This window comes from Micromonospora sp. CPCC 205539 (assembly GCF_036906815.1).
Taxonomy (GTDB): domain Bacteria; phylum Actinomycetota; class Actinomycetes; order Mycobacteriales; family Micromonosporaceae; genus Micromonospora.
Window position 1 is genome coordinate 56,875 of sequence record NZ_JBAKHW010000023.1, and the last position, 53,126, is coordinate 110,000.

Annotated in this window: 46 protein-coding genes and 1 tRNA gene (1 of these 47 running past the window's edge); 27 read left to right on the plus strand and 20 right to left on the minus strand. The window is 70.7% G+C overall.

Features of this window, described 5'->3' with window-relative positions; genetic code table 11:
* Both V6V47_RS20905 and V6V47_RS20910 read left to right on the plus strand, forming a co-directional pair.
* A protein-coding gene (locus V6V47_RS20905; protein WP_334629998.1) for an SseB family protein crosses the window boundary here: on the plus strand, positions 1-1,495 show its final stretch. The gene continues 1,775 nt to the left of window position 1, outside the view; the window shows 1,495 of its 3,270 coding nt (coding positions 1,776-3,270); the start codon falls outside the window, past its left edge; the stop codon is at positions 1,493-1,495.
* Positions 1,492-1,857: a hypothetical protein gene (locus V6V47_RS20910; protein WP_334629999.1), complete on the plus strand. Its 366-nt coding sequence runs from the start codon at positions 1,492-1,494 to the stop codon at positions 1,855-1,857. The genes V6V47_RS20905 and V6V47_RS20910 overlap by 4 nt, the downstream gene beginning before the upstream one ends.
* 15 nt (positions 1,858-1,872) lie before the next feature.
* Here the strand turns inward: V6V47_RS20910 and V6V47_RS20915 are convergent, their stop codons facing one another.
* The 4 genes from V6V47_RS20915 to acs form a co-directional block, all read right to left on the minus strand.
* Positions 1,873-2,805, minus strand: coding sequence for an alpha/beta fold hydrolase (locus V6V47_RS20915; protein WP_334630000.1), 933 nt, complete (start codon positions 2,803-2,805; stop codon positions 1,873-1,875).
* 170 nt (positions 2,806-2,975) lie between these two features.
* The gene (locus V6V47_RS20920; RefSeq protein WP_334630039.1) at positions 2,976-5,402 is read right to left on the minus strand and encodes an immune inhibitor A domain-containing protein; all 2,427 of its coding nucleotides are present in this window, start codon (positions 5,400-5,402) and stop codon (positions 2,976-2,978) included.
* Positions 5,403-5,848: 446 nt separating this feature from the next.
* Complete coding sequence (locus tag V6V47_RS20925; RefSeq protein ID WP_334630001.1) at positions 5,849-8,641, minus strand: immune inhibitor A domain-containing protein; 2,793 nt, start codon at positions 8,639-8,641, stop codon at positions 5,849-5,851.
* A gap of 252 nt (positions 8,642-8,893) precedes the next feature.
* Positions 8,894-10,858: an acetate--CoA ligase gene (gene acs, locus V6V47_RS20930; RefSeq protein ID WP_334630002.1), complete on the minus strand. Its 1,965-nt coding sequence runs from the start codon at positions 10,856-10,858 to the stop codon at positions 8,894-8,896.
* A 339-nt stretch (positions 10,859-11,197) separates the two neighbouring features.
* On the opposite strand from acs, the gene V6V47_RS20935 reads away from it, so the two are divergent.
* Entirely contained in the window at positions 11,198-11,944 is a 747-nt protein-coding gene (locus tag V6V47_RS20935) for an oxidoreductase (protein WP_334630003.1), read from the plus strand.
* A 138-nt stretch (positions 11,945-12,082) separates the two neighbouring features.
* Here the strand turns inward: V6V47_RS20935 and V6V47_RS20940 are convergent, their stop codons facing one another.
* Entirely contained in the window at positions 12,083-12,886 is an 804-nt protein-coding gene (locus V6V47_RS20940) for an HAD family hydrolase (RefSeq protein WP_334630004.1), read from the minus strand.
* 352 nt (positions 12,887-13,238) lie between these two features.
* Positions 13,239-13,487: a tyrosine-type recombinase/integrase gene (locus V6V47_RS20945; protein ID WP_334630005.1), complete on the minus strand. Its 249-nt coding sequence runs from the start codon at positions 13,485-13,487 to the stop codon at positions 13,239-13,241.
* A gap of 493 nt (positions 13,488-13,980) precedes the next feature.
* Between V6V47_RS20945 and V6V47_RS20950 the strand changes: the two genes are divergently transcribed.
* The gene (locus V6V47_RS20950) at positions 13,981-14,532 is read left to right on the plus strand and encodes an RNA polymerase sigma factor (RefSeq protein WP_334630006.1); all 552 of its coding nucleotides are present in this window, start codon (positions 13,981-13,983) and stop codon (positions 14,530-14,532) included.
* Positions 14,532-15,533, plus strand: a complete 1,002-nt coding sequence (locus V6V47_RS20955; RefSeq protein WP_334630007.1) for a CU044_5270 family protein — start codon at positions 14,532-14,534, stop codon at positions 15,531-15,533. The genes V6V47_RS20950 and V6V47_RS20955 overlap by 1 nt, the downstream gene beginning before the upstream one ends.
* 106 nt (positions 15,534-15,639) lie before the next feature.
* On the opposite strand, the gene V6V47_RS20960 is transcribed toward V6V47_RS20955, so the two are convergent.
* Both V6V47_RS20960 and V6V47_RS20965 read right to left on the minus strand, forming a co-directional pair.
* Positions 15,640-16,968, minus strand: coding sequence for a hypothetical protein (locus V6V47_RS20960; protein ID WP_334630008.1), 1,329 nt, complete (start codon positions 16,966-16,968; stop codon positions 15,640-15,642).
* Positions 16,965-17,486 carry a SigE family RNA polymerase sigma factor gene (locus V6V47_RS20965; RefSeq protein WP_334630009.1) on the minus strand — a complete coding sequence of 174 codons (522 nt, stop codon included), beginning with the start codon at positions 17,484-17,486 and terminating at the stop codon, positions 16,965-16,967. The genes V6V47_RS20960 and V6V47_RS20965 overlap by 4 nt, the downstream gene beginning before the upstream one ends.
* A 282-nt stretch (positions 17,487-17,768) precedes the next feature.
* On the opposite strand from V6V47_RS20965, the gene ssd reads away from it, so the two are divergent.
* From ssd to V6V47_RS21000, 7 genes are read left to right on the plus strand one after another with little or no spacing between them, the layout of a single operon-like run.
* Positions 17,769-18,872, plus strand: a complete 1,104-nt coding sequence (gene ssd / locus V6V47_RS20970) for a septum site-determining protein Ssd (protein WP_334630010.1) — start codon at positions 17,769-17,771, stop codon at positions 18,870-18,872.
* Positions 18,869-20,074, plus strand: a complete 1,206-nt coding sequence (locus tag V6V47_RS20975) for a TadA family conjugal transfer-associated ATPase (RefSeq protein ID WP_334630011.1) — start codon at positions 18,869-18,871, stop codon at positions 20,072-20,074. The genes ssd and V6V47_RS20975 overlap by 4 nt, the downstream gene beginning before the upstream one ends.
* Entirely contained in the window at positions 20,071-21,273 is a 1,203-nt protein-coding gene (locus V6V47_RS20980) for a hypothetical protein (protein WP_334630012.1), read from the plus strand. Before V6V47_RS20975 ends, V6V47_RS20980 begins: the two co-directional genes overlap by 4 nt.
* On the plus strand, positions 21,273-21,935 hold the full coding sequence (locus tag V6V47_RS20985; protein ID WP_442934276.1) for a type II secretion system F family protein: 663 nt from the start codon (positions 21,273-21,275) through the stop codon (positions 21,933-21,935). Before V6V47_RS20980 ends, V6V47_RS20985 begins: the two co-directional genes overlap by 1 nt.
* A 21-nt stretch (positions 21,936-21,956) precedes the next feature.
* Positions 21,957-22,124 (plus strand): DUF4244 domain-containing protein, encoded by a 168-nt coding sequence (locus tag V6V47_RS20990; protein ID WP_081883916.1) that lies wholly within the window; start codon positions 21,957-21,959, stop codon positions 22,122-22,124.
* 50 nt (positions 22,125-22,174) lie between these two features.
* Entirely contained in the window at positions 22,175-22,528 is a 354-nt protein-coding gene (locus V6V47_RS20995; RefSeq protein WP_334630013.1) for a TadE family type IV pilus minor pilin, read from the plus strand.
* Positions 22,528-23,001, plus strand: a complete 474-nt coding sequence (locus V6V47_RS21000) for an Rv3654c family TadE-like protein (RefSeq protein ID WP_334630015.1) — start codon at positions 22,528-22,530, stop codon at positions 22,999-23,001. The genes V6V47_RS20995 and V6V47_RS21000 overlap by 1 nt, the downstream gene beginning before the upstream one ends.
* A gap of 25 nt (positions 23,002-23,026) precedes the next feature.
* Here the strand turns inward: V6V47_RS21000 and V6V47_RS21005 are convergent, their stop codons facing one another.
* The 3 genes from V6V47_RS21005 to V6V47_RS21015 all read right to left on the minus strand — a co-directional run bounded on the left by V6V47_RS21005 (position 23,027) and on the right by V6V47_RS21015 (position 27,037).
* The gene (locus V6V47_RS21005; RefSeq protein WP_334630016.1) at positions 23,027-23,875 is read right to left on the minus strand and encodes a phosphotransferase; all 849 of its coding nucleotides are present in this window, start codon (positions 23,873-23,875) and stop codon (positions 23,027-23,029) included.
* A gap of 141 nt (positions 23,876-24,016) precedes the next feature.
* Entirely contained in the window at positions 24,017-24,595 is a 579-nt protein-coding gene (locus V6V47_RS21010; protein WP_334630017.1) for a hypothetical protein, read from the minus strand.
* Between the two features lie 69 nt (positions 24,596-24,664).
* Complete coding sequence (locus V6V47_RS21015; RefSeq protein ID WP_334630041.1) at positions 24,665-27,037, minus strand: DEAD/DEAH box helicase; 2,373 nt, start codon at positions 27,035-27,037, stop codon at positions 24,665-24,667.
* A gap of 188 nt (positions 27,038-27,225) precedes the next feature.
* Here V6V47_RS21015 and V6V47_RS21020 point away from each other — a divergent pair, with 188 nt between their 5' ends.
* The 6 genes from V6V47_RS21020 to topA all read left to right on the plus strand — a co-directional run bounded on the left by V6V47_RS21020 (position 27,226) and on the right by topA (position 35,269).
* Positions 27,226-27,582 (plus strand): STAS domain-containing protein, encoded by a 357-nt coding sequence (locus V6V47_RS21020; RefSeq protein WP_334630018.1) that lies wholly within the window; start codon positions 27,226-27,228, stop codon positions 27,580-27,582.
* Positions 27,579-28,016, plus strand: a complete 438-nt coding sequence (locus V6V47_RS21025) for an ATP-binding protein (protein WP_039905274.1) — start codon at positions 27,579-27,581, stop codon at positions 28,014-28,016. Before V6V47_RS21020 ends, V6V47_RS21025 begins: the two co-directional genes overlap by 4 nt.
* A 316-nt stretch (positions 28,017-28,332) precedes the next feature.
* Positions 28,333-30,693 carry a sodium-translocating pyrophosphatase gene (locus tag V6V47_RS21030; protein ID WP_334630019.1) on the plus strand — a complete coding sequence of 787 codons (2,361 nt, stop codon included), beginning with the start codon at positions 28,333-28,335 and terminating at the stop codon, positions 30,691-30,693.
* A 113-nt stretch (positions 30,694-30,806) separates the two neighbouring features.
* Entirely contained in the window at positions 30,807-31,349 is a 543-nt protein-coding gene (locus V6V47_RS21035; protein WP_334630020.1) for a hypothetical protein, read from the plus strand.
* Entirely contained in the window at positions 31,340-32,065 is a 726-nt protein-coding gene (locus V6V47_RS21040) for a hypothetical protein (RefSeq protein ID WP_334630021.1), read from the plus strand. The genes V6V47_RS21035 and V6V47_RS21040 overlap by 10 nt, the downstream gene beginning before the upstream one ends.
* Positions 32,066-32,428: 363 nt before the next feature.
* A complete protein-coding gene (topA, locus tag V6V47_RS21045; RefSeq protein ID WP_334630022.1) occupies positions 32,429-35,269 on the plus strand; it encodes a type I DNA topoisomerase in 2,841 nt (946 codons plus the stop codon).
* A 92-nt stretch (positions 35,270-35,361) separates the two neighbouring features.
* Here the strand turns inward: topA and V6V47_RS21050 are convergent, their stop codons facing one another.
* Complete coding sequence (locus V6V47_RS21050) at positions 35,362-36,246, minus strand: DUF559 domain-containing protein (protein WP_334630023.1); 885 nt, start codon at positions 36,244-36,246, stop codon at positions 35,362-35,364.
* Between the two features lie 200 nt (positions 36,247-36,446).
* Positions 36,447-37,763, minus strand: coding sequence for a D-arabinono-1,4-lactone oxidase (locus tag V6V47_RS21055; RefSeq protein ID WP_334630024.1), 1,317 nt, complete (start codon positions 37,761-37,763; stop codon positions 36,447-36,449).
* Between the two features lie 223 nt (positions 37,764-37,986).
* Here V6V47_RS21055 and V6V47_RS21060 point away from each other — a divergent pair, with 223 nt between their 5' ends.
* Positions 37,987-38,583, plus strand: coding sequence for a TetR/AcrR family transcriptional regulator (locus tag V6V47_RS21060; RefSeq protein ID WP_334630042.1), 597 nt, complete (start codon positions 37,987-37,989; stop codon positions 38,581-38,583).
* A 30-nt stretch (positions 38,584-38,613) separates the two neighbouring features.
* On the opposite strand, the gene V6V47_RS21065 is transcribed toward V6V47_RS21060, so the two are convergent.
* Positions 38,614-39,819, minus strand: coding sequence for an amino acid deaminase/aldolase (locus V6V47_RS21065; protein WP_334630025.1), 1,206 nt, complete (start codon positions 39,817-39,819; stop codon positions 38,614-38,616).
* A gap of 343 nt (positions 39,820-40,162) precedes the next feature.
* On the opposite strand from V6V47_RS21065, the gene tmk reads away from it, so the two are divergent.
* From tmk to V6V47_RS21095, 6 genes are all read left to right on the plus strand, one after another.
* The gene (gene tmk / locus V6V47_RS21070) at positions 40,163-42,226 is read left to right on the plus strand and encodes a dTMP kinase (RefSeq protein ID WP_442934277.1); all 2,064 of its coding nucleotides are present in this window, start codon (positions 40,163-40,165) and stop codon (positions 42,224-42,226) included.
* Entirely contained in the window at positions 42,223-43,491 is a 1,269-nt protein-coding gene (locus V6V47_RS21075) for a DNA polymerase III subunit delta' (protein ID WP_334630026.1), read from the plus strand. Before tmk ends, V6V47_RS21075 begins: the two co-directional genes overlap by 4 nt.
* 123 nt (positions 43,492-43,614) lie before the next feature.
* A complete protein-coding gene (locus V6V47_RS21080) occupies positions 43,615-43,944 on the plus strand; it encodes a YbaB/EbfC family nucleoid-associated protein (protein WP_306272971.1) in 330 nt (109 codons plus the stop codon).
* A gap of 1 nt (position 43,945) precedes the next feature.
* Entirely contained in the window at positions 43,946-44,251 is a 306-nt protein-coding gene (locus tag V6V47_RS21085) for a type VII secretion target (RefSeq protein ID WP_334630027.1), read from the plus strand.
* Complete coding sequence (locus V6V47_RS21090) at positions 44,251-44,931, plus strand: hypothetical protein (RefSeq protein ID WP_334630028.1); 681 nt, start codon at positions 44,251-44,253, stop codon at positions 44,929-44,931. Before V6V47_RS21085 ends, V6V47_RS21090 begins: the two co-directional genes overlap by 1 nt.
* Positions 44,932-45,227: 296 nt before the next feature.
* A complete protein-coding gene (locus V6V47_RS21095) occupies positions 45,228-46,067 on the plus strand; it encodes a PSP1 domain-containing protein (RefSeq protein ID WP_334630029.1) in 840 nt (279 codons plus the stop codon).
* Between the two features lie 60 nt (positions 46,068-46,127).
* On the opposite strand, the gene V6V47_RS21100 is transcribed toward V6V47_RS21095, so the two are convergent.
* Entirely contained in the window at positions 46,128-47,882 is a 1,755-nt protein-coding gene (locus V6V47_RS21100; protein ID WP_334630030.1) for a metallophosphoesterase family protein, read from the minus strand.
* Positions 47,883-48,026: 144 nt separating this feature from the next.
* Between V6V47_RS21100 and V6V47_RS21105 the strand changes: the two genes are divergently transcribed.
* Positions 48,027-48,100: transfer RNA gene (locus V6V47_RS21105), tRNA-Thr, on the plus strand.
* A gap of 77 nt (positions 48,101-48,177) precedes the next feature.
* Here the strand turns inward: V6V47_RS21105 and V6V47_RS21110 are convergent.
* The 5 genes from V6V47_RS21110 to V6V47_RS21130 form a co-directional block, all read right to left on the minus strand.
* Positions 48,178-48,510, minus strand: coding sequence for a DUF6331 family protein (locus V6V47_RS21110; protein WP_334630031.1), 333 nt, complete (start codon positions 48,508-48,510; stop codon positions 48,178-48,180).
* A gap of 39 nt (positions 48,511-48,549) precedes the next feature.
* Positions 48,550-48,969: a DUF6086 family protein gene (locus V6V47_RS21115; protein ID WP_334630032.1), complete on the minus strand. Its 420-nt coding sequence runs from the start codon at positions 48,967-48,969 to the stop codon at positions 48,550-48,552.
* A gap of 191 nt (positions 48,970-49,160) precedes the next feature.
* A complete protein-coding gene (locus V6V47_RS21120) occupies positions 49,161-50,426 on the minus strand; it encodes a glycosyltransferase (RefSeq protein ID WP_334630033.1) in 1,266 nt (421 codons plus the stop codon).
* A gap of 8 nt (positions 50,427-50,434) precedes the next feature.
* Complete coding sequence (locus V6V47_RS21125; RefSeq protein WP_334630034.1) at positions 50,435-51,061, minus strand: tetratricopeptide repeat protein; 627 nt, start codon at positions 51,059-51,061, stop codon at positions 50,435-50,437.
* Entirely contained in the window at positions 51,058-51,276 is a 219-nt protein-coding gene (locus V6V47_RS21130) for a hypothetical protein (RefSeq protein WP_334630035.1), read from the minus strand. Before V6V47_RS21130 ends, V6V47_RS21125 begins: the two co-directional genes overlap by 4 nt.
* A 153-nt stretch (positions 51,277-51,429) precedes the next feature.
* Here V6V47_RS21130 and V6V47_RS21135 point away from each other — a divergent pair.
* Positions 51,430-53,126 (plus strand): hypothetical protein (locus V6V47_RS21135; RefSeq protein WP_334630036.1); only part of this gene is annotated, 1,697 nt, incomplete at its 3' end.

A 53,126-nucleotide genomic window follows, 5' to 3' on the forward strand; every position in this document is an offset into this window, starting at 1 on the left:
CCCGGCCGACCGGCGCACGCCCGACCCGAGCCCTCCCCGTGCGGCGGGACCGTCCGGCCCGAGCCTTTTCGGTTCGGTCCCGTCCGACCCGAGTCCGCCCGAGGCGATTGCCTTTGGTTCGAGCCCGTCCGGTTCGAGCCCGTTCGACCAGGCGTCGTCGAGTCCGGTGGCCGGGGACGTGAGCGGCGCGCGCACCAACGACCTCGCCGGGGATCCGGACGGTGGCGATCGCGGTGGCACTGGCCTCTGGCCGGGCCGTGTGGACGACGCGGATCGGACCGGTGGTGACGTCGGTCGCGCATCGTTCGACGACTACGACGGGCAGTCGGCACGACCCGCGACGGGCAGCGGCCCAGCGGCGACGCGCGCCGACACCAGCGCCGACGGCCAGCGCGTTCAGGCCAGCGACGACGGCCAGCGCGTTCAGGCCAGGGACGACGGGCAGGGCGTTCAGGCCTACGGTGACGGCCCGCGTGCGTCGGCAGGCGGCGACGGGCAGCACGGGCCAACCGCTGTGCCGGTCGACTTTCAGCCGGCCAACACGGTCGAGGAGGACCTGCTCGGTGCTGCTGGCGCCGGCAGCACGGACACGTTCCTGTCCACGCTGCTGCTGGCCCGGGTCCTGCTGCCGGCAGCTCCGGACTCGGTGCGCGGCAGCCGGCCCGGCGACTCGGGCTTCGTCTGGCGTACGGGTCAGTTGGACGGCGAGACGTACGTGGTGGTCTACACGTCGCCCGAGCGCCTCGCCGACCACGTTGAAGGCGACGTCGACACGGTCGGGGTGAAGTTCGCCCAACTGATCCGGCGCTGGCCGGACGAGGACTGGTCCTTCGCGGTCAACCCGGGCACTCCCGTCGGCGCCAAGCTGCCCGGCGAGCAGATCGTCGCCCTGGCCAACTGGGCTGCCGAGGTGGGGCTCGGCGACGACCTGGAGGTGGACCCGGAGGAGGCACCGGCAGAGGCGGAGCCCACCGCTCGCCCCCGCTACGCCCCGACGGCGGTCGATCCGGCTCAGCCGACGGTGATGCAGAAGGCGATCGCGCCCAGCCAACTCGCGTACTACCTGGAGCGCGGGTACGACCGGGTCTCCGGCTTCGTGCACCGGGCGGGCGAGTTGGCCCACCTGACCACGCCGGCCCAGTTGTACGACGCGCTCGGGCTCAGCTACCCGGATTCGCCGTTCGCCCGGGACGCCGAGGAGATCTACGTGCTGCGCTGGCCGGCGCACCGGCCGAGTCTCTACCGGATTCCGTACGGGGGTCAGAACGAGCCGGCGATGCGGGCCATGGAGGGCTGGGTCATCGAGCGTCCACCGTTCCGGGGCAACGGCTTCGCCCCGGGCGAGAGCAGTGATGTGGTCGCAGAGTTCAAAGTGGACAGCGCGCGTCTGCCGCACGGCGCGCAGCTGTGGCGGGTCGGCGCCGACGGCACCGAACGGGTGGTCGCGGTGCTCGACACGGACACGCTGCTGTGGCGACGGGTCGGTGAGGCGTGATGCGGGACGGCTACGTGGCCCGCTGGCAGGGCCGGGAGTACCAGGCCAGCCCGGACGGCGATGACATCCGGCTGTATCAGCCAGAGCCGGGCGAGGGCTTCGAGGAGCTCCGCACCGGCCGGTACGTGCGGGTGTTGCCGGTGAGCGAGATCGAGGACCTGACGTACGTGCGGACGACCTGCACCTGGAAGGGGCAGCCGTTCATCGTGCTCGGTGAGCACGACGCCTGGCTGCGGGTGGAGTACACGGGTGGCCGCTGGCCCGTCGCCGAGGCGATGCGACTGGAGGTCTTCGATTTCGGCGTCTACCAGGGCTGGGCGCCGGCAGCCGAGGTCACCGACCTGCGGGAGCAGCGGGTCTGAGCGGTCTCGCCTGAATCAGGACTTGGCCCAGCGCAGGATCTCGCCGAGCACCAGGTCCGGTGCCTCCAGATGCGGGAAGTGCCCCACCTCGTCGAGCAGCCGCCATTCGTACGGAGCGGCGACGTACCGACCGGAGCCCTGGGCGGTACGCGGCAGGGCGGCGACGTCCAACGCGCCGTGCAGTTGGAGGGTCGGGGTGACCAGGGGCTTCTGCATCAGTCGAACGAAACGGTAGCCGTGCAGCCGCAGCGCCGAACGGAACGCCCAGCGGTACCCCTCGAGTGCGCAGAACGCGGCCTGCGGAATGCGCATCGCGTCCCGGCACCGGTCGGCGTACGCCTCGAAGGCCGGGCTGGCGACCCAGCGTGGCCCACCCCAGCGCTGCAGGATCTCGGCCACAGGCGCCGCGCGGTCCCGGGTCAGCACGTGTTCGTAGCGGGGGATTTGGAACTTCAGCGCCGGTGTGGAGGCGGCGAACTGCCCGCGCGGGTCGGCGAAGATAGCGGCGCGTAACCGCAGCGGGTGCGGCGCTCCCAGCACCACGAGCCGGCGGACCAGGGTTGGGTGGAACGAGGCCACCGTCCAGGCGACCATGCCACCGACACCGCTGCCGACCAGCGTCGCCGACCGTTCGCCGAGCGCACGGATCAGCCCGGCCATGTCGGCGGCGAGGGTGTAGCCGTCGTACCCCCGGGGTGGTTTGTCGCTGGCGCCGTAGCCGCGCAGGTCCACGGCGACCGCGCGGAACCCGGCGTCGGCGACGGCCGGCAGCATCTGGTGCCACGCCCACCAGTGCTCGGGGAAGCCGTGCAGGAAGAGCACCATCGGGCCGGTGCCGGCCTCGACCACGTGAAACCGGGTGCCGTTGGCGCCGACGAAACGATGCGTCCACGGCCCCTCGGTGAGGACGCAGGACTCGTCGACGGCTCCGCCGCGCTGCTCGGTCATGCGCCCAGCCTAGGGCCCCGGTTGTTCCGGCTGGCCCTGGTGGTCGCGTTGAACAGGGAGAAGCCCGGGTTGTCCCCTACCGACCCGAGGGTCACTGGTCGGGGGCCGCTAAAGGGCAACGCCCGGGCAGATGACCTGCCCGGGCGTTGCCGCTGTTACCGCTTGTGGAACTAGGAAATCTTGATCTTCAGCGAGGTGCCGTCCTGCTCCAGGACCTTGACCTTGACACCGGTCGCGGGGAGCTTGACGCCGTGGTTCGGCAGCTCCGCGTACCAGTACTGCTTGGTGTCGTCGAACAGCGGCTCCGCAGCCTGACCGCGGATGTACTGCGGCTGGCTGTTGAGGTGCAGCGTGAACGAGTCGGCCTTCTTGAGGCTGAACGGCGCGTCGTAGACCTGGACGCGGGCACGCCAGGCGGCCCCGGTCAGGTTGTAGATCGGGCGCGGGTGCGCGTCGATGTACAGGTTGCGACCCTCACCCGGGTGACCACCCGGGTTGGTGGCCGACGCCGGCGCGGTGTTGTTGTCCGTCCAGCGGGTGTTCCAGTACGAGATGAGCAGGCCCTCCTGGTACGCGTAGTGATCCACGTAGTCCGGGCGGGTGTTCGCGTACCCGAAGAAGTACGGGCCCGTCTTCAGGTACTTGTCGTACGAGACGTACGACCGGTTGCCGGCGATGTAGTAGTTGTCGAACAGCCGGCTGTAGGTCGCACCGACGACCGACCAACCGTCGAGCGCCCAGCCGGCGTCGGTCTCGGCGCCGTCACTGAACACGGTCTGACCGTCGGCCGTCACGGTGATCGCGTCACCGAAGAAACCGCCCTCGGAAACGCCACCGTCGGTGACGTAGTGCAGGCGGACCTGCGCCGACTTGCCAGCGAGCGCGGTCAGCGGGATGTTGATGTCCGCCCACGCGCCGTTGCTGGTGCCGTCCAGGGCCGGGCGGTCGGCGCCATCGACACCGATCGGCTCACCGTTGACCGTGCCGTCCAGGTCGATCCAGGTCTGGCCACCGTCGATCGAGCCCTCGAAGTAGAGGTAGTCGTAACCCTCTTCGATCGCGTACTTGCCCTTCAGCGACAGCGCCGCCGAGGACTTGCCGGTCAGGTCGAACGTCCTCGTCATGGTCTGGTTGAGGTCGTCCTCGTTGCCGGAGAAGTACTGCTTCGAACCTTCGAACGGTGCGCCGTAGTTGAAGGTGTACTCCCGCGGCGGCAGCACTACAACGGCCGCCTGTGCCTTGTCCGAGTTGTACTCCTGCGGGCCGAGGTCCAGCGTGCGCTTCTGCCCCGCCACGACCACCTCGTAGTCGAGCCAGCCGAGCTGGAGCTTGTTCCATGCACCCAGGTCGCCACCACGGTCGCCGATGCCGGCGTCGTTCTTGGCACCGAGCCGGCTCTGGGCCATCAGGGTCCAGTGCTCGTTGTTGTTGTCCGCGGGGCCGTAGTCGTCCGGCAGGCCCAGGTCGTGGCCGTACTCGTGGTAGAAGACGCTGCGGCCGCCGTTTTCCGGCTGGATCGTGTAGTCGCGGATCCAGACGCCGGTGGTGCCGATCTGGGTGCCACCGATCGGGAAGTTCGGCGGGCCCACCGGCGAGCTGTTGTACGCCGACCAGCGGTGGCTCCAGATGGCGTCCTCACCCTGGTGCGGGTCACCGTCGGCCTGGTCGCCGCCGGAGTGGACGATCTGGAAGTGGTCGATGTAGCCGTCCGACTCGTTGAAGTCGCCGTCACCGTCGAAGTCGAACCGGTCCCACTGGTCGTAGGACCGCATCTCCTCGGCGATCTGCGCGTCCGTCCGGCCCTTGGCCTTCTGGTCGGCGACCCACTGGTTGGCGGCGTCGCGGATCAGCGCCCAGGTGTTCGAGCAGACGTTGTCGCCGCAGACCGCGGGGTCGCCGGTCGGGTCGTCGTCGGCCTTCGGGTCGTCGGAGCGACCGTAGCGGGCCTCGTTGTATGGAACCTTGACCCAGTCGGTGACCTGACCGTCGACCGTGTAACGGCCGGAGGACTGGGCCTCGTAGTACTGCTTCAGCGACTCGTCGCCCGGGTTGGTGCCGAAGTACAGCTGACGGAAGTGCTCCGGGCTGAAGTCCGGCTGCCAGACGGTGGAGTTGTCCACAACACGGTTGGGCTGCGGGATCTGGTTGTGCAGCGGCCCGCTGAAGGTCGTCGGCCCGGCGATGTCCGGGTTCATGTCCTTGTCCGGGTAGGACGGGTGCCGCTGGTCGCCGAACTCGGCCAGGATCACGAAGATCTTGTCGGTCCGCTCACGCTCGAGCTCGACGTACTGGTCCTTGGCCTGAGCGCCGGCGGAGCGGGCGTTGGCGCCCGACTCGCTGGTCTTGCCGACCTGGCCGACCTTGACGACCTTGCTGCCGTTGCGCTCGATGGGCTTGCTGCGCCCACTCAACACGTCGCTGAGACCCTGCTCACGCAGCGCGCGACGCTTGTCCTCGAGCTTGTCGGGGAGCTCATCCTTCAGTGACTGCGGCTCGGCGGCCTGAGCTGCAGCCGGCAGTTTGGGCTGAGGCGCCGCCGAGGCGGACGGGCCGAAAGCCAGGCCTGTCGCCGTCAGTGAGAGCCCGAGCAGACCCACTGCGACTTTGCGCACGTGGTACCTCCGGTGTGAGGGAACCGGCCCAGCGGGGTGACAGGCCGGGAGAGATCGATCCCACTAGGGGGACCAATGGTGAACATAGACACTGCCGGGACGGGTGGGAAGACACTCACGTTGATTTGTTGCAATATTTTGTTGGGAACGCTTTTCACCGTCACACCCTGGGCGTTCATCAGCCACGCTGACCTGGATGGATCGGTCGGGTTCGTTGGCCAGTGACATATTTCGATCAAATTTTCCTGGCGTTCCGACCTCTTGACGGTGACCGCGACCGGCGATGTCGGGCCGGCAGGTTGAGGGCGTACCGCCGAAATGTTGGTACACCGTTCACTCGTCGATTGCCCCGAACGCGGGACGGCCCGCCCGGAGCGTGGTGCTCCGGACGGGCCGCCCGTTGTTCTCCTCCGACGACGGACCTGCTCGGGTCAGGGCCGCGCCGAGGTGACGTACACCGTGGCCGACGTGTTGTCCCGTGCGGCCCGCTTGATGGTCAGCGAGACGCCGTAGTTGACGCCCTGGTCACCGGGGTTGCCGGTGCCCAGCACGATCGCGCCGCCGCCCAGCTCCACGCCGTAGAACTCCGGCGCCGGGCTGCCGTCCGGGTGGGTGACCCGGGTGGTGTACGGCGCGTTGTTCCGCGACGGCACCACCACCGAGGCGTCGTTGTCCCGGGAGTACGCCGCGCCGTCCCGCATCTCGATGCCCGGGTACCAGGTCTTGGCGTCGGTGAAGGTCTTCACCGCCGGCTGCGACCGGAACTTCGTGCAGTACGCGCTGTACGGCTCGCCGGCCGCCTCCAGGCACTCCGTGAAGGGGTACGTCGGGTGCAGCGTGAACGCCGCGTTCGACGACTGCGGACGGCTGGGCAGGTTGTCCGTCACCGACGGGTCCTTTTCAGCCGCCGTGCCCGTACGCCGCAACGGGTCGAAGTGCGAGTCGACGATGAGCAACCCGCCCTTCGCGCCGTAGCTGGGCAGCGCGGTCATCTGTCCGGTGACGTGGTTGACGTCGCCGAGCGCCGTGTCCCGATACCACAGCAGCAGGCCCGGCGCGTTGTACGCGATCCGGTCGACCTTCCACGCCTCGTGCGAGTAGATCGTGTCGTAGGCGTACTTCAGGCCCTTGTCGAAGCCGTCGAAGTTGCGCCACTCGGCCAGGTAGAACTGCGCGTGGACCTCGGTGCCGCCGCTGACCTTCCAGCCCGCGCCGGTGGTGTCCACCCAGGTGCCACCGGTGGCCGTCCAGCCGTTGGCGTCGCCCTCGACGTCGTCGGTCCACGTGGTGGCGCCGCCGCCGGTGACCGAGAAGTCGTCGGCGAACCAGTTGCGCTCCTCGAACGCCTCGTCGGTGGCCAGACGCAGTCGCAGCTGGATCGTGGTCCCGGCGTACGCCGACAGGTCGACGTAGTCGTGCCGCCAGCCGTCGGTGCTGCCGGTCAGGCCGTACTTCTTGCCGCCGAAGTCGTTCATCCGGCCGTTCGGGTCCGGGTAGCCGTCGGGCGTGGTGACCACGGTGCCGGCCTCGTCGTACACCTTCGCCTCGGTCCAGGACGTCCCGCCGTTCGTCGACAACTCGACGAAGCCGTAGTCCCAGTCCTCCTCGATGATGTAGTTGTTCCACATCCAGAACTTCGCGTCCGCCGCCGCAGGCACGTCGACCGAACGGCTCAACTTGACGTCGGCCCACTCCTGGTCGTTGTTGCTGTGCCACATCTTCGTGCCGCTGTGTGGCGTGGCCAGCGTGGTCACCTTGTCCGGCAGGTCGATCTTGATGCCGTCCTCGGTGCGGACCGGGGTACGCGACGACTGCCCGACCTCCACGTTGCGCGGACGGGCGCCCGGGGCCACGGTGAGCGGGTCGGCCCAGCCGAGCACCCACTTGTCCCAGATGCCCATGTGGGTCGGCAGCGCCTGGAAGATCTCGCCGGAGTGCGAGCCCGAGGCCATCAGGTCCCAGAAGTCGACGTCGGAGTCGGCGTTGCCGGAGGTGTCGTAGAGGTCCGGCAGGCCGAGGTCGTGACCGAACTCGTGGGCGAAGACGCCGACGCCGGCGTCCTCCGGCTGCACGATGTAGTTCGACACCTTCAAGTTGGTGCCCGGGATGCTGTAGCCACCCGGGACCGAGGAGGAGTGCGCCCAGACGGCGTACACACCCTGGTCACCGCCGCCGCGCGACTTGCCCTGCCCGGCGTGCACCAGCACGAGGTGATCGATCACGCCGTCCGGCTCGAAGACGTTGCCGTCGCCGTCCCGGTCAGCCTGGTCTTCCTTGTCGTAGTCGGCCCAGGGGAAGTTGGGGTCCTTCGCGGCGAGCGAGTCGATCGCGTCGGTCGCCAGCCGGCCCGCGCCGGCCGGGTTGTCCGGGTGGCCGTTCATCGACTGCTCCCGGCCGGGGACCCAGTTGCCGTCCTCGTCCTGGGTGCAGCGGTTGGCGGCGTACCAGCCCTCCGAGTGCGGCACGCTGATCCACGGGCTGGCCTGCCCGGCGACCGTGTACGCGCCCTTGGACATCTCCAGGTACATGTTGTGCATCGTGCGGCCGGACAGGTCGATGCCCCGCCTGCCGTTCAGGTCTCGCAGGTCCTTGCGGACCCGCTCGGTGATGCCCTTCTTGCTGTAGAGCATCTTGTCGTAGTGGGCCGGCGAGAAGTCCGGAACCCACATCGAGTTGTTGTCCTCGTAGGGCAGGGTCGCCGGGTTCACGATGTTGTTGTGCTTCGGGCCGTTCTGCACGGTGCCGGGAACGCAGGTCCGGTCCTCGAACACCGTCTTCGGGACCATGACACCGGTGAAGTCGTCGTTCGCCTGGTCGTTGAACTCCACCAGCAGCGTCAGCAGCTTCGCCGTCTGGGTGGTCGGCGCCTGCTTGATCTTCCGGGGGTTCTTGCCGGTCTTGAGCGACTTGGCTTCGATCTTGGACAACTGCGCCGCGGTGACCGGGTTGCCCCGCGCGTGCTTCTGATCGAAGGCTCGCGCGTCGTCGACCGCGGGGGTGTAGACGCCACTCTTGCCCTTGACCTCGCGGCCGGTGGTGTCCGGCTGCACCTCGGGCTCGGCATAGTTGATGTAGTACTCATCGGCCCCGATGGCCGCCCGGGGGATGGTGGACGACTGGGCCGCCGCGCTGCCACTCACGGTCAGTGACGTGGCCGCGAGGGCGATGACGGGTAGCGCGACGAGTAGTCGTCGGCGCGACCTCGGTCGGGATGTTCTGTTCATGCCGCTCCGTTTCTCGGGCCTGGGCGGAAGAAGTCGGGCGATTCCGGATGTAGTGCCACGCATCGAAACCTCCCGACGTGCGTGAAACTAAATGAGAACGACGGCAAAGAACAGGGGGGTGATCGATGCGTTACCCGGATGGCCCATGCAGTTCGGTCGATCGAGCGACCCGTCCGGCCGTACCCGGAAAACAAAACAACGGTGGGTGACGGTCCGTCCGGACCGCCACCCACCGCAGGGGTACGTCTGCCGTCAGTCCTCGTCGGACTTCCCGCTGCTCATCCCCGAGGAGATCAGGTCCATCACGGATGAGTCCTGCAACGTCGTCACGTCACCCAGTGACCGGTGCTCGGCCACGTCGCGCAGCAACCGGCGCATGATCTTGCCGGAGCGCGTCTTCGGCAGCTCCGGCACCAGCATGATCTGCCGGGGCTTGGCGATCGGGCCGAGCGTCTTCGCCACGTGGTTGCGCAACTCGGTGATCAGCTTCTCGCCCGCCTCGCCGGCGATGTCCGTGCTGCCGCGCGGAATGGCGAACGCGACGATCGCCTGCCCCGTGGTCGGGTCGGTCGCGCCCACCACTGCGGCCTCCGCCACGGACGGGTGCGACACCAGCGCCGACTCCACCTCGGTAGTGGAGATGTTGTGCCCGGACACCAGCATCACGTCGTCCACCCGGCCGAGCAGCCAGATGTGCCCGTCGTCGTCCTTCTTCGCCCCGTCGCCGGCGAAGTACATCCCCTCGAACCGGCTCCAGTACGTCTCGATGAACCGGTTGTCGTCGCCCCAGATCGTGCGCAGCATCGACGGCCACGGCTCCCTCAGCACCAGGTAACCGCCGCCGCCGTTCGGCACCGACTGGCCCTGGTCGTCCACCACGTCCGCGACGATGCCCGGCAGCGGGGTCATCGCCGAACCCGGCTTGGCCGCGGTCACACCGGGCAGCGGCGAGATCATGATCGCGCCGGTCTCGGTCTGCCACCAGGTGTCCACGACGGGCAGCTCGGCCCGGCCGATGTGCTGCCGGTACCAGATCCACGCCTCCGGGTTGATCGGTTCGCCGACGCTGCCCAGCAGCCGCAGCGAGGACAGGTCGAAGCCGGCCGGGATGTCCTCGCCCCACTTCATCATCGTCCGGATCAGTGTCGGCGCGGTGTAGAGGATGCTGACCTGGTACTTGTCGACGATCTCCCAGAACCGGCCCTTGTGCGGGGTGTCCGGCGTGCCCTCGTACATGACCTGGGTGACGCCGTTGGCCAGCGGGCCGTACACGATGTAGGAGTGCCCGGTGACCCAGCCGATGTCGGCGGTGCACCAGTAGACGTCGGTCTCCGGCTTCAGGTCGAAGACCGCGTGTGCGGTGTACGCCGCCTGGGTCAGGTAGCCGCCGGTGGTGTGCAGGATGCCCTTCGGCCGGGCCGTCGTGCCGCTCGTGTAGAGGATGAACAGCGGGTGCTCGGCGTCGAACGGCTGCGCGGTGTGCTCCGCCGAAGCGGTCTCCACCGTCTCGTGCCACCAGTGGTCCTTCGCCGTCCAGGCCACGTCCTCACCGGTGCGCCGGACCACCAGCACGTGCTCGATCGACGGGCAGCTCGCCACCGCCTCGTCCACCGTCGGCTTCAGCGCCGACGGCTTACCCCGCCGGTAGCCACCGTCCGCGGTGATCACCACCTTGGCGGTGGCGTCCTGGATCCGGTTGCTCAACGAGTCCGCGGAGAAGCCACCGAAGACCACGCTGTGCGTCGCGCCGATCCGGGCGCAGGCCAGCATCGCGACCGCCGCCTCCGGAATCATCGGCAGGTAGATCGCCACCCGGTCGCCGGCCGTGACACCCAGGTCGGTGAGCGCGTTCGCCGCCCGGCAGGTCAACTCGTGCAGGTCGGCGTAGGTGAGGGTGCGGGTGTCGCCCGGCTCGCCCTCCCAGTGGATCGCCACCTTGTCGCCCCGGCCAGCCTCGATGTGCCGGTCCAGGCAGTTGTACGCCACGTTGAGCTGCCCACCGACGAACCACTTCGCGAACGGCGGGTTCGACCAGTCGAGCACCTCGTCCCACTGCTTCGCCCAGGACAGGCGGCCGGCCTGCTTCGCCCAGAACGCGAGCCGGTCGGACTCGGCCTCGGCGTACGCGTCGACGGTGACGTTGGCGTGCGCGGCGAGTTCGGCCGGCGGGGGGAACTGGCGCGTCTCGTTCAGCAGATTGGCCAATGCCTCGCTCATGCCGTGACTCCTCGTCGCTCGGTGACCTGGGTCTCGCTGGGCACGAGGGTAGTCGTGGGGCCTCCGTCGGGCGACCGCTGCCCGCCCCGTCGCGCCGAGCGGCCCTCGCCGCGCGCCCGACGGCCGCCCTTTATCCGTCCGCGCGGCACGCCACGGCTCGCGCGGGCGGTGGGGCTTGATCGACACGAGGTCGGTGATGTCGCGGTATCGCTGCGGGTGGAACCCCGCGACATCAGTGACCTCGTGATGACCATGCCGCGGTTGGCCCCGGTGGTGGTTCGGGTCGCGTTGCCGCCGGGTGCGACCCGGGAGGCCGGGCCGGGTCGCTAGCGTGGCGGGGTGACCACCGACCCGCTCGCACCCCTGCTCGCGCTCGCCGACATCGCCGCTGCCGTCGAGCAGGCCCGCGAGCGGTTCGACCGGGCACTCGGTCACCGCGCGCTCCGCCGCAACGGCGGCCAGGTCGCGGCCGAGGTGAGCCTCCGGTCCGCGGTCGCCAGCGCAGCCCTCGAGGGGTACGCGCACGAGCGCGAGGCGGTTCGGGCCGGTACGGTCACCGACCCGGTGGTGCAAGGTGCGCTGCGGGTGGCCGGCGCGCTGCCCGGGTTGAGTGAACTCTGGCCGAAGGCGCCCCGGCAGGCACTCGCCCGGCTGCACGTCCTCGCCGCGCGGGACGTGGTGGCGGACGACGAACTGGGCCGCCCGGTGGCCGACCCGGTGGTCGCCGCCCGGCTGGACGGACTGGCCGGGCTGGTCGCTGGCGGTACGACCGCGTCCCCGCTGGTGCTCGCCGCCGTGGTCCATGGAGAACTGCTGAACCTGCGTCCATTCGCCGGGCCCTCCGGGGTGGTGGCCCGTGGCGCCGCCCGCCTGGTGCTGCTCGCCAGCGGCTTCGACCCGCGCGGCCTGCTCGCCGTCGACGTGGGCCACCGTGAGCGCGAGCCCGAGTACGTCGGCTCAGCTGGCGCCTTCGCCACCGGCACCCCCGACGGGCTGCGCTCCTGGCTACGCCACTACATGGCGGCCGTGGAGGTCGGCGCCGACCAGCTCACCGCCATCGGCGACGAGATCCTCGCCGCCGCCTGACCTGACGCCAACTCGTCGCTCGATCCTGGTTGTAGCGGCCTCAGCCGTGCGGGACACCACTACAACCACGATCGAGCCCGATCTTGGCCTGGGTCGATCGACGGGTCCAGGGCTGGAGCGTGCGTACGTGGCTGATGGTCAGGCGGTGGCGGCGGCTCTGGTGCGGCGGTGGCGGCCGTACCAGGCGATGCCGATGGCCACGCCGACACCCACGCCGAGCGCCGCCGCCGCGACCGGAACGGCGGGCCGCTCGCGCAGCCTGCGGCCCAGCGGGATCGGATGCCGGAACTCCAGCACCGGCCAGGCGTTCTCGGAGGCCAGCTTGCGCAGCTGCCGGTCCGGGTTGACCACACTCGGGTGGCCGACGCACTCCAGCAGCGGCCGGTCGCTGTACGAGTCGGAGTAGGCGTACGAGTCGGCCAGGTCGTAGTCGCGGACGGCGGCCAACTCGTTGACCGCCTCGACCTTGCTCGGGCCGGCCGCGTAGAACTCGACCTCGCCGCTGTACCGGCCGTCCCGAACGGTCATCCGGGTGGCGATCACGTCGGTCACGCCGAGCAGTTCGCCGATCGGCCGGACCATCTCCTCGCCGGAGGCGGAGACCAGCACCACGTCCCGGCCGGCCGCCTGGTGTTCCTCGATCAGCGCGGCTGCCTCTGCGTACACATAAGGATTGATCAGGTCGTGGAGTGTCTCCGCGACGATCTGGCGGACCTGTTCCACCTGCCAGCCCTTGCAGAGCGCGGCCAGGTAGTCCCTGGTCCGGGCCATGGTCTGCTCGTCGGTGCCGCCCAGCCGGAACATCAGCTGCGCGTACGCCGACTTGACCACGTCACGCCGTGTGATCAGCCCGTCCCGGTAGAACGGCCGACCGAACGCCAGGGCGCTCGACTTGGCGATGACGGTCTTGTCCAGATCGAAAAAAGCGGCACTTCGGCCCACGGCGCGAAAGTCTAGCCGGATGGTCTATCGTCGGCGGGTGCCCGGGGTCACGACACCCCTCAGACCTGCGGGCCGACGCCACCAACTCTGCTCCGCGTGACCGTGTTCACATTTCGCGCGGAGATTTTCGCAGTGAGTGGGGTCGACACCACTCGACGTGACGGGCCCGCTCAGGCAGACTTGTTGTCACGACGAGCACTCATATCTCGGACAACAGGACAGACCCTCGGCGGTTGCACCCCCCGTGACCGTCGAGTGGTTCGGCTCGACCCCCCCGGAGCCGAACCTTCGACGACCCCCGTCTCCCCCCGACGGGGGTCGTCCCTTTCCGGGCTGAGCGCTCCGACGCAGGTCACAGGTCGTCATCCTGCCCGTCCAGGCCGTCCACAGGCGGCGTTTCTGCGACCGGAGGCAGCAGAGAGGCAGCAGAGTCGTCGAATGCCTCCAGGACGCGTGCCGCGTAATCGTCCGGGGTGTGGGTGTAACGATTGAGCGTCGTGGACGCCTGCTCGTGGCCCATCACCCGCTGCGCCAGGTTGATCGGGACGCCGTCGGTCACCAGCCATTTCGCGTAGGCGTGCCGCAGGTCGTGGAACCGCATCCCGCCGACAGCCGTGGCCGTTACGCAGGTGACTGCTTGCCTCGGTAGTCGCCGACGGGTACTTCATTGACGAACCAGGGTTGCTGTACCGGAAGCACCCCGACCAGATCACCGCACAGGCCGACTGGAATGCAACCGCGGAGTGGCAGCTCCGCAGCTCATCGAGTCCCGGGCGATCGCGTTACGAGCTCTCTTCTTTCGACCACTGCCTGACCCCGGGCAACCGGCGGCGGTCGTCGTCTGGAAGGCCGGCCGGACTGCCGGCGATGTCAGGCTCCAGTGGATGCTTTACGCATCTATTCCAGTCGATGGGTGATAGTTCGTCGGCCGGTAGCGGCCTGGTCGTCACACCGCGTGACTGATCCGCCGCCTGCTGCCGGGGCGCGATGGGTGGTGCCAACCTGCGGCACGCTCGGGGCCGTCGACGCGGTAATCCTCTGGCCGGTGGCGACACAAGCCAGGGTGAGAGTCGCCGAGGCAGTTGGGAGTTCGGGTGGGTCCACCGAAGAAACGCGACGAGGGCTGGTTCACCAGCCTCTATAGGGCCGATTACGCGCACATCGTGAGGTACGGCCTACGCCGGCTCGCCGACGGGGACGCAGCGGCTGAGCTTGCTCAGGAGGTCTTCATCGTGGCCTGGCGGCGGCGCACCGAGGTGCCGGACCGCAGCCTGCCCTGGCTGTACGGGGTGGCTCGACGCCTGTTGGCGAACCAGTGGCGGTCCCGGCGCGCGGCCCCGGACGTACTGCCGATCACCGACGCCGACCTGACCCGGGTGGGGCACTCGTCCAGCGCCGACGTGGCCGTAGGGGTCGCCGACGTCCGGGCAGCCCTGACCACCCTCAACGATCTCGATCAGGAGATCCTCCGGCTGATCGGCTGGGAGGAACTGACGGTCTCCGAAGCCGCCCGGGTCCTCGGCTGTACCCGCGCGGCTGCGGCAGTGCGCCTGCACCGTGCCCGCCGCCGCCTCACCGAAGCGATGTCAAACCAGCCCACCCCGCGTCGACGCCCGGCGTTGGTCAGCGTTCGAGAGGATCTGTGATGTTCGGAGTAGAGCGAACCCGTACCCTTCTCGGCCCGGCCGACCCGGCCCGGAACGCCGCCGTCGCACCGCCCCCGGTCTCGGCGCACGAGCTCATGGCCCCTGCCGGCGAGACCAAGGGGGGCGGTCGTCGTCCCGTACGCCCGACCCGTCGGCTGGTCCTGGCGGCCGGGACGCTGGCGGTCGCGGTCGGGGCCGTGGCGGTCCTTCAGCCGTTCGACAGGGCTACCCCGGACGCCCCCGCTGTCGCCCTGGGATCGGTGCTCGTGCCGGTCGCATACGAGTTCGAATCGAACGCGTCGGCGGCCGGCCCGCAGCTGCGCGCCCTCGCCGGCAGGCTCGTCGACGCGGAGTACGACAAGCAGGACCGGCGCTACATGTACCACCACACGAAGATCTGGGGTGACCCGGTGGAGACCTCCGCCGACGGCCGTCACCACATCGCCTACGTCGGCGAATGGAAGGTCTGGCAAGCGGTGGACGGGGCCGACGGTGCTCAGGTCAGCACGCAGCTGGAGCCGCAGTACCCCGACCAGGCCTCCCGTGATTACTGGCAGCGCGAGCTCAAGAAGCCCCGCGCGGTCGTCGGCACCCCCGCACCCACTCTCGTCCCGCTGCCAGCGGAGGAACTCCCTCCGCTGCCGGTTGACCGGTCGGAACTGCGCGACCTGCTGAAGGTCGAACACGGTGCGGGTGCGGTGACCAAGGAGGTGTCCACGGTCTACGGCCGGTACGTCGTACCGCGCCAGACCCGCGCGGAGGTCCTCCGGGTCCTCGCCGACATTCCCGGCCTCCGGTGGCGAGGGCAGGTGACCGACCGGGCCGGCCGCAGGGGCGTCGCGGTCACCTATGACGACCGTGAGCACGACCAGCAGAATCTGCTGATCTTCGACCCGAAGACGGGCGAGCTGCTCGCCCATGAGTTGCTGACGCTCGCACCCATGCGGCTCAGCACGTACCAGGTGTTCCTCGATACCGGTTGGAGCGATCGAGTCGGCTGACCGTCGACGTCGGGGCCGCTCCTTTGGGAGCGGCCCCGATGCGTCCACGGCTACTGAGGTGCGACGGGTTGAGCCGGCCGTTGGTGGCCTGCGAGGCTACTGCGGGTCATGCCGTGACGCGGACCGTGCTGACCGGTCCGCCAACGACGGTCACGCGTATCTCGGTGGTGTCGGCAGGCAGTAGCGCCGCGTCGCGGCCGGCGTCCTGCCATTGACCAGCGTTGCTCCGGTAGGTCAGAACTGCGCCCTCGGCGGCAACGAGGATGCCCTGGCTGTCCGGTAGCCGTAGCTGAACTGGCAGTGGCGCGTTCCGATCGACCATCGCGCTGGCGACCGCCTGCAGGGGAGCGTCGCCGCGTGCGAGCAGCGCGATGACGCGAGCGGGGTCGCTGTCGTACTGAAGGGTCTGGACGAGTAGTCGGCGGCCGTCGGGCGTTGCCCCGTAAAGCGACAGATTAGGGGAGTCACCGCTCGCATGGGTTCCAGCAGCATCGATGAATGCGGCGAGAGCTTCGGGCCCGGCACTCACCTCATAGCCGGTCCGGCCAGCATCGTACGTGGAAGTGCTGGGTTCGCCGCCCCACACCTCGGCGGCGCCCGGCAGCGTGTGCTTGAGCTGCGGCGTCTCCGGGCGGCCGCTGCCGCCGGGGAAGAGGACCTCGTAGATGCCATCGATATGCACGGCATTCTCTCGGCTGACCGGGGTGCCGGAGAGCGCGAACGTAATCTTCGTTCGTTGTGGTGTTATCGGCAGTACGGCCGCGCCGTTCTCGAACCGCACCTTCTGGTAGGTGCGGATGATCTTGCCGTCACGCGTGTACCGCATTTCTGGCGAGAACTCCACCGGGCGCCCGGTGTCGAGGACCAGTAGCACGTCGCGCTCCGACCCGAGCAAAGTCGCCTGCGAATTGCCCGCTGGATCACCATCGGTAAGCATCTCGAAAGTCTTGACCCGTGGACCGCTGGCGGTGGGTTCGACGAACGCCGCCCATCCGATGAGGCTGTCACCAGCGCTCACGATCGGATGGGTCGTGCTGCGGGCGGTGACATAGGCGGCCGGGCCGGCCGGCGTCCTCCCCGCCCACACCACGTGCGGGCCGCCCCGCATCTGCCCCTCGTTCGAGCGCTCGTGTTGACGCTGCCATTCCGCGCGGACCTGCCGCAGGTACGCGTCGTCGCCGGCCAGATCACCCTTGGTGGGCTCGTCGAAAAACGGCGAAGCCACCTCGGTCTCATCCCCGCCGTAAGGGATCTGAAGTGCACCACTCAGGGGGATCACCACTGCGGCCGCACAAACCGCGGCCAACACAGCGCGCCGGCGCAGCACGCGTCGCCGACCACCACGACGGACATCATCGAGGAGGTGAGGCCGATCGTCGAGGTGATTGGTCGCGCGGTGCAGAACCTCCCGCACGTCGTTGTCGCTGATGCTCATCGCGAACTCTCCGTATGGGCGATGGACAAGGAAAGACCCGGACCGGACAGCGCTTCCCGCAGACGGGCCAGTCCCCGCGAGGCGTTACTTTTCACCGCGCCTTCGGAGCAGCCCAACGTCCTGGCTACGTCGGCGGTCGGCAGATCCTCGAGGTAACGGAGCACGACCGTGGCGCGTTGCCTCGGGGGCAGATCACGCAGTGCCGCGACGACCGCCCGGCGAAGTGCGACGTCGTCGGCGTGGTCCCGTGCGACCACGTCGTGGTCCCCCAGAGTCTGTTCCGGTCGCCGTTTTCGCCGCCGCCACCGGTTGATCGATCGGTTGACCAGCGCGCGTCGGGCGTAGGCCTCCGGGCTGGTCTGCACGCGGCGCCAACGCACGTAGACCTGCTCCAGGACCTCCTGGAGCAGGTCCTCGGCGGTGTGCCGGTCACCCGTCAACAGGTAGGCGACCCGCAGCAGCGCCACCGACCGTGTGCGGACGAACTCGTCAAACTCCGCGCCCCGCGAATCACGCATCTGACCTCCGGTCTCGTTACTAAGCAAGACACCGCGACACGTTCGTCGGTTTACCGGCTTGCCACCGAAGTGGCCCCGATCCGCCACGACATGCCCGAAGCGCGCTGGCAGCAAGGTTCGACGCGGCTTCGAGACAGCCCGCGCGCGTAGCAGATCAACTGTCTCGTCGGCCGTTGTCCACAGGCCGCGAGGTTGTCCACAGGCGGCGTGGCCGGGGCGGTCGGCGGGCCCGGATCCGAGCAGGGTCGGCGGCATACCAGAGCCCGACCGCTGGAGGCCGCGATGCCACCCCGTACCTCCGTTCCGCCGATCCGAAGGCTCCCGCTCATCGTCACGGGAGACGGCGATCTGCTCGACGATCTGCTCCGATTGGCCGCTGCCGGCGGCACCGAGGTCGAGCTCGCCGCCGACCCAGCGGCCGCCCGTACCCGCTGGCAACCCGCCCCACTGATCCTGCTCGGCGCCGACCAGGCGCAGTCCTGCCTGCGCGCACGCCTGCCGCACCGGCCCCGGTTGGTGCTGGTCGGCCGGGTCGGCCAGATCGACCCCGGTTGGCAGATCGCCGAGCTGATCGGCGCCGAGCACGTCGCCGCGCTGCCCGCTGCGGAGCCGTGGCTGGTGGATCGGTTCGCCGAACACGGACCGGACCATCCGGACGGCTCCGGCGCACGGATCGTCGCGCTGTTCGGCGGGCGGGGCGGCGCCGGCGCGAGCGTTCTCGCCGGCGGGCTCGCCGTGACCGCCGCCCGAGCCCGGCTTCGTACCCTGCTGATCGACGCCGACCCACTCGGCGGTGGCCTCGACCTCGTGCTCGGCTGGGAGCAGTTGGAAGGTCTGCGCTGGCCGTCGCTCACCGGCGCGGACGGACGGGTCGACGCCCCGGCGCTGGTCCAGGCCCTGCCCAGCCGGGGCGACCTGGTGGTGCTCTCCTGGGATCGCGGTGACCTGTTGCCGTTGCCCACCGCCGCGATGGCGGCCACCATCGACGCCGCCCGGCGCGGCCGGGACTTCGTGGTGATCGACCTGCCCCGGCAGTTGGACGACGCAGCGGTGATCGCGTTGCAGGCGGCCGACCAGGCGTTCGTTGTCGTCCCGGCCGAGCTGCGCGCCACCGCGGCTGCGGCCCGGGTGGTGGCCGCCGCCGTTCCGCACTGCGCCGCGCTCTCGGTGATCGTGCGCGGGCCTGCACCGGGTCGGCTCCGTGCGACCGAGGTGGCGCGGGCGCTCGGGCTTCCCCTCGCTGGCACGCTGCGCCCCGAGCCGGGGATCGGCCGCGGCCTGGAACGCGGCGAGGCGCCGGCCGCCGCCGGCAAGGGCCCGCTGGCGGCCCTCTGCCAGCGGATCGTCAGCGATCTCACCGGTGTGCCGGCCACGGGTGCGGCATGACGGGCCAGGACGGCACCCTCGCGGCACGGGTGCGGCAGCGGATCGCCGCCGCCACCACGCCGGTCACCCCTGCGGCGATCGTGTCCGCCGTACGGGCCGAGTCCACCGCTGCGGTGCTCGGTGACACCACCGTGCTGCGCATCGCCGACCGGGTGCACGACAACCTCGTCGGCGCCGGGCCGCTGGCCCCGCTGCTGACCGACCCGGCGGTGACCGACGTGCTGGTCAACGGCACCCGGGTCTGGGTCGACCGAGGGGCGGGGCTGCACCAGGTCGCGGTGCCGGTGGGGTCGGTGGAGGACGTCCGTCGGTTGGCGCAGCGGTTGATCGCCAGCGCCGGGCGGCGGCTCGACGACGGCTCGCCGTACGCGGACGCCCGGCTGCCCGACGGCACCCGACTGCACGCCGTGCTGCCGCCGGTGGCGACCGAGGGCCCCTACCTGTCGTTCCGGACCTTCCGGCACCGACCGTTCACCCTCGACGAGTTGGTGCAGCAGGGCACCCTGCCGCGACCGGTGGCGCCGGTGCTCGCCGCCGTCGTCGCGGCCCGTCTGGCGTACCTGGTCACCGGCGGCACCGGGTCGGGCAAGACGACGCTACTCAACACGTTGCTCGGGTTGGTGCCGGCCACCGAGCGGATCGTGCTGGTGGAGGACGCCGCCGAGCTGCAACCGGGGCACCCGCACGTCGTGGGGCTGCAAGCGCGTACCGCCAATGTCGAGGGCTCGGGGGTGGTGAGCCTCGGCGACCTGGTCCGGCAGGCGCTGCGGATGCGCCCGGACCGGCTCGTGGTCGGGGAGTGCCGAGGCGGCGAGGTCGTCGACCTGCTGGCAGCACTCAACACCGGTCATGACGGGGGCGCCGGCACGCTGCACGCCAACACGCCATCCGACGTGCCGGCCCGACTGGAGGCGCTCGGCATGCTGGGTGGGCTGCCCCGCGCCGCGCTACACGCCCAGGTGGTCGCCGCGTTGCAGGTCCTCTTCCAGGTGCGCCGTGGTGACCGGGGACGGGTGCTGGAGTCGGTCTGCCTGCTGCTCCCGGCGGGTCCGGACCGGCTGGCCACCGTGGTGCCCGCCTGGGTACGCGGTCGTGGACTCGGGCTGGCCGCCCGCGCGCTCGGGGCGCTCCTGCGGGATCGGGGTGTACCGGTGCCGCCGATCCTCAGCGAGCCGTGGCCGGGAACGGCGGGCCCGGCATGACCGGCGGAGCGATGCTGGTGGCGGTACTGCTGCTCGCGGCCGCGACCCTGGTTGCCTGGCCCGTGCAGAGCATCCGTGCCCGGCGGCGTCGGGTGCTCACGGCGGCGGAACGGGGCAACGCCGCTGTTGATCCGGACGACGCACTCGTGGAGTGGATCAGAGAGCTCGGGCGTACGCCGACCGGGCCGGACGACGGTATCGGCGTCCCACCCGTCCTCTCCGGCCATCTGCCTATCGCGGTGGGCTACAGCGGCGGGCGGTCGGTGGTCGACTGGCCCACCCGGAACGTCACCGGCGGCCCGAGTTGGCCGCAGGCGCCGGGCGGGTCGGCCGCGTCCACGCGTCCGGCAGGTCCGGTACGTCCGCCGAGTCGTCGGGATCCCCGTCGTCCGTCCGGGGCTGCCGGGCCGGTGACCGAGGCGCAGGACGCCGAGCGACTCGCCGCCACGTCGGTGCTCGACGGCAGAGGTCCCGAAGTGGACGTTGAAGCCGACTCGTCGGGCGGGCCGGGGGACCCGACTCGCCCTGGTCGCGGCCTCGTCGAACCGGTGGCCGTGCGGGTCGGCGGGTCGAGCGCGCGTACGTCGGTGCGCGTCCCGCGGTCATCGGTGCGCGCGCTGTTGCTGGTTGGTCTGGCGGGGGCCGGTGTCGGTGCTGCGCTTGCCGGCCCGGTGGCCGGGGTGGTGTTAGCCAGCTACAGCACGCTGGCCGTGCGTTCCGCGCTGCGCTGGCGGCTCAACCGGCACACCGAGCAGATTCGACGGCGCGGATTGGACCAGCTCTGCGGCCTCGCGGCGGACCTTCGGGCAGGTCTCCCCGTCCCGCCAACGGTCGAGATCGGCGCAGCGGACGGGTCGGACCGGCTCCGTCACCTGACCTCGGCGGCGATGCGTCTGGCCGACCGAACCGGCGCACCTCTCGCGGAGCTCGTCGAGCGGATCGAGGCGGACGCCCGCGCGTCCGACCGGGGGTTGGCCGCCGCAGCGGCACAGGCGGCCGGTGCCCGGGCGACGGCCTGGTTACTGGCGGGCCTACCGATCGGCGGTATCGGGCTTGGCTACGGCATCGGCGTCGACCCCATGGCGGTGCTTCTGCACACCGTGGTCGGCGGGGTCTGCGCGATTCTCGCGGTCGCCCTACAGGTGGTCGGCCTGTTCTGGACCGAGCGGCTGGGAGCGGCACCGGGGCGGGCCACCTGATGTCCCAGCCACCAGAACCAGTGAGCCAACGCGGACCAGCGCGCGAGCGCGGAACGGCCGGCCGACGCCGACCGGACGCGATCCGGCTCGTCGCGGGCATGGGCGGGCTCGCGGTGGCAGTGGTCGTCGGGGGTTGGTTGGGGTTGCTCGGCGCGGTCCCGACCGCATTTGTGCTGGATTTGCTGCTCCGGCGGATCGAGTCCCCGGCGGTGCGCCGCCGACGGCTGCGGGAGGCCGCTGACCTGCCACTCGCCGCCGACCTGCTGGCTGCGGCAATGCGTGCCGGCGCCCCGGTGGACCGCTCGGTGCTGGCCGTCGCCGAGGCGCTGGACGGCCCGCTCGCCAGTCGGCTGGCCCGGGTCGGCCGCGCCCTGCTGCTCGGCGGGGGTCCGGTCGAGGCATGGTCGGCGCTCGACGGAGTGCCGGGTGCGGAGCGGGTGAGCGCCGCAGCGTTGCGCTCGGCCAACAGCGGTGCCGCCCTCGCCGGTGCGCTGACCCGGCTCGCGGACGACCTCCGCGCCGACCGGGCCACGGTCGCCGAGGCCTCGGCCCGTCGGGCGGGCGTGCTCATCGTCCTGCCGCTGGGGCTCTGCTTCCTGCCAGCGTTCATTCTTGCCGGCCTGGTGCCGGTGATCGTCGCCGTTCTCGGCGACATGCTCTGACCCATCGAGAAGGGAAACAACATGCGCAAACTCATCGCCCGCCTGCGGGGTGACGCCGGGATGAACACCGCCGAGTACGCCGTCGGCACCCTCGCGGCGGTCGCCTTCGCCGGGATCCTGTTGAAGGTGCTGACCTCCGGCAACGTCCAGTCGGCGCTGACCGCCGTCATCGACCGGGCGCTCAAGTGATCGGGCGCCGGCAGGCCGGCCACGATCGGAGGGCTGGCACCGTCGGGCGGGTGGTCCGCGGCGACCGGGGGTCCTTCACCGCCGAGTTGGCGGCCGGCCTGCCGGCGCTGCTCCTGCTCCTGCTCGGCGGCTTGACGGCGGTCAACGCCGTGAGCACCCAGGCGAGTTGCTTGCACGCGGCCCGGGAGGCCGCGCTGGCCGCCGCCCGGGGCGCGGACGGCAGCGCGGACGGCCGTCGGCTGGCGCCACCGGGGGCGGAGGTGTCGGTGTCGATCGACGGCGATCGTGCTCAGGCAACGGTACGGGCGCCGGTGCGCGCGCTGGGTGGTCAGTTACCGCGAACAACGGTGGTTGCCACCGCCGTCGCGGCCGTCGAGCCGGGAGTTGGGGAGGAGGTGCCGTGATGCGAGGACCTGACGTTGAGCCGCTTCGCTGCGGCACCGGATCGACCAGCGAGCAACCCGAGGGCCCGGCGAACGCAGAGCAACCCGAGGGCCCGGCGAACGCAGAGCAACCCGAGGGTGACCGGTCAGATTTCGAGCGGGGTGGGGCGACGGTCCTGCTGCTGGCGGTGGGGCTGGTCTTCGTGCTGGCCGGGGCCTTCTGCGCTGCCCTTACCGCGACAGGGATGGCACGTCAGCGGGCCGCGGTAGCGGCCGATCTTGGCGCACTGGCCGGGGCCGCCAGGGTGTTCGACGGGGACACCGTGGCGTGCGCGTCCGCGGCGGACATCACCGGTCGCAACGGTGGGCGGCTGGTCGACTGTCGCGTCGACGGGCTGGACGTGCTGGTGACCGCCGAGGTGGCCGTCACGCCACTGCCCGGCCTGACCCGGGTCGCGTCGTCAACGGCCCGCGCCGGCCCGGTGCGGGGCTGAGCGGGCGAGGGGGCCGCCAACACGGTCAGGGCGCTGGGAGTGCCTCGGCAATCATTCGATGTCCTTGGGCTTCGAACGGTTCGTCGCCAACTCGATGGGCCCAGGCTGCTGTGGCGATCGCCTCGCGGACTCGGGTGCGGTGCCATGCGTCCGTCTGGCGCGGATCGGTCCCGTAACCGTCGAGGAACGCTGTCTCGAGCGTCGCGTCGCGGCGGAATTCCTGAGCGGCCAGCCGGGTGAGGTCCGTATAGGCGGGACGCATCGCCGCGCGACCGAAGTCGATGACGCTGACGACGCCGTCGTGGATGAGCCAGTTTCGGGGATGCCAGTCACCATGGGTTGGCACGAGCACCGCGCCGGGCGTGGGCCACCCGGTGATCTCGGCCCGCAGTCGTCCCACCGTGCCCGACGTGATCCGGTGTGGGCCGTTGAGCCAGGCGAGGGCCTTCTCGTTCTCCCGGCTCTCGTAGTCGTCGTCGGCTACGCGGGTCTGCGCGTGGAAGAGAGCCAGGAGTTCGCCGGCCGCTCGGTAGGTGGCGGGATCGTCGGCGTGTTCGCTGCCGAGCACCAGTTCGCCGGGCAGATATCGCGTCACGATTAGCTTCGCATCGGCGTCGCCGTGTTGCAGGATCGGAGCGCGGCCCAGCCTGGTCCACTGGCTCAGCCAGGTGAGGTGGGCGTGCAGTTCTCGTTCGACGTGATGGTCGCTGTCGCCGCCGGCCTTGACGATGAGCCGGGCCCCGGCGTGCGTCATCTCCAGGACCGTCGTCTGCACCAGGCCCCAGCTGTGGTCCTTCTCGACGGTCGCGCCGGGAAGCCACTGATCCAACAGGGCTCGCTGCCGAGTCAACAGGTTGGCGAGCCCAGAAGCCATGGCCAAATCTTACGAGCCGCCCTGCCCGCCCCTTGACCCGCGCAACTACAGGGATAGTGCTGCCTCCGAGACGCCTGAGGCAGCAGTTTCCCCGAAGTTGCGCGGATCTTGAAGCGGTGCGCGTGGCGCGAGCCGAGTTTGTCAGCGGGCCTGGAGCGCGTCGAGGGCGATGGCCATCGCGATGACCAGCCGGCGGTCGAGCTGCGGGTTCTGCACCTCGACGACGTACTTGTCGCGCAGGCCCCACTTCTTGACCACGGTGAAGCCCGGCTGGCCGCCAGCGGTGAAGTCGAAGTGGTACGGCAGCCAGGACAGCGAGTCGACGAACCGGCGCAGCAGCGCGACCGGCAGGCTGCGCTCCTGGCCCGTCACCTGCGGCAGGCCGGCCTGCTCGACGTGCCAGGTCGAGCGGAGCAGCGACTGGGCGAAGTCCTTACGGAACAGGCCGATCGCGTTGCCGGCCGCGTCCGTGACGTCGTACGTGGCGCCCAGGTCGAGGCGCTGGCGGGCCTTGAAGCCCAGCAGGGGGGTCTGCTTGGTGTCGTCGGTGTAGATCGTCACCTGCTCCTTGAAGGCGAGCCGCTTCTGCTGGGCGAAGGCCAACAGCTCACCATCGGTGCCGTCCGGTGCGACCGCGCGGACCTCGTACTGGTTGACCATCATGCGCAGACGCTGCTTGATGTGGAACTGCTGCAGGGTCTGCAAGTTGTCGAGCTGCATCAAAACTCCTCAGGGGGATCGTCGGCCGGAGTCTTGCACAGCCCGGCAAATGCCGTCTGCCCATCCGGCTCAGGTGGGGAGGTTCGCCAGCACCACGTCGAGCACCCGGATCGCGTCCGGCTTGGAGAGCGGATTGTTGCCGTTGCCGCACTTCGGCGACTGCACGCAGGACGGGCAGCCGGTCTCGCAGCCGCACTCCGCGATCGCGTCCCGGGTGGCCCGCAGCCATGCCGACGCCGTCCCGTACGCCCGCTCGGCGAAGCCGGCACCGCCCGGGTGCCCGTCGTAGACGAACACGGTCGGCGCCTCGGTGTCCTGGTGCAGAGCGGTGGACAGCCCGCCGATGTCCCACCGGTCGCAGGTGGCCATGAGCGGCAGCAGGCCGATCGCGGCGTGTTCGGCGGCGTGCAGCGCACCCGGTACGTCGGCCGCCTGGACGCCGGCGAGGGCCAGTGACTGCGGCGACAGGGTGAACCAGACCGCCACCGTACGCAGCTCACGGCTGGGCAGGTCCAGCGGTCGGGTGTCGATCACTTCGCCGGTGGCGATCCGCCGCCGTTGGTACGACACGACCTGGCTGGTCACGTCCACCTCACCGAGGAACATGCCGACCGGACCGGCATCCACGTAGGAGCGCACCGACACCACGGACAGGTCGGTGACGTCGCGGGCGTGGGTGGACCAGTCGGGCTCCTCGACGTGCACCAGTGCGCAGCCGTCCGCGAGGTCGAGGTCGTCGACCACGTACGAGACGCCCTGGTGCAGGTAGACCGCGCCACGATGGAGGAGGAAGTGCGACGAGCCGCCGTCGACCGTGCCGAGCAGCCGGCCGGTGGCCGACTCGACCACGGCGACCGGTGCGCCGCCCTCGCCGCGCAGGTCCACCTCGGGGCGCTCCCGGTGCCGCCAGTACCAGCCGGTCGGCCGCTGGCGCAGCGCACCGGCCTCCACCAACTGGTCGATCGCCTCTTTCGCCCCGTCGCCGAAGAGCGCCAGGTCGGCCGGGGTGAGCGGCGCCTCGACCGCGGCGCAGGCCAACTGGGGGGCCAGCACGTACGGGTTTGCCGGGTCGAGCACGGTGGCCTCCACCGGTGCCCCGAAGATCGCCTCCGGGTGGTGCACCAGGTAGGTGTCCAGTGGGTCGTCCCGGGCCACCAACACCGCGAGCGCCTCCTGCCCGGAGCGACCGGCGCGACCCGCCTGCTGCCAGAGCGACGCCCGGGTGCCCGGGTAGCCGCAGATCAGCACCGCGTCCAGCCCGATGAGGTCCACGCCCAACTCGAGCGCGTTGGTGGACGCCAGCCCGAGCAGGTCACCGTGCAGCAGCGCCCGTTCCAGCTCGCGTCGCTCCTCGCGTAGGTAGCCACCCCGGTAGGCGGCCACCCGGTCGCCGAGCCCCGGCACCGCCTCGTCCAGCGCCCGGCGTGCGCTGGCCGCCACCACCTCGGCGCCCTTGCGGGAACGGACGAACGCGAGTGTGCGTACCCCCTCGGCGACCGTGTCGGCGAGCAGGTCCGCGGTCTCCCGCAGCGCCGACCGGCGGACCTGGGTGAGCTCCGTCATGTCGTCGTGGGCGCCCGTCGCCTGGGCGGGCGCGGACGATGAGGGCGCCGAAGGCAGCAGTGGCGGCTCCCACAGCGCGAAGGTCACGCCGCCCCGCGGTGACGCGTCCTCGGTGATGGCCGTCACCGGCAGGCCGGTCAGTCGACCGGCCGCGGTCGCCGGGTCACCGGAGGTCGCCGAGGCGAGCACGAACACCGGAGTGGCCCCGAACCGGGCGCACTGCCGGCGCAGCCGACGCAGCACGTGCGCCACGTGCGAACCGAACACGCCCCGGTAGGTGTGGCACTCGTCGATCACCACGTACGCCAGTCGGCGCAGGAAGCCGGACCACTGGGCGTGCCCGGGCAGGATGCCGTGGTGCAGCATGTCGGGGTTGGTGAGCACGAATCGGGAGTGCTTGCGGATCCACTCCCGCTCGGCGCGCGGAGTGTCCCCGTCGTAGCAGGCCGGGCGGACCCCCTCCAGCTCCAGCGCGGTGACGGCCCGCAGCTGGTCGGCGGCGAGCGCCTTGGTCGGCGCCAGGTAGAGCACGGTGGCTCGGGGGTCGGCGAGCAGCGTGGCCAGCGCCGGGAGTTGGTACGCCAGGGACTTGCCGGACGCGGTGCCAGTGGCCACCACCACATGCCCACCGTCGTACGCGAGGCTGGCCGCCTCGGCCTGGTGCCGCCAGGGCGCGACCACGCCGCGGCGGGCGAACGCCGCGCGCAGCTCCGTCGGCGCCCACGGTGGCCACGGCGCGGGCACCCCGGCGCGGGCCGGCACCCGCTCGACGTGGGTGATCGGGTCGCCGGCGCCCCGGGCGCGTAGCCGCCGCAGCAGGTCGGCCGGGGATGTCCCCGGGCCCGGGCCTGCGGATACGGTCGGCGACGACAGCTTCATGTCGTGGCGCGGCGACAGACGCGCCGAGCTGAAGCTGTCGTTCGTCACGTCCTGCACTCTCGCACTGGTGTTCGGAGATGAAAAGTCGGGCCGGGGGGTAAGGGGTAGCCGCCGCCGGGGGCCGCAGGGTGTCCCGGCGGTAGTGGTTAGATGCCCAGGAGAGTTTACGGCTCTGGCGAGGAGGACCGATGGAGCTGTCGCTGGCGACCCGCACTGTGGGCGAGCACACGGTGCTCGAGGTCGGCGGTGAGGTGGACGTCTACACCGCGCCCCGGCTCCGCGAACGACTCCTCGAGTTGATCGACGGCGGTGCCCGGCACGTGGTGGTCGACCTCGGTCGGGTGGACTTCCTCGACTCCACCGGGCTGGGTGTGCTGGTCGGCGCGCTCAAGCGGCTTCGTACGGCCGGCGGCTCGTTCGCCCTGGTCTGCGACAAGGAGCCGCTGCTCAAGATCTTCCGGATCACCGCGCTGGACCAGGTGTTCCCCCTGCACCCCACGGTCGATGCGGCGGTCGGCGCGGACCCGACCGGCGCCAACGCGTGATGGCGACGGTCCGGCTGTCCTTCTCCCCGGCACCGGTGCATGTGCGTACCGCCCGACTGGTCGGTGTCGCCGTCGCCCGGCGGGCCGGGGTCCGGGAGGATCTGCTGGACGAGGTGCGCCTGGCCATCGGCGAGGCGTGCACCCGGGCGGTGGCCCTGCACCGGCAGTACGGCCTGGCCGACCCGGTGCTGGTGGAGATGTCCGACGGTGGCTCGTACGCGGTGCGCGTGGTGGACCGCGCGCCGATCGAGGCCGGCATCGGGCTGACCGCGTTGCCGCCGGACGAGCTGGCCAACGAGTCGCTCACCGACGAGGCGCTGACCACCGGCGTGGGCTTCGCGCTGCTCGCCGGCTTCGTCGAGGACCTTCAGGTGCGCCCGGTCGACGAGGGCATCGGCACCGAGGTGCGAATGGTGTGGCCGGTCGGCCGCTGACCCCTGCTCTGCCACGAGGCCGTGCCCCCGCTGGGGGTGCGGCCTCGCTTTCATGGACCGGGCCCTATATCAGATTTCGTTTCATAACACAGCGACGAAGATCATCGAGACACGGTGCCACCTCGGTGTGACCTCCGACACTGTGGAGGGCTACAGTACCCGGGTTGTCAGCAAGTGCCCCGGCCCGCAACCAGCGGGTATGGGTGGTCATCGCTGGTCCGCTGAAGTGGGTTGGCGCGCTTGCGAGTCCGCATTTCAGGCGCCGGCCGATGCGTCTCCATTGGCCGACGCGCGTGTTCGGTACAGGAGGACACAGATGTCCAAGATCTTGGCCGCCGACAGCGGCGGGCTATCCCTAACCGGGGCCAATGCCAGGTACGTCATCATCGCCGCGGTCATCGCGCTGGTGGCGCTCGCCTTCGCCGCCGCCCTGACGAAGGCGGTGCTGGCGGCCGGCAAGGGCACCACCAACATGCAGGAAATCTCCGGTGCGGTCCAGGAGGGCGCCTCGGCGTACCTGCTCCGGCAGTTCCGCACCCTGGCGATCTTCGTGGTGATCGCGGTGATCCTGCTCTTCCTGCTACCGGTGCACGACACCGATGGCAGTGAGACCGCCGTGAAGCTGGGCCGATCCGCGTTCTTCGTGGTGGGCGCCGGCTTCAGCGCGTTCATCGGCGGTGCCGGCATGTGGTTGGCCACCCGGGCCAACCTGCGGGTGGCAGCCGCCGCCCGGGAGCGCGAAGGCGGCCGCGAGGCGGCCATGAAGATCGCGTTCCGCACCGGCGGCGTGGTCGGCTTCCTCACCGTGGGCCTCGGCCTCTTCGGCGCCGCGCTGGTCGTCATCATCTTCGAGGGCGACGCCCCGACGGTGTTGGAGGGCTTCGGCTTCGGCGCGGCCCTGCTGGCCATGTTCATGCGGGTCGGCGGCGGCATCTTCACCAAGGCCGCCGACGTCGGCGCCGACCTGGTCGGCAAGGTGGAGCAGGGCATCCCGGAGGACGACCCCCGCAACGCCGCCACCATCGCCGACAACGTGGGCGACAACGTCGGTGACTGCGCCGGCATGGCCGCCGACCTGTTCGAGTCGTACGCGGTCACGCTGGTCGCCGCGCTGATCCTCGGCCGCGCCGCGTTCGGCGAGGACGGCTTGGTCTTCCCGCTGATCATCTCCACCATCGGTGTGCTGATCGCGATCGTCGGCGTCTTCATCACCCGGCTGCGTGCCTCCGACCGCAACGGTCTGACCGCGATCAACCGGGCCTTCTACATCTCCGCCGTGCTCTCCGCCGTGCTGGTGGCGATCGCCGCGTACCTGTACCTGCCGGCGACCTTCGCCGAGCTGGAGGGTGGGCTCACGGACGTCGACCGCAACCCGCGGTTGGTGGCCATCGGCGCGGTGGTGATCGGTATCGTGCTGGCCGCCGCGATCCAGGCGCTGACCGGCTACTTCACCGAGACCAACAAGCGCCCGGTGCAGGACATCGGCAAGAGCTCCCAGACCGGCGCGGCCACCGTCATCCTGGCCGGCATCAGCATCGGCCTGGAGTCGGCCGTCTACTCGGCACTGCTGATCGGCGCTGGCGTGTTCGGCGCGTTCCTGCTCGGCGGCAGCTCCATCACGCTGTCGCTGTTCGCGGTGGCGCTGGCCGGCACCGGCCTGCTCACCACGGTCGGCGTGATCGTCGCGATGGACACCTTCGGGCCGATCTCCGACAACGCCCAGGGCATCGCCGAGATGTCCGGCGACATCGACGAGCACGGTGCGCGGACGCTCACCGAGCTGGACGCGGTCGGCAACACCACCAAGGCGATCACCAAGGGCATCGCGATCGCCACCGCGGTGCTCGCGGCCACCGCGCTGTTCGGCTCGTACACGGACACGTTGAAGGCCGCGTACCAGGACGCCGGGGTGGGCAACTTCGAGGCGGAGATCCTCAACGCGTTGAACGTGGCCAACCCGCGCAACCTGGTCGGCCTGATCATCGGTGCGGCGGTGGTCTTCCTCTTCTCCGGGCTGGCCATCAACGCGGTGTCCCGTTCGGCCGGTGCCGTGGTGATGGAGGTCCGTCGGCAGTTCCGTGAGCTGCCCGGCATCATGGACCGCACCCAGCGCCCGGAGTACGGCAAGGTCGTGGACATCTGCACCCGGGACGCGCAGCGCGAGCTGATGACCCCCGGCCTGCTCGCCATCCTGGCGCCGATCGCGGTCGGCTTCGGTCTCGGGCCCGGCGCGCTCGCGTCGTACCTGGCCGGGGCGATCGGGGCCGGCACCCTGATGGCGGTCTTCCTGGCCAACTCGGGCGGCGCCTGGGACAACGCCAAGAAGCTGGTCGAGGACGGCGCGTACGGCGGCAAGGGCTCCGAGGCGCACGCCGCCACGGTCATCGGCGACACCGTCGGCGACCCGTTCAAGGACACCGCCGGCCCGGCGATCAACCCCCTGCTCAAGGTGATGAACCTGGTCTCGTTGCTGATCGCGCCGGCCGTGGTGGCCTTCAGCATCGGCGACGACCGGAACACCCCGGTGCGGATCGCCATCGCGGTGGTGGCGACGCTGATCATCGTGGCGTCGGTGGTGTTCAGCAAGCGCAAGGGCATCGCGATGTCCGACTCCGACGCCGATGGCAACACCGGCGCGGGCAACACCGATCACCGACCGGAGACGGTCAACGCCTGACCACGACTGGCACCGGTCCCCGGTCGGCGAACCATGCCGACCGGGGACCGCCACGTCCGGTCCGGGCCATCTGGCCGGTGCCACACCTGGCCAAAGGTCGTACGCTGCAACGCATGCGTACGTGCCGGGCGTCTGCCGCTGGAAAGCTCACGGTGGTCCTGGCCACGTTCGTCGTCGTGCTCGCCGGGTGCGGTGGTGGCCCCAGCCCGCGGGCCTGGGCGGCCACGGTCTGCGGCGCGCTCACCCCGTGGCGCTCCGAGATCACCAAGTTGACCAGCAGCACGGATGAGCAGATGACGGCGCAGACCACGCCGGCGCAGGCCAAGGAGAACCTGGTGCGGCTCTTCGGTGGGGCCGAGCAGGCCAGCGAGACCGCGCGCCGCAAGGTCGAGCAGGCCGGCGTCCCGGAGACGGCCAACGGCGAGGCGATCTCCGCCGGCTTCAGCGGCTCGCTGGAGAAGATGCGCAACGCCTACGGCCGGGCCCGTGAGGCCATCCAGGGGTTGGGCACCGGCGAGGCGACCGTGTTCTACGACGGCGTCCGGGCCACCGTGGAGACCCTCAACAAGGAGTACGACGCCAGCGCGCTCGACACCAGCCAGCTCAACTCCGAGGAGCTGAAACAGGCCTTCGACGAGGTGCCGGAGTGTCGCTGAGCGGGCTCGGCGACACCGGGGAGGCGCAGCCGTTGCCGGCGCTGTTCCCGGCACCCGAACCTGGCACGCCGACACCCGGGCCGACCCGGCGACGGACCGGGCCGACCCCACTCGAGCCGGACGCCGACGAAGCGGGCCGGCAACTGGTCTTCTTCGGCGCGGAGGCGGCCGAACCGGCGATCGCCGACCTGGCCGGTCTGCTCGCCGGGCCGGGCGAGGTGGTGCGGATGGGCGGCACCGCCCGGCTCACGGTCCGGGTGGACGCCGGCTGGCGGGTGCACGTGCTCGTCGCCGAGTTGGCGTCGCGCGGGCTGGCGGCGAGCTGGGAGCAGACCGGGGACGAGCGACACGCCGTCCGTACCTCGTACACCCGAGCTTTGCAGCCTCTCGCGGTCGCCTGGCTGCACGGCCCGGGAAAGCGCCCGCCCGCGACCTTCCACCTGACCGGCCGGCGGCTGCGGCTCTGGCTCGCCGCCGCCGGTGCGCCGGAGCCACCCGGCGGGTTCCTGCTGCGGCTCGGCGAGAGCGACCAGGAGTGTTGGGAGCCGATCGGCGCGGCACTCGCCGCGGCCGGCCTGGCCGGCGCGCTGCTCGGCCCCGAGGAGGGCGGCCCGGCGTACCGGATCACCGGTCGGCGGCGGTTGGGCCGGCTTGCCGAGCTGGTCGGTGAGCCGCCCCGCGCGGCGCCGCACGACGCGTGGCCAACCCGACCCTGACGGGGGGTGAAACGGTCATTCCGCTCCCCCCCGGACACCGGGTCGAGCTGTCCGGTCCCGGACAGCCTCCCGGGGCGATCTCGGCGGAAAACAGGACGGTTCGGACCTCGACGGATGGCCCGCCATCGTCACAGTGACCCGCTTCGGGCCCTACCCACGGTGTACGGTGGCGCCGTCCGGCAGTGCCGAGCACGGCGGGGCGGGAGTTGACCGCCGCACCGGAGCGGTTTGCCGCCCGCGAAACCCGAAACGTGGGCGGCGCGTTACGTTGGACATCCGGACCGCCGGTGCGACGGCGGGGTCGAGGGCGGTCGCTGTTCGAGCGCCGGCAGGCCACGAGCAGGAGTGAGGTCGGGGAGAGACGTGCCAAACAACGCTGGAACCACCCGTCTGGTCATCGTCGAGTCACCGGCGAAGGCCAAGACGATCTCGGGCTACCTCGGCCCGGGGTACGTCGTGGAGGCCAGCTTCGGTCACGTCCGCGACCTGCCACGCAACGCCGCCGATGTGCCGGCCAAATACAAGAAGGAACCCTGGGCCCGACTCGGGGTGGACGTGGACAACGGCTTCCAGGCGCTCTACGTCGTCTCGGCCGACCGTAAGCAGCAGATCAGCAAGCTGGTAAAGCTGGCCAAGGAGGTCGACGAGATCTTCCTGGCGACGGATGAGGACCGCGAGGGCGAGGCGATCGCCTGGCACCTCGTCGAGACGCTCAAGCCCAAGGTGCCGGTCAAGCGGATGGTGTTCCACGAGATCACCAAGCCCGCGATCCAGGCAGCGGTGGCCAATCCGCGCGAGATCGACCGCGACCTGGTCGACGCGCAGGAGGCCCGCCGCATCCTGGACCGGCTGTACGGCTACGAGGTCTCCCCGGTGCTGTGGAAGAAGGTCATGCCGAGGCTCTCGGCTGGCCGCGTGCAGTCGGTGGCGACCCGGATCGTGGTCGAGCGGGAACGGCAGCGGATGGCCTTCCGCACCGCCGAGTACTGGGACATCTTGGCCACCCTCGCCGTGGCGAACGCCGGTGAGGGGCCGCGGGCGTTCAACGCCACCCTGATCGCGCTGAACGGCGACCGGATCGCCACCGGCAAGGACTTCGAGCCGACCACCGGCAAGGTGAAGGCCGGGGCCGGCGTCGTGCACCTCGACGAGAGTGGCGCCCGTGGGCTGGCGGCCCGGCTCGACGGGCGGCCGTTCACGGTCACCCGGGTCGAGGAGAAGCCCTACCGTCGCCGCCCCTACGCGCCGTTCATCACCTCGACCCTCCAGCAGGAGGCGGCCCGCAAGCTGCGCCTCTCGTCGCAGCAGACGATGCGCACCGCGCAGCGGCTGTACGAGAACGGCTACATCACCTATATGCGTACCGACTCGGTCAACCTGTCGGAGACCGCCATCTCGGCGGCCCGTCGGCAGATCGTCGAGCTGTACGGCGAGCGCAGCGTGCCGCCGGAGCCGCGCCGCTACACCGGCAAGGTGAAGAACGCGCAGGAGGCGCACGAGGCGATCCGCCCGGCGGGGGACAACTTCCGCACCCCGGGCGAGGTGGCCAAGGAGCTGTCCGCCGAGGAGTTCAAGCTCTACGAGCTGATCTGGCGTCGGACGATCGCCTCGCAGATGACCGACGCGGTCGGCTCCAGCGTCTCGGTGCGCATCCGGGCGGTGTCCGCCGCCCAGGAGGAAGCCGACTTCGGCGCCACCGGCAAGACCATCACCGACCCGGGCTTCCTGCGTGCGTACGTCGAGTCCAGCGACGACGAGAACGCCGAGGCCGAGGACGCCGAGCGCCGGCTGCCCACCCTGGTCAAGGACCAGCCGCTGACCGCCGACGAGTTGGCCGCGCAGGGCCACCACACCCAGCCGCCGTCGCGCTACACCGAGGCGTCGCTGGTCAAGGCCCTGGAAGAGCTGGGCATCGGCCGCCCGTCCACCTACGCGTCGATCATGCAGACGATCCAGGACCGTGGGTACGTCACCAAGCGCGGTCAGGCGATGATCCCGACCTTCCTGGCGTTCGCGGTGATCGGGCTGATGGAGCGGCACTACCCCCGGCTCATCGACTACGACTTCACCGCCAGCATGGAGAACGAGCTGGACGAGATCGCCGGCGGCGACCACGCCGCGGTCGACTTCCTCACCGCGTTCTACTTCGGCAGCTCCAACGGCGCCGGCGACCAGGACATCGCCCGCTCCGGTGGGCTCAAGAAGCTGGTCACCGAGAACCTCAGCGACATCGACGCGCGCAGCGTCAACTCCATCCCGCTCTTCACCGACGACGAGGGCCGCGAGGTCGTCGTCCGGGTCGGCCGCTACGGGCCGTACCTGCAACGGGAGCTGCCCGGCGGTGAGGCGCCCGCGCCCGCCGCCTCGGGCGAGGGCGAGGAGAGCGGTCCTCAGGGCGACCGGGCGCCGATCCCCGAGGGCCTCGCCCCGGACGAGCTGACCCCGGAGAAGGTGCACGAGCTGTTCCTCGGCGGCAGCGGCGAGCGCAAGCTCGGCGACGACCCGGGCACCGGCGAGCCAATCGTGCTCAAGTCCGGCCGGTTCGGTCCGTACGTGTCCAGCGGCGAGCGGAAGTCCTCGCTGCTGCGGACGCAGACACCGGATTCGCTGACCCTGGAGGAGGCGCTCAAGCTGCTCAGCCTGCCCCGGCTGGTCGGTGTCGCGCCGGACGGCGTGGAGGTCTTCGCCAACAACGGTCGCTACGGCCCGTACGTCAAGCAGGGCGAGGAGTTCCGCTCGCTGGAGTCCGAGGACCAGATGTTCACGGTCAGCCTGGACGAGGCGCTGGCCCTGCTGGCCGCCCCGAAGGCCCGTGGGCGGCGGGCGGCAGCTCCGCCTCTGCGGGAGATGGGCGTCGACCCGGCGACCGAGAAGCCGCTGGTGATCAAGGATGGCCGCTTCGGCCCGTACGTCACCGACGGCGAGTTCAACGCCTCGCTGCGGCGCGGGCAGACGCCGGAGGCGCTGAGCATCGAGGAAGCCTCGGAGATGCTGGCCGAGAAGCGGGCCAAGGGTCCGGCGCCGAAGAAGAAGGCGGCGGCGAAGAAGGCTCCGGCGAAGAAGGCCACGGCCACCAAGAAGACGGCCGCGGCTGCCAAGTCCACCGCCGCGAAGAAGACCACCACGGCCAAGGCCACCACCGCGGCCAAGAAGGCTCCGGCGAAGAAGGCCGCCCCCCGTAAGGCTGCGACCAGCACGGAGTAGTCCCGCGCGGCCGGGCTGCCTCCCACCGGATCTTGGAAGATAACTGCCCCTCCAGGGGCGAGTTCCTTCCAAGATCTGCGGGGAGCGGTCGCTCAGCCGGGCCATCCCGCCGCGTGGAGTGCCGCTCGGATCTGGCGGAGAACCTCGTCCGGGTGGGCACGGATCACCCATGCGGGGTATCGGAGCACGCGGTCACCCTCGATCCACAGGTCGTTCTGTCGGCGCATATCGGCCCAGGCGGCGCGGGGATCGAGATGATGTGCGCCGTCGACCTCGACGTGCACACGCCAGTGATCGAAGTAGAGGTCCAGATAGCGGCGTCGGCCGGCGTCGTCGTACCGGACCTTCTGCAGGGCCGGCTCGGGGAGCCTGGCTGAACGGAGCAGCCCGACCAGATCCAGTTCGGCAAGCGAGTGCGCGCCACCCGCGGCGTCGGAGGCTGTCTCCAGGATCAACTTGCGCCGGCGGGCTCTGGGCAACCGGTCCAGCACTCGATGCAGGTCGTCGCTGCTGACCATCCGCTGTTGGAACCCGGCCGCGATCATCGCCCGGGCCTCCTCGTCAGTCGTCGCCCACTGCGCCGCGTCAACCAGCGATCGGGCTGGCATGGTGCGACGAGGCCGTCCTAGGTCGAGCACGTCCTCTTCGGGCAGGCAGGTGGTCCGGTGCACGAGAACGCCCTGTGGCAATTGATCTCTGCGACGGGCAGCGGGCAGCAGGAGGTGAACTGTGCGGCTGCCGTATCGGTCCAGGCCCCAGGCCTGCGCGGCGGTCAGCCCACCGAGCATCGCAGTCGGGCCGGCGGCGAGTACGGCGATCCACCGGCGTTGGTCCGCGTTGACCGGACCGCTGTGGGTGACGAAGACCGCCCGGTGAACCTGCCGCCAGCGGCCGATGGTGACCCGATGCCGGATGGCCTTCGCGGAGAGGAACATCATCGCCTGACCGAGGCTGATCACCGCGTCCTGGCGAAACAACAGGGCAGACAGTGCATCGCGGTCGGCACCGGCGAGGGGTTGCCCGAGCGCAGCCAGTGAAGCCCCGACACGTGAACCCATCGCCAAAGTCTGGCGACCAGCCCAACCTGCCCGCCTCCCCTGTGGATAACGCGCAGATCTTGGAAGCAAACAGCCCCTCTGAGGGCATTTTTCTTCCAAGATCTGCGGAGAGCCGCGCCTCAGGCGCCGAGGATGTGGGTCAGGTGGGGGTTGGTGAAGACCCGGTCGGGGTCCAACCGGTCGCGCAGGGACTGGAAGTCGGCGAAGCGGGGGTACGCGGTGGCCAGCGACCCGGCGTCGCGGTAGTGCAGCTTGCCCCAGTGCGGGCGACCGCCCAGCCCGGCGGCCACCTCCTCGAAGGCCCGGAAGTACGGCTCGTACGGCATGCCGACGTACTGGTGCACGGCGATGTACGCGGAGTCGCGGCCGTAGCCGTGCGACAGCCAGATGTCGTCGGCGGCGGTGAAGCGCACCTCCACCGGGAACAGCACCTTGAACGGCAGCCCGTCCACGATCCGCTGGAGCGCGCCCAGCGCCTCGGGTAGCGCCTCGCGGGGCAGGCCGTACTCCATCTCCACGAAGCGGACCCGGCGCGGGGTGCAGAAGACCCGGTCGGAGCGGCCGGTGTACCGGCGTTCGGTGAGCGCGCGTGCGGAGACCGCGCTGATCCCCGGGGCCAGCGCCGGCACCGCGCGACCGATCCGGCAGGCTCCGGCGAAGACGGTGTTGGCCAGGAAGTCGTCGTCGAGCCAGCCGCGCCACCGGGGCAGCGGCCGGTCGTCGGCGGGTGCCCGGTCGTTGGTCTTGACCTGGACCCGCTCGGTGTACGGGAACCAGTAGAACTCGACGTGGTCGTGACCACCGATCAGCGTCGGCAGGTCACCGAGCACCTCGGCCAGCCCGGCGGGGCGTTCGTGTGCGTGCAGCACGAACGCGTCCACGCAGCGCAGGGTCACCTCGACCAGCACCCCGAGCGCGCCGAGTGAGACGCGGGCGGCGGCGAAGACGTCCGGGTTCTCGTCGGCGGAGCAGTGCAGCACCTCGCCGGTGCCGGTGACCAGGGTGATGGCCTCGACGAAGGTGGACAGGCAACCGTAGGCGGCACCGGTGCCGTGGGTGCCCGTGGAGATCGCCCCGGCCACCGTCTGCGCGTCGATGTCGCCCAGGTTGGGCAGCGCGAGGCCGTGCCGGGCGAGCAGGTCGTTGAGCGCGTTCAGGGTCATCCCGGCGGGCACGGTGACCAGTCGGCGGTCGGTGTCGACGTGGACGGCCGTGTCCAGCGCGGACAACTCCATCCGCCGGTCGTCGGCGAGCGCGATGGCGGTGAACGAGTGGCCGCTGCCGGCCACCCGGATCCGACCACCGGTCGCGGCGGCGGACTTGACGGCCTCGGCGACATCGCCCGGCGAGCCGGGGCGCAGGATGGCGGTGGCGCTGCCACGCTGGTTGCCAGCCCAGTTGGTCCAAGGGGTGGTGAGCGGTGCGGTGCCGACCATGCGCGCTCCTCATAGATGAATATGAAGTGACTTCATATCAGGAACGTTGTGCCTGGTAAATACCGCAATCCCGGTCCGCTCGTTGTACCGGTAGTCACGGACTCGTGACGTGGAGATATGTTCATCCGTCGAAGGGGGGTGGCGAGTGTCCACACCAGCCGCCACGACCGGGCCGCTGCGCCGCGTACCGGTGCAGGGTCGAAGTGTCGCGCGGGTACAGCGCATGTTGGACGCCTGTGCCGAACTCGTCGACGAGGTGGGGTACGAAGGGCTGACCACCACCCTGCTCGCCGAGCGCGCCGAGGTGGCGATCGGGTCGGTCTACCAGTTCTTCCCGGACAAGCGGGCGATCGTGCAGGCGTTGACGTTGCGCACGATGGAGTCCTACCTGCAACGGCTCGACGAACGGTTCGCCTCCGACGAGATGACCCACTGGTGGGACGGCGTCGACGCGGGGATCGACGAGTACATCACGATGCACCGCACGGTTCCCGGCTTCCGTACCCTGCACTTCGGCGACGTGGTCGACCTGCACCTGCTCGACGAGCAGCGGGACAACAACGGTGTGATCGCCGACCAGTTGGCCCGGGTGCTCACCGAACGCTTCGGGCTCACCGACGTGCCGAAGCTGCGCTTCGTCCTGGAGATCGCGGTGGAGGCGGCCGACGCGCTGATCAAGCTCGCGTTCCGTCGGAAGTCCGACGGTGACGAGCGGGTGCTGGTCGAGGCGAAGGCGCTGATCCGGGAGTACCTGCACCGCCAGGTCGACGCCCGGGAGGGCGCCGCCGACCAGCAGGCCGAGGCGACCCAGTCCGCCTGATCCGGGGGTTACCCGGGCGGTGGGGCGGCGTCAGAGAAAGGCCCGCCCCTCGCCCCGGTAGGTGGGCACGGTCGCCACGATCGTGTCCCCCTCGATCAGGTGTAGCTCGTTGACCCGTTCGCACAGCTCACCGGCCTTGGCATGCCGGAACCACACCCGGTCGCCGACGTTCAGGGTGGCCGCCGCCGCGCCGGACAGCGGGGTCTGCACCTCGCCGGCGCCCTCGGTGCCCACCAGCTTGAGGCCGGCCGGCAGCCACGGTCGGGGCAGTCGACTGTCGGCGGCCTGACCGGAGGCGATCCAACCCCCGCCGAGCACGGTCACCAGCTCCGGCGTCGGCCGGCGGACCACCGCGCAGGCGAAGAACGCCGCCGGGGTCGGGCGCCAGGCACGGTACGCGTCGAACAGCGTCGGCCCGTACAGGCCGGATCCCGCCGTGATCTCGGTGACCGCGGGATCGGCACTGGTCGCGGCCATGCTGCCGGTGCCGCCGCCGTTGACGAACTCCAGGTCGGCGTGTTCGCGTACCGCGGCCACCGCTGCGCCCCGGCGGGCCAGCAGCTCGCGGTACGACCTGCGCTGGGCCAGCCTGATCGCGCCGGCCAGCAACGCCTGCCCCGGCGGCGCGTCGCCCAGGCCGGCGATCTGCGCCTCGTACGACATGAGCCCGACCAGCCGGAAGCCGGCTCGGCCGGCGATGGTGGCGGCGAGCGCGCCGGCCGCCTCGGCGCTGTGCACCGGTGAGCGGCGGACGCCGACGTGCACTCCGCGCAGCGGCCGCCAGGAGGCATCCAGGTCGAGGCAGACCCGCAGCTCGGCGCGCTGCCCGGGGGCCCGTACGGCGTCGATCAGGTCGAGTTGCCCGACGCTGTCGACCATGAGGGTGATGGCGGCGGCCAACGTCGGGTCGCCGGCCAGCTCGGTGAGCGCCGCCCGGTCCGCGCTCGGGTACGCCACCAGCACGTCGTCGCTCACCTCGTTGCGCACCAGCCAGATCGCCTCGGGCAGAGTGAACCCCATCACGCCCTGCCAGCCCGGCCGGGCGAGAGCCCGACTGATCAGCGCCCGGCTGCGGACCGACTTGCTGGCGAGCCGGATCGGTTTGCCGGCGGCGCGGTCGGCCAGCGCGGCCGAGTTGGCGTCGAAGGCGGTGAGATCGACCACGGCGTACGGCGGGTCGAGGCGGTCGGTCGCCCTATCCAGGCGCTCGCGAAGTTTGTCGCTTTCGATGGCCACGTGTGCACGCTAACTGTCGGACGACGAATGCGAAATACCCTCGCGTACGTCCGGGCTGCGGTCGGTGCCTTCGGCGGCCTAGGCTCAGCGAGCAGGAGAATGTCGCGGTGGGGTGGCTCCCCACCCGGTCTAGAGTGTTGCACCGGAGGTGCCCAGCGATGGGCCGGCACGTGGAGGTACGGCCATCGAAAGCCAGCACAGCGGCGAGTCGCGCGGCGAGTCGCGCTCCGGCGACCAGTCCGGCAACGCCGCCAACCAGCCCAGCGGCGGCAAGGTGGATGCCTCCGGCTACGCCGCCATCCGCTCCGTGCTGCGCATCCGGCCGTTCCGTCGGCTCTGGCTCGTGCTCGGCGCGGCCTCCTTTGGTGACTGGTTCGGCCTGCTGGCCACCTCGGTCTTCGCCGCCTCCCAGGTAAAGGGCAGCACCGCCCAGGGCGCGGTCTTCGGCACCGTCATCGCCATCCGGCTGCTCCCCGCGCTGGTGCTCGGCCCGGTCGCCGGCGTGCTCGCCGATCGGTTCGACCGTCGCTGGACGATGGTCATCTGCGACCTGCTCCGATTCGTGCTCTTCGCCTCGATCCCGATGGTGGCCCTGGCCGGTGCCAGCGGTGGCGTGGTGGTCCTGTGGGCGACCGTCGCCACCTTCCTGATCGAGTCGATCACCCTGATCTGGATCCCGGCCAAGGAGGCCGCGGTCCCCAACCTGATCCCGCGCGCCCGTCTGGAGGCGGCCAACCAGCTCACGCTGATCACCACGTACGGCCTGACTCCGGTGCTCGCCGCGGCGGTCAGCGCCGGCCTGGACCGCAGCGTCCGGGGCGTGACCGGCGGCAACTTCCCGGACTGGGCCGAACCGGCCCAACTGGCACTCTGGGTCAACTCCTTCTCCCGGCTGGCCACCGCGCTGGTGGTGGCATTCGGGATCAAGGAGATCAGCCAGGGGCAGACCGCTGAGGGCGACCGCACCGAGCAGAGCATGCTGCGCCAGTTCAAGGAGGGCTGGCAGTTCATCGGGCAGACGCCGCTGGTGCGCGGGCTGGTCCTCGGCATCCTGGGCGCGTTCGCCGGCGGCGGCATCGTGATCGGCACGGCGAAGTTCTTCGCCAGTTCACTCGGTGCCGGTGACGCCGCGTTCTCGCTGCTCTTCGGCGCCATCTTCGTCGGCCTGGCGCTCGGCATCGGCCTCGGTCCGATGATCGTCAAGGAGATGTCCCGACGACGCTGGTTCGGCATGAGCATCGTGCTGGCCAGCGCCGCCGTGATGACCCTCGCCTTCGCCATCCACCTGTCCATGGCGATCGCCGGCGCGGTGCTGGTCGGCGCCGGTGCCGGAATGGCCTTCCTGGCCGGCACCACCCTGCTCGGCGGTGAGATCAAGGACGAGGTCCGCGGCCGGGTCTTCGCCGTGGTGCAGATCGGCACCCGACTGGTGCTGATCCTGGCCATCGCGCTGAGCAGCCTGCTCGCCGGCGTCGGTGGCTCACGCGAGCTGGAGATCGCCGACCTGGGCCTGTCCATCTCGTCGACCCGACTGCTGCTGCTCGCCGCCGGTGCCGCCGGCATCTTCGCCGGCATCAGCGCGTTCGGCCAGATGGACGACAAGAAGGGTGTCCCGGTCCTCGCCGACCTCTGGGGGTCGATCCGGGGCCGGCCGCTGATGCCGTCCGAGCCGTTCGTCTCCACCGGGCTCTTCGTGGTCTTCGAGGGCGGCGAGGGCGCCGGCAAGTCCACCCAGCTCTCCGCGCTCGCCGAGCGGCTGCGCGGCCAGGGGCGCGAGGTCGTGGTCACCCGCGAGCCGGGGGCCACCGCGGTCGGTCAGCGGATCCGATCGCTGGTGCTGGACACCTCCGGCGACCAGGCGCCCTCGCCGCGCGCCGAGGCGCTGTTGTACGCCGCCGACCGGGCGCACCATGTGGCCACCGTGGTCCGGCCCGCGCTGGTCCGGGGCGGCGTGGTGATCAGTGACCGGTACGTCGACTCGTCCCTGGCCTACCAGGGCGCCGGGCGTACGCTCCCAGTCGACGAGGTCTCCTGGCTCTCCTCCTGGGCCACCGGCGGGCTCAAGCCCGACCTGGTGGTGCTGCTGGACGTCGAGCCGCAGACCGGCCTGTCCCGGGTGGCCTCGCGCAACCAGGGCGCCGACCGGCTGGAGGCCGAGTCGGTCGCCTTCCACGAGCGGGTCCGGTACGCCTTCCTCGACCTCGCCGCCGCCGACCCCAAGCGCTACCTGGTGCTGGACGCGTCCCGCCCGGCCGAGGAGATCACCGGAATGGTGATCCGGCGCATCGAGGGGATGCTCGGCACCCCGGGCGGCATCGTGCACCCCCGGCCGGCGCAGGGCCCGGACACGTCGGTGCAGCCCGAGTTATCCGACGCGGAGCTGGTGGCGATGGAGCACCGAACTTGACGCCGGACGTCTTCGCCGACCTGGTCGGTCAGGACGAGGCGGTGGACACGCTGCGCCGGGCCGCTGCCGCGGCGGCAGCCGTGCTGCGTGCCGGCGCGGCCGACCGGACGCCCGCGCTGATCGCCGCCGGCACGGCCGAGGCGTCGGGCGGTGACAGCATGCCGCCCGGGGCCGATCCGGGCGCCGGGATGACCCATGCCTGGATCTTCACCGGGCCACCCGGCTCCGGCCGCTCGGTCGCCGCGCGGGCCTTCGCCGCAGCCCTGCAGTGCGTGCACGGCACCGGCTGCGGCGAGTGCCCCGGCTGCCACACCACGAGGGCCGGCACCCACGCCGACGTCCGGCTGGTGGTGCCGGAAGGGCTCTCCATCGGTGTCGGTGAGATGCGCGCGCTGGTGCTCCGCGCGGCCAGCACCCCGTCCGGCGGGCGCTGGCAGGTGGTGGTCATCGAGGACGCCGACCGGCTCACCGAGGCGGCCGGCAACGCGCTGCTCAAGGCGATCGAGGAACCTCCGCCGCGTACGGTCTTCCTGCTCTGCGCCCCGTCCACCCACCCCGACGACGTCTCGGTGACCATCCGGTCGCGCTGTCGCGTCGTACCCCTGCGACAGCCGCCGGCCGCGGCGGTGGCCGAGGTGCTGGTCCGGCGGGACGGCATCGCGCCCGACGTGGCGCAGTGGGCGGCGGCGGCCGCCCAGGGGCACGTGGGGCGGGCCCGCCGGCTGGCCCGCGACCCGGAGGCCCGCAACCGGCGCGAGGCGGTGCTCGCCGTGCCTCGCCGGCTGTCCGGTGTGGGCGCGGCGTTCGACGCGGCGTCGGCGCTGATCGAGGCCGCCGAGGCGGAGGCCGAGGCGTCGGTCGCCGAGGCCGACACGACCGAACGGGCGGCGCTGGAGACCGCGCTCGGCGCGGGCGGCACCGGCCGGGGCGCTGCCGGCGCGATGCGGGGCGCCGCCGGTCAGCTGAAGGAGCTGGAGAAGCGGCAGAAGTCCCGGGCCACCCGGGCCCAACGGGACGCTCTGGACCGGGCGCTGGTCGATCTGGCCGGCTTCTACCGGGACGCGCTCACCATGGCGCTACGCGCACCCGTCGCACCGGTGCACACCGACACCGCGGCGCTGGCCGGGGCCGGGGCGCAGAAGTGGGACGCAGAGGGGGCGCTGCGCAGGCTGGAGGCCGTGCTCGCCTGCCGGGTGGCGATCGAGGCGAACGTCAAGCCGCGGATCGCGGTGGAGGCGATGATGCTCGCCCTCTGGAAGGGCTGACCCGCAGCTCCGGGGCGGTTGTCCACAGGCATCGACATGCCCGATTGCCGTGCGGTACGGTCCGGTGTGCCGTGGTAACGGTGGCGGCACGCTCAGTGATGGGTCACCCGGGAGGAGTCGCCGATGCCGCGGGGGGAGATCGACGAAGCCTGGATCGAGGAGGCGGTGCGGCGCTACCGCCGGATCGAGTCGCTCCAGGCCGAGTTCGACCAGGCGGTGGCGACCGTCGAGGTCACCGTCCGTTCACCGGACGGGCTGGTCGAGGTGGTGGTCACCGCTGGTGGCCGCATCACCGACGTCCGGTTCCTCGGGCCGCTGCACAGCCGCAGCCCACGGGATGTGGCCGGCTCGGTGCAGGCCGCGGTCACCGCGGCGGCCGACGCCGCCGAGTGGGCCCGGGAAAAGCTGCACAACGAGACGTTCGCCGCCTACCGACCGCTCGCGGGGGCCTGAGATGGACACACTGCGCGCGCTCGCCGCCCGGCTCGACGAGGCGAGCGCCACGCTCACCACCCTGTCCCACACGGTCACCGCCAGCGACCCGGCTCAGGTCGCGTTCGGGGCGGACGCTCCGGGCCGTCCCGGCGAGATCGGCCGAGCGTTGCACCGACAGTGGACCGCCGCCACCGACGACCGGGCCCGCGAGGCGCGGGCCGCCGCCGGCCGGCTGACCGCCGCCGCAGCGGCGGTGCGCGAGGCCGCCGACCGCTACGGCGAGGTCGATCGAGCGGCCCGTCGGCGGCTCACCGGGGAGGCGTGATGGATCCCCTGGACCGGCTCGCCGAACCCGGCCTCAACCTGCTGCGCCGGGTGGACACGCTGCTCGCCGCCGGTGTTCCCGAAGGCCACCGGGTCTGGCCGCTGCTGCGCCGGATGCAGGTGCTACCCGGCGACGCGGTCCGTGGCTTCCTCGACCTGCATCCGGCGCCGCTGGCCGGCGCCGGGCACGCGGTGCGCCGGCTCGTCCGGGGGTACGACGACGTGTCGGCCGCGCTGACCGACCCGGTGCTATGGTCCGGTCCTGCCGCCTCGGCGTACGGGCAGGAGCGGGCGACGCTCCTGCGCCACCTCGACGAGGGTCCCGACAGCCTCGTCGGGCGGCTGGAATCCACCGCCGGCTACGCCGACGCGCTCGCCGACTGGGTGGAGGGCAGCCGCCTCGCCCTGGCCCGGACACTGGCCGACGTGCTCCGTTCGGCCGAGGCGGTCACCGTGGTCGCCACCACCGCGGCCGGCACGTCGCCCCGGCCCGGCCCGGTCGGCCCCGGCGTGGCTGACGCGGCCGAGATCGCCGCGCGGGTGTTGGCGGTGCTCTGCGTCGCGTACGACGGCGCCGAGACGCTGCTGCGCCAGTGGGCGCCGAGCCTGGCCGAGTCCGTCTGGCGGCCCGCCGTGGACGGTCGACCCCGACACAACCAGCCCACCCGGGTCGGCTGGTAACCCGGCCCCCTACCGGACAGGCCACGGCGTCGCACACGCGGGCGCTGGCTTGAGCCGGCACCCGGCGGCGACGCCGTGGTCTTCCCCCTGCACCCCCCGCAGGTCTGCCTCCACTCAACGCCGCCCAGGCGCGTTTGTCCTCACCCGCGGCCCGGATTCAACCGTCCGGGCGAGGCGTAACGGCACGAGGGGTGGCCCGGCAATCGGTCAAGTCGACGTTCATGAATGGCAGCGGGGCGTAGTCGTCCGGCGACGGCGACGCGGCGCGGCGCGGTGGCCCGTCGTAGGGTGGGGGCATGGGCATGCTCTGCGCGGTCAGCTTCAACCGGTACGGGCGCCTCTACTACCTCGACCCGGGCGAGTTCCGCCCGGAGGTCGGCGACAAGGTGCTGGTGCCGACCGACGACGGGCCCGAGGTGGCCGAGTGCGTCTGGGCCGCGCAGTGGGTGACCGAGGAGACCGACGGCTTCCCCCGGCTGGTGGGGCTGGCCGGCGACGACGACCTGCGCAAGGACGAGTCGCTGCGCCGGCGTAAGGCCGAGGCCAAGGTGGCCGCGAAGCGGCTGATCCGTGCACACGGCCTGCCGATGAAGGTGGTGGCCATCGACCACGTCCTCGGCTCCGCCGAGAGCGGCGGTGAGCGCAGCACCGTCTACTTCACCGCCCCGCACCGGGTCGACTTCCGCTCGCTGGTCCGCGACCTGGGTGCCACCCTGCACTGCCGGGTCGAGCTGCGGCAGTTGTCCGCCCGGGACTCGGCGCGGGTGCAGGGCGGCATCGGCTCCTGCGGCCGCGACCTCTGCTGCGCGACGTTCCTCACCGACTTCGAGCCGGTGACCATCCGGATGGCCAAGGACCAGGACCTGCCGCTCAATCCGCTGCGCATCTCCGGCGCGTGCGGCCGGCTGATGTGCTGCCTGAAGTACGAGCACCCGCTCTACCAGCGGTTCCAGGAGACCGCCCCGGCCGTCGGCAGTCGGGTCTCGACGCCGGAGGGCGACGGCCGGGTGGTCGGCCACAGCGTCCCCCGGGACGCGGTGACGGTCCGGCTGGACGCGGACGGCTCCCGCTGCTCCTGCTCCCGAGCATCGGTGTGCGCCCCCCGCCAAGCCCACGACCAGCACTACACCCCCTGACCCCCCCGGCCCCCCGCCCCCGCCCCCGCCCCTTCGCCTCTTGATCACCCGGCGATGGGGTCAGGTGAGGGTGATCGGAGCCTCGGCCAGGTGCGGGGTTAGGGGATTCTTGGGGGTCAGCCAGCTTGCTGTGGGGGACTGGTCGGGGTTGACCTGCCAGTCGCGGCTCACCCGGTCCACCGCCACCGGGTAGATGGTCAGCGTGCCGTCCGGGTCGATGCGCAGCCGGAGGAACGCCTTGGAGTCCTCGATGCCCTGGCCGGCGAACAGTTCGTTGGTGTTCACCCCGAAGGCTCCCGCGACCAGCAGATACGCCGCCACCAACTGGCTGGCCACCAGGCCGCTCACCGGGCCGTAGACGACCGCCGCGGCGACCGCCGGGAGTGGCCACGGCCAGTCGTAGAACGGCAGCGCCAACCAGGCCCAGGTGCCGGCGGCGGCCAGCCCGACGTGCGCCAGACCGTGGCTGACACCGAGGATCCAGTGCCGCGCGTGCCGCTTGCCACTCGCGCTGGGTGGCTTGGCGAACAAGGCCGCCGCCACCACGGTCACCAGCACCAGCACCACCAGCGGTACGGTGACGAGCCGCTGCGCGGTGGTGTCTGCCCAGTTCGCCACCGTCCCCGCCATGGCCAGCATCAGCAGCGCGTGCAGGGTGCCGAGCAGTGTGGTGAAGCCCGGATTGCGGAACGGCAGCCGGGGGAAGATGCCCCAGCCGTAGCGGCGGGAGCGGGCCGCGTCCGGATAGCGAGCCGCCAGGTCGTACGACTCGGTGCGGCTGGCCCGCCGGGCCAGGGTGTCCTGCGGCGGCACCTCGATGCGTTCCGGCAGCTTGTGCGTGGGGTAGAGGTAGGCGCCTCCACCGCCGCAGGTGATCAACTGGCGGTCCGCCGCGGCGTAGCGGGCGTAGTGGTGCAGGTCGCCCGAGAGCAGCAGCCGGACCTGGGCCCCGGTGGGGGCGATGATCGTGCGGATGAAGTAGTCGATCGAGTCGTACGCCTCCGGTTGTTCGGCGGCCTTGATCCAGGTCGGCGACGGTGCCGCGAGGATCACCTTCGACTCCGGGCCGAGCCGTCGCGCCACCTCGTCGAAGTAGGCCAACTGAGGGTCGTCCAGATACGAGCCGGACTGGTCGTCCACCCCGAGCAGCCACCAGCCGGCCGGCAACTCCACGGCGAAGTACGACCGGGACTGCCCGGTGCCCCAACCGCCGAAGTGCCGGTCCCGGGAGCGGACGAACAGCCGCAGGAAGGCGGTCAGACCGTCGTACCAGTCGTGGTTGCCGGGCACCGCGTAGAGGGTGGGCTGCTGCTGCGGTGGGGCCACCGGCAGGGCGGCCTGGTACGGGCCCTTGCACCGATCCTCGTACGAGGCGTAGGCCGCCGACGGGTACACCTGGTCGCCCCCCATCACGAGGGTCTGCGCCCGGGGCAGCCGGTGCCCGTCCACCGTCAGCTCCGGCTGGGCCAGCAGGTACGCCACCGAGTAGGTGGCGTTGAAGCCGTCACCCAGGTCGGCCACGTAGTCGAGCCAGAGCCCGCCGTCCTCCCCGACCTGGCGGAAGATGCCGTCGCCGAACGCGTTCTGCAGCTCGCGCTTGTCCAGGTACGCCCCGAAGAGCATCGCCAGCAACGTACGGATGCCGGTGCTGATCAGCAGGAACGGGGCCAGCCACGGCACCGGTTTGCGCGGCGTGAAGCCAAGCTCCACCGGGTCGGTGGTGCGAGGCCGGCGAGCGGCCCGCTCCCCGTTGGGGTGCCCGGCTGCCGGGTCCTGGTGATCGGGGTCGTCGAGGGGGGCGTGATCGTCGCTCACCCGCCGCAGCGTAGTCCCGCCCTCGATGATCTGTCGTCCGGCAAGGTGCAACTAGCGGCGTTTGTCCTGGTCGGTGACGCCGGGCCGGCAGGGGGTATCCCGTTCGGCCGGTGGCTGCGGGGTGCCGTACACTTGCTGATCGTTGCCGCCTTAGCTCAGTCGGCTAGAGCGACGCACTCGTAATGCGTAGGTCGACGGTTCGATTCCGTCAGGCGGCTCGGCACGGAAGCCCAGGTCAATGACCTGGGCTTCGCCGTTTCCCGAGGTCAACCACACCGCCGGTGCCGATCCCCGCTCACGCACACGACGTATCGCCGGCCGCTAGTCCGGCTTCGAAGGCGGCCAGGAAGTCCAGCAACTGACACCGGGCGGCGTGGTCGTGCGTGCGGTGATTCAGGAATGTCGACGTGACGCGGTGCGAGGGGTCCTTGACCACCTCGATCAGCTCGGCGAGTTGAAGCCGAGCCTCGACCACCGCGCTGAACCCGACCTGACGGCACCACGCCTCGATGAGGGCGGGATCGGTAGAGACGGCGTCGATCCCGCAGCACCCACGGACGCACTCGACCTCGCAAAAGATGATGCTCTTGCTCAGAGGCGATGGTATTTCGACCGACACGTCTGCCATCTCGTCACCCTCACTTGTCATGGCCCGGCATACGTGTGGTCAACATGGCATGGCTGCGGCGTGCTTGCTGACGAGCTCGTGCAGTCGATCGGGGTCGCCCAGCGCGCCGATCCCTCCTGAGCCCACGGAGACGTCCCTCGTATCCAGCGTGGCGGTGGCCCGGAGCGAGGGTACGTTTCGGCCCGCCCGGTCAACCATGACGAGCGCGGTGGCGGTGAATCCTTCCAGCAGGGACCTGAGAATCGTGTGGCTTGAGGACAGGTACTGCGCGACCAGCGCATCCACGAAGCCGACGAACACGTCGAGGTCAACCTCGTAGTCGTCTGCCCGCATCGGGCCGATCCCGGTCGGCACGTCAACCAGCTCAGCGACTGCCTTGCTGGTGCGGACGAACAACTCGGCCACTCGATTGGAAGGGTTCCACAGGACGAGGTCGCCCGCCTGGAAGTACTGACTCATATCCCGATGATCGCGGGTGGTGTCCCCGGTGCTCGGTGCCGGGGGCTGTGGGGCCGCCTGCCCCCGGCGTCACGGAAACCCTGGCGGCCCTGCGCGCCCTCGACGCACGACTGACCACTGGGCCCGACCAACTCATCGTGCCGGTGATCGAACGTTCGTCGAACCGGGACACCGGCTGCCCCGCCCGATAGTCATATGTTCAGCAGGCCACCGTTGCGTAGGGCGTCGTCCTTGATCGCGATGAGGTTCGCGGAGACGTACGGAATGTTGTGCGTTTTGTGCCATTCGCTTGGGAAGTATGTGACCAGCCTCGACGCCTGGAATCGGCATTTGATTTCAGGTACGAATCGGGAATATTTGGCGTCCGTGAAATACCAGAACGAGTTTTCGTTGTAGAACGCGACATGCGTCGGGTCCTGGTAGGCGCCCCGACCGTCGGTGCTGGGTGTCAGAGAGAGCAGCATTCCGTTCGGCGCGAGGAGCCGGTACAACTCGTTGAACATGGCGATCTTGTCCGGAACGTGTTCCAGGAAATCCGCCGCCCGAATGACCCCGACGCTGTTGTCCGGCAGGTCAACGCCCTTGGTCACGTCGCAGACCATGTCGACGCCCAACCCGTCGTGGTAGTCCAGACCCAGATACCCCTCCGGCTTGTTGTGGGCCGCGCCGAGGTCGAGTGCCAAGAGCCCTTGTCGCCGTGACCAGGCCAGTGCATTCTGTTGAATGCTCCGGTCGTAGATCTCTACAGTGCGCTGTTGGATGCGGGCGTTGACATCCGGGATGCGCTGCGTGTTCTTGGCATGCATACGCTGCAGGTACAGGCATTTCTGAATGTGGTGAAACTCGCTCACCTGGTAGATCCGAGCCATGAGATCGGCGTCGTCCGCCACGTCGAGCGACGCGTCGTATCCGCCGACCTTCTCATAGATGTCCCGGCGAAAGGCCCGGACGTGGTTCGGTGCGTACCAGATGTAGCTCACATTATGTGGCGTCGGCGGCAACGCCCGGCAGACCAACACCTCGCGGCCGTCCACCTTCTCGTCGTAGTGCCGCCAGCCGAATGCACTCGCGAAACGGTCTTCGCAGCGGCCCCCGTCCTCCTGGATCTGCGCTGTGTCGCTGTAGACGAACCCCGCCTCCGGGTTGGAATCGAAGGCGTCGACGATTTCTTGCAGACAGTCGCTGCTGAGCAGATCGTCGTCGTCCAGCTCGACCAAGATGTCCCCGGCAGCCTCGGCGCAGGCGTGCCTCTTCACGGCGCCAACGCCGCTCAGGCTGTCCTGGACGATGAGCCGGATCCGATCGTCGTGCATCTCGGGCCGCCAACGAGACCCCTGGTTGAGAACGACCACCCATTCCCAGTCAGTGAAGGTCTGCGCGACCAATGATCGGAAACATTCGTCGATAAAACGGGTGCGGTTGCTTCCGGTGAAGACCGTTACGCGCGGTGTGTGCATTGATCCACTCACCTACCCGTCCGAGCCGATGACGAAGCGGCCGGGACCGCACGGTACTTCGCCGGGACGGATGAGGTGAGCTTCTTGTCGAGCCGGATCGCCGCCTTGAAGGCGTCCCGCGCTGCTGCGTCGTCACCCGATTGGGACAGTAGTAGGCCCAGTCGAAGGTAGGCGGTTGACGACTTGTTGTCGATCGACACAACCTTGCGGTAGATGTCCATCGACGTCGTCGGTTCCTTACTTTCCAAAACAATGGCCTTGTTGTAGAGGGCCGGCTTGTAGGTGGCGTCGGCGGCCAAAGCCTTATCGTAGTTGCTGATCGCCTCGTCGGCCTGGTTGCGCGACTGGGCGATGAAGCCCAGGTTGAACCAGGCGAACTTGTTGTTGGACTCGGCGGCCACCACCTTATCGAAGGTGGCCTTCGCCTCGTCAAAGTTGCCGGCTTGGCCCTGCTCGACGCCGAGCTTCAGCAAATCCGCCGGTGCGGCTGCGGTGTCGGTGCCGCCGTTCGCCTTGTCGCTGGTGCCGGACTTGCTGGTCTCTGCCTTCTCAGGAGACTTATCGCTGCATGCCGCGACTCCCGTCAGCAGGACCGCACCACACGCGAGTGACCCGAATATCTGACGCACGTTCATTCCTTCTCCTTGACGGTAACGGGGCGGTCCGACTCGCTGTTCGGCCGGTTGGCGTTGCTACTGTTGGCCGTCGCCCGGCCCGACGCGTTGTCCGGAGCCGTTAACGCCACCGGTGTGGTGAGAGAGATGCAGGACACCCAGATGTCGGCACCTCCGCCGGTGAAGGTGAACTGATAGCCACTGGTCGAGAGTGGCTGGATCAGCACCGGGTTCACGCCCGCACCCGAGAGCTGATATCCGGTTCCGACGGCAATGTCTCCGGGCACACATCCGAAATTGACGGGAGTGTCCGCAATCACGGTAAGTGGGCCCTGAATGTAAGCGGACTGAATACCGTTGGCCGGCAAACCCTGCGGGCCCTGCGCACCTTGAGCGCCCGTGTCACCCTGTGGTCCCTGGATTCCCTGCGCACCTTGGGCTCCGGTCTGGCCTTGGGCGCCCTGGAAACCTTGGGCACCTTGGATTCCCTGAGCGCCTATGTCGCCTTGTGCGCCGGTGTCTCCCTGAGCACCTTGAGCGCCGGTGTCGCCCTGGCTGCCTTGGGTGCCTTGGAAGCCTTGAGCGCCTTGTGCGCCGGTGTCGCCCTGCGTGCCTTGGATGCCTTGAGCGCCGGTGTCGCCCTGGGCGCCTTGGGCGCCCGGCGTGCCGGCCTCGCCTTGGGTGCCTTGGAGGCCTTGAGCACCTTGTGCGCCGGTGTCGCCCTGCGTGCCTTGAGCGCCGGTGTCGCCCTGGGCGCCCTGGGCGCCCTGGGCGCCCGGCGTGCCGGCCTCGCCTTGAGTGCCTTGGAGGCCTTGGGCGCCTTGACTTCCCTGCGAGCCTATGTCGCCTTGAGCGCCGGTGTCACCCTGCGCGCCTTGGATGCCTTGTGCGCCGGTGTCGCCCTGAACGCCCTGGGCGCCTGGAGTGCCGGCCTCGCCTTGAGCGCCTTGTGCGCCGATGTCGCCCTGGGCGCCCTGGGCGCCTTGGGCGCCCGGCGTGCCGGCGTCGCCTTGGGTGCCTTGGAGGCCTTGAGCGCCTTGTGCGCCGGTGTCGCCTTGGGCGCCCTGGGCGCCTGGAGTGCCGGCCTCGCCTTGAGCGCCTTGTGCGCCGATGTCGCCCTGCGTGCCTTGGATGCCTTGTGCGCCGGTGTCGCCCTGGGCGCCTTGAGCGCCCGGAGTGCCGGCCTCGCCTTGGGTGCCTTGGAGGCCTTGGGCGCCTTGGGCGCCTTGTGCGCCCTGGGCGCCTGGAGTGCCGGCCTCGCCTTGAGCGCCTTGTGCGCCGATGTCGCCCTGCGCACCCTGGGCGCCCGGCGTGCCGGCCTCGCCTTGGGTGCCTTGGAGGCCTTGGGCGCCTTGGCTTCCCTGCGTGCCTATGTCGCCTTGAGCGCCGGTGTCGCCCTGCGTGCCTTGGAGGCCTTGTGCGCCGGTGTCGCCCTGGCTGCCTTGGGTGCCTTGGAAGCCTTGAGCGCCTTGTGCGCCGATGTCGCCCTGCGCACCCTGGGCGCCCGGCGTGCCGGCCTCGCCTTGGGTGCCTTGGAGGCCTTGGGCGCCTTGGCTTCCCTGCGTGCCTATGTCGCCTTGAGCGCCGGTGTCGCCCTGCGTGCCTTGGAGGCCTTGTGCGCCGGTGTCGCCCTGGCTGCCTTGGGTGCCTTGGAAGCCTTGAGCGCCTTGTGCGCCGATGTCGCCCTGCGCACCCTGGGCGCCCGGCGTGCCGGCCTCGCCTTGGGTGCCTTGGAGGCCTTGGGCGCCTTGGCTTCCCTGCGTGCCTATGTCGCCTTGTGCGCCGGTGTCGCCCTGCGTGCCTTGGATGCCTTGTGCGCCGGTGTCGCCCTGAACGCCCTGGGCGCCTGGAGTGCCGGCCTCGCCTTGAGCGCCTTGTGCGCCGGTGTCGCCCTGCGTGCCTTGAGCGCCTTGTGCGCCGGTGTCGCCCTGGGCGCCTTGAGCGCCTTGTGCGCCGGTGTCGCCCTGGGCGCCTTGAGCGCCTTGTGCGCCGGTGTCGCCTTGGGTGCCTTGGATGCCTTGTGCGCCGGTGTCGCCCTGGGCGCCTTGAGCGCCCGGCGTGCCGGCCTCGCCTTGGGTGCCTTGGA

Bases quoted from the DNA above. Each gene is read 5' to 3' on its own strand.
- V6V47_RS20915 (WP_334630000.1), bottom strand. From the start codon at position 2,805: ATGACCGAGCAGCGCGGCGGAGCCGTCGACGAGTCCTGCGTCCTCACC.
- V6V47_RS20925 (WP_334630001.1), bottom strand. From the start codon at position 8,641: ATGAACAGAACATCCCGACCGAGGTCGCGCCGACGACTACTCGTCGCG.
- acs (WP_334630002.1), bottom strand. From the start codon at position 10,858: ATGAGCGAGGCATTGGCCAATCTGCTGAACGAGACGCGCCAGTTCCCC.
- V6V47_RS20945 (WP_334630005.1), bottom strand. From the start codon at position 13,487: ATGCGGTTCCACGACCTGCGGCACGCCTACGCGAAATGGCTGGTGACC.
- V6V47_RS20955 (WP_334630007.1), top strand. From the start codon at position 14,532: ATGTTCGGAGTAGAGCGAACCCGTACCCTTCTCGGCCCGGCCGACCCG.
- V6V47_RS20960 (WP_334630008.1), bottom strand. From the start codon at position 16,968: ATGAGCATCAGCGACAACGACGTGCGGGAGGTTCTGCACCGCGCGACC.
- V6V47_RS20965 (WP_334630009.1), bottom strand. From the start codon at position 17,486: ATGCGTGATTCGCGGGGCGCGGAGTTTGACGAGTTCGTCCGCACACGG.
- ssd (WP_334630010.1), top strand. From the start codon at position 17,769: ATGCCACCCCGTACCTCCGTTCCGCCGATCCGAAGGCTCCCGCTCATC.
- V6V47_RS20975 (WP_334630011.1), top strand. From the start codon at position 18,869: ATGACGGGCCAGGACGGCACCCTCGCGGCACGGGTGCGGCAGCGGATC.
- V6V47_RS20980 (WP_334630012.1), top strand. From the start codon at position 20,071: ATGACCGGCGGAGCGATGCTGGTGGCGGTACTGCTGCTCGCGGCCGCG.
- V6V47_RS20985 (WP_442934276.1), top strand. From the start codon at position 21,273: ATGTCCCAGCCACCAGAACCAGTGAGCCAACGCGGACCAGCGCGCGAG.
- V6V47_RS20990 (WP_081883916.1), top strand. From the start codon at position 21,957: ATGCGCAAACTCATCGCCCGCCTGCGGGGTGACGCCGGGATGAACACC.
- V6V47_RS21000 (WP_334630015.1), top strand. From the start codon at position 22,528: ATGCGAGGACCTGACGTTGAGCCGCTTCGCTGCGGCACCGGATCGACC.
- V6V47_RS21005 (WP_334630016.1), bottom strand. From the start codon at position 23,875: ATGGCTTCTGGGCTCGCCAACCTGTTGACTCGGCAGCGAGCCCTGTTG.
- V6V47_RS21010 (WP_334630017.1), bottom strand. From the start codon at position 24,595: ATGCAGCTCGACAACTTGCAGACCCTGCAGCAGTTCCACATCAAGCAG.
- V6V47_RS21015 (WP_334630041.1), bottom strand. From the start codon at position 27,037: ATGAAGCTGTCGTCGCCGACCGTATCCGCAGGCCCGGGCCCGGGGACA.
- V6V47_RS21020 (WP_334630018.1), top strand. From the start codon at position 27,226: ATGGAGCTGTCGCTGGCGACCCGCACTGTGGGCGAGCACACGGTGCTC.
- V6V47_RS21030 (WP_334630019.1), top strand. From the start codon at position 28,333: ATGTCCAAGATCTTGGCCGCCGACAGCGGCGGGCTATCCCTAACCGGG.
- V6V47_RS21035 (WP_334630020.1), top strand. From the start codon at position 30,807: ATGCGTACGTGCCGGGCGTCTGCCGCTGGAAAGCTCACGGTGGTCCTG.
- V6V47_RS21055 (WP_334630024.1), bottom strand. From the start codon at position 37,763: ATGGTCGGCACCGCACCGCTCACCACCCCTTGGACCAACTGGGCTGGC.
- V6V47_RS21060 (WP_334630042.1), top strand. From the start codon at position 37,987: ATGTTGGACGCCTGTGCCGAACTCGTCGACGAGGTGGGGTACGAAGGG.
- V6V47_RS21080 (WP_306272971.1), top strand. From the start codon at position 43,615: ATGCCGCGGGGGGAGATCGACGAAGCCTGGATCGAGGAGGCGGTGCGG.
- V6V47_RS21085 (WP_334630027.1), top strand. From the start codon at position 43,946: ATGGACACACTGCGCGCGCTCGCCGCCCGGCTCGACGAGGCGAGCGCC.
- V6V47_RS21090 (WP_334630028.1), top strand. From the start codon at position 44,251: ATGGATCCCCTGGACCGGCTCGCCGAACCCGGCCTCAACCTGCTGCGC.
- V6V47_RS21095 (WP_334630029.1), top strand. From the start codon at position 45,228: ATGGGCATGCTCTGCGCGGTCAGCTTCAACCGGTACGGGCGCCTCTAC.
- V6V47_RS21110 (WP_334630031.1), bottom strand. From the start codon at position 48,510: ATGGCAGACGTGTCGGTCGAAATACCATCGCCTCTGAGCAAGAGCATC.
- V6V47_RS21115 (WP_334630032.1), bottom strand. From the start codon at position 48,969: ATGAGTCAGTACTTCCAGGCGGGCGACCTCGTCCTGTGGAACCCTTCC.
- V6V47_RS21120 (WP_334630033.1), bottom strand. From the start codon at position 50,426: ATGCACACACCGCGCGTAACGGTCTTCACCGGAAGCAACCGCACCCGT.
- V6V47_RS21125 (WP_334630034.1), bottom strand. From the start codon at position 51,061: ATGAACGTGCGTCAGATATTCGGGTCACTCGCGTGTGGTGCGGTCCTG.